The 52,474-nt window shown below is 65.9% G+C and carries 62 protein-coding genes, 1 tRNA gene and 1 riboswitch (2 of these 64 running past the window's edge); of the genes, 24 read left to right on the forward strand and 39 right to left on the reverse strand.

The genetic code is table 11. The features are described from left to right. Positions 1-1,364 carry the 5' portion of an ATP-dependent zinc metalloprotease FtsH gene (ftsH, locus tag AC06FB_RS02510; RefSeq protein WP_053519737.1) on the reverse strand. The gene continues 574 nt to the left of window position 1, outside the view, so only the first 1,364 of its 1,938 coding nucleotides appear in the window; its start codon is at positions 1,362-1,364; its stop codon lies off the left edge, out of view. Positions 1,365-1,430: 66 nt separating this feature from the next. Further along, the gene (gene rlmE / locus AC06FB_RS02515) at positions 1,431-2,063 is read right to left on the reverse strand and encodes a 23S rRNA (uridine(2552)-2'-O)-methyltransferase RlmE (protein ID WP_065181256.1); all 633 of its coding nucleotides are present in this window, start codon (positions 2,061-2,063) and stop codon (positions 1,431-1,433) included. Positions 2,064-2,128: 65 nt separating this feature from the next. Here rlmE and yhbY point away from each other — a divergent pair, with 65 nt between their 5' ends. After that, on the forward strand, positions 2,129-2,434 hold the full coding sequence (gene yhbY, locus AC06FB_RS02520) for a ribosome assembly RNA-binding protein YhbY (protein ID WP_053519735.1): 306 nt from the start codon (positions 2,129-2,131) through the stop codon (positions 2,432-2,434). A gap of 13 nt (positions 2,435-2,447) precedes the next feature. Continuing rightward, positions 2,448-2,822, forward strand: coding sequence for an Mth938-like domain-containing protein (locus tag AC06FB_RS02525; protein WP_053519734.1), 375 nt, complete (start codon positions 2,448-2,450; stop codon positions 2,820-2,822). Between the two features lie 116 nt (positions 2,823-2,938). Here AC06FB_RS02525 and AC06FB_RS02530 read toward each other — a convergent pair whose 3' ends face one another. From AC06FB_RS02530 to surE, 4 genes are read right to left on the reverse strand one after another with little or no spacing between them, the layout of a single operon-like run. Further along, positions 2,939-3,712, reverse strand: coding sequence for a peptidoglycan DD-metalloendopeptidase family protein (locus tag AC06FB_RS02530; protein WP_053519733.1), 774 nt, complete (start codon positions 3,710-3,712; stop codon positions 2,939-2,941). After that, positions 3,709-4,323: a YqaA family protein gene (locus AC06FB_RS02535; RefSeq protein WP_053519732.1), complete on the reverse strand. Its 615-nt coding sequence runs from the start codon at positions 4,321-4,323 to the stop codon at positions 3,709-3,711. The genes AC06FB_RS02530 and AC06FB_RS02535 overlap by 4 nt, the downstream gene beginning before the upstream one ends. A 19-nt stretch (positions 4,324-4,342) precedes the next feature. Continuing rightward, a complete protein-coding gene (locus AC06FB_RS02540; protein WP_053519731.1) occupies positions 4,343-5,020 on the reverse strand; it encodes a protein-L-isoaspartate(D-aspartate) O-methyltransferase in 678 nt (225 codons plus the stop codon). Next, positions 5,017-5,796, reverse strand: coding sequence for a 5'/3'-nucleotidase SurE (gene surE, locus AC06FB_RS02545; RefSeq protein ID WP_053519730.1), 780 nt, complete (start codon positions 5,794-5,796; stop codon positions 5,017-5,019). Before surE ends, AC06FB_RS02540 begins: the two co-directional genes overlap by 4 nt. A 209-nt stretch (positions 5,797-6,005) precedes the next feature. Between surE and AC06FB_RS02550 the strand changes: the two genes are divergently transcribed. Then, positions 6,006-6,545: a Smr/MutS family protein gene (locus AC06FB_RS02550; RefSeq protein WP_053519729.1), complete on the forward strand. Its 540-nt coding sequence runs from the start codon at positions 6,006-6,008 to the stop codon at positions 6,543-6,545. Between the two features lie 10 nt (positions 6,546-6,555). Here AC06FB_RS02550 and truD read toward each other — a convergent pair whose 3' ends face one another. The 9 genes from truD to AC06FB_RS02595 form a co-directional block, all read right to left on the reverse strand. Beyond that, positions 6,556-7,587: a tRNA pseudouridine(13) synthase TruD gene (gene truD / locus AC06FB_RS02555; protein WP_164152232.1), complete on the reverse strand. Its 1,032-nt coding sequence runs from the start codon at positions 7,585-7,587 to the stop codon at positions 6,556-6,558. Beyond that, on the reverse strand, positions 7,584-8,081 hold the full coding sequence (gene ispF / locus AC06FB_RS02560; protein WP_197570955.1) for a 2-C-methyl-D-erythritol 2,4-cyclodiphosphate synthase: 498 nt from the start codon (positions 8,079-8,081) through the stop codon (positions 7,584-7,586). Before ispF ends, truD begins: the two co-directional genes overlap by 4 nt. Before the next feature lie 34 nt (positions 8,082-8,115). Continuing rightward, a complete protein-coding gene (gene ispD, locus AC06FB_RS02565; RefSeq protein WP_053519726.1) occupies positions 8,116-8,814 on the reverse strand; it encodes a 2-C-methyl-D-erythritol 4-phosphate cytidylyltransferase in 699 nt (232 codons plus the stop codon). Further along, positions 8,811-9,164, reverse strand: coding sequence for a cell division protein FtsB (gene ftsB, locus AC06FB_RS02570; RefSeq protein ID WP_053519725.1), 354 nt, complete (start codon positions 9,162-9,164; stop codon positions 8,811-8,813). Before ftsB ends, ispD begins: the two co-directional genes overlap by 4 nt. Before the next feature lie 4 nt (positions 9,165-9,168). Further along, the gene (gene eno / locus AC06FB_RS02575; protein ID WP_053519724.1) at positions 9,169-10,461 is read right to left on the reverse strand and encodes a phosphopyruvate hydratase; all 1,293 of its coding nucleotides are present in this window, start codon (positions 10,459-10,461) and stop codon (positions 9,169-9,171) included. Between the two features lie 251 nt (positions 10,462-10,712). Continuing rightward, positions 10,713-11,060 (reverse strand): hypothetical protein, encoded by a 348-nt coding sequence (locus AC06FB_RS02580; RefSeq protein ID WP_053519723.1) that lies wholly within the window; start codon positions 11,058-11,060, stop codon positions 10,713-10,715. Then, on the reverse strand, positions 11,057-11,887 hold the full coding sequence (kdsA, locus tag AC06FB_RS02585; RefSeq protein ID WP_053519722.1) for a 3-deoxy-8-phosphooctulonate synthase: 831 nt from the start codon (positions 11,885-11,887) through the stop codon (positions 11,057-11,059). The genes AC06FB_RS02580 and kdsA overlap by 4 nt, the downstream gene beginning before the upstream one ends. 90 nt (positions 11,888-11,977) lie before the next feature. After that, positions 11,978-13,642: a CTP synthase gene (locus tag AC06FB_RS02590; RefSeq protein WP_065174923.1), complete on the reverse strand. Its 1,665-nt coding sequence runs from the start codon at positions 13,640-13,642 to the stop codon at positions 11,978-11,980. 413 nt (positions 13,643-14,055) lie between these two features. Next, positions 14,056-14,289: a hypothetical protein gene (locus AC06FB_RS02595; protein ID WP_053519720.1), complete on the reverse strand. Its 234-nt coding sequence runs from the start codon at positions 14,287-14,289 to the stop codon at positions 14,056-14,058. 160 nt (positions 14,290-14,449) lie between these two features. Here AC06FB_RS02595 and parE point away from each other — a divergent pair, with 160 nt between their 5' ends. The 3 genes from parE (at position 14,450) to AC06FB_RS02610 (ending at position 18,676) form a co-directional block, all read left to right on the forward strand. Then, a complete protein-coding gene (gene parE / locus AC06FB_RS02600; RefSeq protein WP_053519719.1) occupies positions 14,450-16,339 on the forward strand; it encodes a DNA topoisomerase IV subunit B in 1,890 nt (629 codons plus the stop codon). 151 nt (positions 16,340-16,490) lie between these two features. Continuing rightward, entirely contained in the window at positions 16,491-17,069 is a 579-nt protein-coding gene (locus tag AC06FB_RS02605; RefSeq protein ID WP_478053341.1) for a GNAT family N-acetyltransferase, read from the forward strand. A gap of 110 nt (positions 17,070-17,179) precedes the next feature. Continuing rightward, positions 17,180-18,676, forward strand: a complete 1,497-nt coding sequence (locus tag AC06FB_RS02610; RefSeq protein WP_478053342.1) for a S10 family peptidase — start codon at positions 17,180-17,182, stop codon at positions 18,674-18,676. A 246-nt stretch (positions 18,677-18,922) separates the two neighbouring features. Here AC06FB_RS02610 and AC06FB_RS02615 read toward each other — a convergent pair whose 3' ends face one another. Then, positions 18,923-20,044 (reverse strand): inorganic phosphate transporter, encoded by a 1,122-nt coding sequence (locus tag AC06FB_RS02615; RefSeq protein WP_053519810.1) that lies wholly within the window; start codon positions 20,042-20,044, stop codon positions 18,923-18,925. Between the two features lie 13 nt (positions 20,045-20,057). Continuing rightward, on the reverse strand, positions 20,058-20,684 hold the full coding sequence (locus tag AC06FB_RS02620) for a DUF47 domain-containing protein (protein ID WP_004152833.1): 627 nt from the start codon (positions 20,682-20,684) through the stop codon (positions 20,058-20,060). A 292-nt stretch (positions 20,685-20,976) separates the two neighbouring features. On the opposite strand from AC06FB_RS02620, the gene AC06FB_RS02625 reads away from it, so the two are divergent. Together AC06FB_RS02625 and AC06FB_RS02630 are read left to right on the forward strand one after the other, a co-directional pair. Then, positions 20,977-22,281 (forward strand): hemolysin family protein, encoded by a 1,305-nt coding sequence (locus tag AC06FB_RS02625; protein WP_065174920.1) that lies wholly within the window; start codon positions 20,977-20,979, stop codon positions 22,279-22,281. Beyond that, the gene (locus tag AC06FB_RS02630) at positions 22,265-22,918 is read left to right on the forward strand and encodes an exopolysaccharide biosynthesis protein (RefSeq protein WP_053519808.1); all 654 of its coding nucleotides are present in this window, start codon (positions 22,265-22,267) and stop codon (positions 22,916-22,918) included. The genes AC06FB_RS02625 and AC06FB_RS02630 overlap by 17 nt, the downstream gene beginning before the upstream one ends. Positions 22,919-22,928: 10 nt before the next feature. Here the strand turns inward: AC06FB_RS02630 and AC06FB_RS02635 are convergent, their stop codons facing one another. The 4 genes from AC06FB_RS02635 to AC06FB_RS02650 all read right to left on the reverse strand — a co-directional run bounded on the left by AC06FB_RS02635 (position 22,929) and on the right by AC06FB_RS02650 (position 25,840). Beyond that, complete coding sequence (locus AC06FB_RS02635; protein ID WP_053519807.1) at positions 22,929-23,426, reverse strand: pyridoxamine 5'-phosphate oxidase family protein; 498 nt, start codon at positions 23,424-23,426, stop codon at positions 22,929-22,931. A gap of 68 nt (positions 23,427-23,494) precedes the next feature. After that, positions 23,495-24,490, reverse strand: coding sequence for an LLM class flavin-dependent oxidoreductase (locus AC06FB_RS02640; protein ID WP_065181249.1), 996 nt, complete (start codon positions 24,488-24,490; stop codon positions 23,495-23,497). 148 nt (positions 24,491-24,638) lie between these two features. Beyond that, the gene (locus AC06FB_RS02645; protein WP_478053343.1) at positions 24,639-25,406 is read right to left on the reverse strand and encodes a sulfurtransferase; all 768 of its coding nucleotides are present in this window, start codon (positions 25,404-25,406) and stop codon (positions 24,639-24,641) included. Positions 25,407-25,474: 68 nt separating this feature from the next. Further along, positions 25,475-25,840 (reverse strand): DUF6164 family protein, encoded by a 366-nt coding sequence (locus tag AC06FB_RS02650; protein ID WP_053519804.1) that lies wholly within the window; start codon positions 25,838-25,840, stop codon positions 25,475-25,477. A 69-nt stretch (positions 25,841-25,909) separates the two neighbouring features. Here AC06FB_RS02650 and AC06FB_RS02655 point away from each other — a divergent pair, with 69 nt between their 5' ends. Both AC06FB_RS02655 and AC06FB_RS02660 read left to right on the forward strand, forming a co-directional pair. Beyond that, positions 25,910-26,344 (forward strand): FKBP-type peptidyl-prolyl cis-trans isomerase, encoded by a 435-nt coding sequence (locus tag AC06FB_RS02655; protein WP_053519803.1) that lies wholly within the window; start codon positions 25,910-25,912, stop codon positions 26,342-26,344. Further along, positions 26,331-27,578 (forward strand): TIGR03862 family flavoprotein, encoded by a 1,248-nt coding sequence (locus tag AC06FB_RS02660; RefSeq protein WP_461287698.1) that lies wholly within the window; start codon positions 26,331-26,333, stop codon positions 27,576-27,578. Before AC06FB_RS02655 ends, AC06FB_RS02660 begins: the two co-directional genes overlap by 14 nt. 50 nt (positions 27,579-27,628) lie before the next feature. Here AC06FB_RS02660 and AC06FB_RS02665 read toward each other — a convergent pair whose 3' ends face one another. From AC06FB_RS02665 to AC06FB_RS02680, 4 genes are all read right to left on the reverse strand, one after another. Beyond that, positions 27,629-28,090 carry a GNAT family N-acetyltransferase gene (locus AC06FB_RS02665; RefSeq protein ID WP_111186059.1) on the reverse strand — a complete coding sequence of 154 codons (462 nt, stop codon included), beginning with the start codon at positions 28,088-28,090 and terminating at the stop codon, positions 27,629-27,631. Positions 28,091-28,111: 21 nt separating this feature from the next. Further along, on the reverse strand, positions 28,112-29,734 hold the full coding sequence (locus tag AC06FB_RS02670) for an FMN-binding glutamate synthase family protein (protein ID WP_053519800.1): 1,623 nt from the start codon (positions 29,732-29,734) through the stop codon (positions 28,112-28,114). Positions 29,735-29,789: 55 nt separating this feature from the next. Then, positions 29,790-31,076, reverse strand: a complete 1,287-nt coding sequence (locus AC06FB_RS02675) for a nucleotide sugar dehydrogenase (RefSeq protein ID WP_065181245.1) — start codon at positions 31,074-31,076, stop codon at positions 29,790-29,792. A gap of 135 nt (positions 31,077-31,211) precedes the next feature. Next, complete coding sequence (locus AC06FB_RS02680; RefSeq protein WP_053519798.1) at positions 31,212-31,646, reverse strand: BLUF domain-containing protein; 435 nt, start codon at positions 31,644-31,646, stop codon at positions 31,212-31,214. A 131-nt stretch (positions 31,647-31,777) separates the two neighbouring features. Here AC06FB_RS02680 and AC06FB_RS02685 point away from each other — a divergent pair. Both AC06FB_RS02685 and AC06FB_RS02690 read left to right on the forward strand, forming a co-directional pair. Further along, a tRNA-Leu gene (locus AC06FB_RS02685) sits at positions 31,778-31,864 on the forward strand. 89 nt (positions 31,865-31,953) lie between these two features. After that, positions 31,954-32,166 carry a hypothetical protein gene (locus AC06FB_RS02690; protein WP_180876679.1) on the forward strand — a complete coding sequence of 71 codons (213 nt, stop codon included), beginning with the start codon at positions 31,954-31,956 and terminating at the stop codon, positions 32,164-32,166. Positions 32,167-32,225: 59 nt separating this feature from the next. Here the strand turns inward: AC06FB_RS02690 and AC06FB_RS02695 are convergent, their stop codons facing one another. Next, complete coding sequence (locus AC06FB_RS02695; protein ID WP_478053344.1) at positions 32,226-32,738, reverse strand: hypothetical protein; 513 nt, start codon at positions 32,736-32,738, stop codon at positions 32,226-32,228. A gap of 92 nt (positions 32,739-32,830) precedes the next feature. Then, entirely contained in the window at positions 32,831-33,496 is a 666-nt protein-coding gene (locus AC06FB_RS02700) for a hypothetical protein (protein ID WP_478053345.1), read from the reverse strand. Positions 33,497-33,629: 133 nt separating this feature from the next. Here AC06FB_RS02700 and AC06FB_RS02705 point away from each other — a divergent pair, with 133 nt between their 5' ends. Next, positions 33,630-34,295, forward strand: coding sequence for an SOS response-associated peptidase (locus tag AC06FB_RS02705; RefSeq protein WP_478053346.1), 666 nt, complete (start codon positions 33,630-33,632; stop codon positions 34,293-34,295). Positions 34,296-34,323: 28 nt separating this feature from the next. Here AC06FB_RS02705 and AC06FB_RS02710 read toward each other — a convergent pair whose 3' ends face one another. The 7 genes from AC06FB_RS02710 to AC06FB_RS02740 all read right to left on the reverse strand — a co-directional run bounded on the left by AC06FB_RS02710 (position 34,324) and on the right by AC06FB_RS02740 (position 42,172). Further along, the gene (locus AC06FB_RS02710) at positions 34,324-36,903 is read right to left on the reverse strand and encodes an SGNH/GDSL hydrolase family protein (protein WP_478053347.1); all 2,580 of its coding nucleotides are present in this window, start codon (positions 36,901-36,903) and stop codon (positions 34,324-34,326) included. Between the two features lie 4 nt (positions 36,904-36,907). Next, positions 36,908-37,606: a baseplate wedge 1 family protein gene (locus AC06FB_RS02715; RefSeq protein WP_478053348.1), complete on the reverse strand. Its 699-nt coding sequence runs from the start codon at positions 37,604-37,606 to the stop codon at positions 36,908-36,910. Further along, complete coding sequence (locus AC06FB_RS02720) at positions 37,606-38,619, reverse strand: hypothetical protein (RefSeq protein WP_478053349.1); 1,014 nt, start codon at positions 38,617-38,619, stop codon at positions 37,606-37,608. The genes AC06FB_RS02715 and AC06FB_RS02720 overlap by 1 nt, the downstream gene beginning before the upstream one ends. Then, complete coding sequence (locus AC06FB_RS02725) at positions 38,616-40,634, reverse strand: tape measure protein (protein WP_478053350.1); 2,019 nt, start codon at positions 40,632-40,634, stop codon at positions 38,616-38,618. Before AC06FB_RS02725 ends, AC06FB_RS02720 begins: the two co-directional genes overlap by 4 nt. 148 nt (positions 40,635-40,782) lie before the next feature. Continuing rightward, entirely contained in the window at positions 40,783-41,274 is a 492-nt protein-coding gene (locus tag AC06FB_RS02730; protein WP_478053351.1) for a phage tail assembly chaperone, read from the reverse strand. Further along, complete coding sequence (locus AC06FB_RS02735) at positions 41,274-41,705, reverse strand: phage structural protein (RefSeq protein ID WP_111185559.1); 432 nt, start codon at positions 41,703-41,705, stop codon at positions 41,274-41,276. Before AC06FB_RS02735 ends, AC06FB_RS02730 begins: the two co-directional genes overlap by 1 nt. An 11-nt stretch (positions 41,706-41,716) precedes the next feature. Continuing rightward, the gene (locus AC06FB_RS02740; RefSeq protein WP_478053352.1) at positions 41,717-42,172 is read right to left on the reverse strand and encodes a DUF3383 family protein; all 456 of its coding nucleotides are present in this window, start codon (positions 42,170-42,172) and stop codon (positions 41,717-41,719) included. Between AC06FB_RS02740 and AC06FB_RS02745 the strand changes: the two genes are divergently transcribed. Genes AC06FB_RS02745 through AC06FB_RS02775 form a run of 7 tightly spaced genes read left to right on the forward strand, consistent with a single transcriptional unit; the run spans position 42,127 to position 46,335 of the window. Continuing rightward, positions 42,127-42,855 carry a hypothetical protein gene (locus AC06FB_RS02745; protein ID WP_478053353.1) on the forward strand — a complete coding sequence of 243 codons (729 nt, stop codon included), beginning with the start codon at positions 42,127-42,129 and terminating at the stop codon, positions 42,853-42,855. The genes AC06FB_RS02740 and AC06FB_RS02745 overlap by 46 nt on opposite strands. Next, positions 42,852-43,952 carry a DNA-methyltransferase gene (locus AC06FB_RS02750; RefSeq protein WP_478053354.1) on the forward strand — a complete coding sequence of 367 codons (1,101 nt, stop codon included), beginning with the start codon at positions 42,852-42,854 and terminating at the stop codon, positions 43,950-43,952. Before AC06FB_RS02745 ends, AC06FB_RS02750 begins: the two co-directional genes overlap by 4 nt. Continuing rightward, complete coding sequence (locus AC06FB_RS02755) at positions 43,949-44,158, forward strand: hypothetical protein (RefSeq protein ID WP_478053355.1); 210 nt, start codon at positions 43,949-43,951, stop codon at positions 44,156-44,158. Before AC06FB_RS02750 ends, AC06FB_RS02755 begins: the two co-directional genes overlap by 4 nt. Continuing rightward, positions 44,155-44,739, forward strand: coding sequence for a hypothetical protein (locus tag AC06FB_RS02760; protein ID WP_478053356.1), 585 nt, complete (start codon positions 44,155-44,157; stop codon positions 44,737-44,739). Before AC06FB_RS02755 ends, AC06FB_RS02760 begins: the two co-directional genes overlap by 4 nt. Beyond that, positions 44,736-45,044, forward strand: coding sequence for a hypothetical protein (locus AC06FB_RS02765; protein WP_478053357.1), 309 nt, complete (start codon positions 44,736-44,738; stop codon positions 45,042-45,044). The genes AC06FB_RS02760 and AC06FB_RS02765 overlap by 4 nt, the downstream gene beginning before the upstream one ends. 11 nt (positions 45,045-45,055) lie before the next feature. Next, a complete protein-coding gene (locus AC06FB_RS02770; RefSeq protein ID WP_277381577.1) occupies positions 45,056-45,304 on the forward strand; it encodes a DUF4224 domain-containing protein in 249 nt (82 codons plus the stop codon). Positions 45,305-45,306: 2 nt separating this feature from the next. After that, positions 45,307-46,335, forward strand: coding sequence for a tyrosine-type recombinase/integrase (locus AC06FB_RS02775; RefSeq protein ID WP_277381576.1), 1,029 nt, complete (start codon positions 45,307-45,309; stop codon positions 46,333-46,335). 227 nt (positions 46,336-46,562) lie between these two features. On the opposite strand, the gene hemN is transcribed toward AC06FB_RS02775, so the two are convergent. Next, the gene (gene hemN, locus AC06FB_RS02780) at positions 46,563-47,972 is read right to left on the reverse strand and encodes an oxygen-independent coproporphyrinogen III oxidase (RefSeq protein ID WP_478053358.1); all 1,410 of its coding nucleotides are present in this window, start codon (positions 47,970-47,972) and stop codon (positions 46,563-46,565) included. A gap of 44 nt (positions 47,973-48,016) precedes the next feature. Beyond that, positions 48,017-48,457 (reverse strand): group III truncated hemoglobin, encoded by a 441-nt coding sequence (locus AC06FB_RS02785; RefSeq protein ID WP_478053359.1) that lies wholly within the window; start codon positions 48,455-48,457, stop codon positions 48,017-48,019. Positions 48,458-48,637: 180 nt separating this feature from the next. Between AC06FB_RS02785 and AC06FB_RS02790 the strand changes: the two genes are divergently transcribed. Together AC06FB_RS02790 and AC06FB_RS02795 are read left to right on the forward strand one after the other, a co-directional pair. Continuing rightward, positions 48,638-48,925 carry a hypothetical protein gene (locus tag AC06FB_RS02790; RefSeq protein ID WP_053520310.1) on the forward strand — a complete coding sequence of 96 codons (288 nt, stop codon included), beginning with the start codon at positions 48,638-48,640 and terminating at the stop codon, positions 48,923-48,925. Next, a complete protein-coding gene (locus AC06FB_RS02795; RefSeq protein ID WP_459061814.1) occupies positions 48,922-49,968 on the forward strand; it encodes a 4Fe-4S dicluster domain-containing protein in 1,047 nt (348 codons plus the stop codon). Before AC06FB_RS02790 ends, AC06FB_RS02795 begins: the two co-directional genes overlap by 4 nt. 1 nt (position 49,969) lies before the next feature. Here AC06FB_RS02795 and AC06FB_RS02800 read toward each other — a convergent pair whose 3' ends face one another. Continuing rightward, positions 49,970-50,206: a hypothetical protein gene (locus tag AC06FB_RS02800; protein ID WP_019337197.1), complete on the reverse strand. Its 237-nt coding sequence runs from the start codon at positions 50,204-50,206 to the stop codon at positions 49,970-49,972. A gap of 349 nt (positions 50,207-50,555) precedes the next feature. Continuing rightward, positions 50,556-50,765 (reverse strand): helix-turn-helix domain-containing protein, encoded by a 210-nt coding sequence (locus tag AC06FB_RS02805; RefSeq protein WP_053520301.1) that lies wholly within the window; start codon positions 50,763-50,765, stop codon positions 50,556-50,558. Between the two features lie 111 nt (positions 50,766-50,876). Between AC06FB_RS02805 and AC06FB_RS02810 the strand changes: the two genes are divergently transcribed. Further along, positions 50,877-51,278 carry a hypothetical protein gene (locus tag AC06FB_RS02810; RefSeq protein WP_053520302.1) on the forward strand — a complete coding sequence of 134 codons (402 nt, stop codon included), beginning with the start codon at positions 50,877-50,879 and terminating at the stop codon, positions 51,276-51,278. 22 nt (positions 51,279-51,300) lie between these two features. After that, positions 51,301-51,364: riboswitch (Fluoride riboswitch) on the forward strand. An 81-nt stretch (positions 51,365-51,445) separates the two neighbouring features. Next, positions 51,446-51,838, forward strand: a complete 393-nt coding sequence (crcB, locus tag AC06FB_RS02815; protein ID WP_053520303.1) for a fluoride efflux transporter CrcB — start codon at positions 51,446-51,448, stop codon at positions 51,836-51,838. Between the two features lie 4 nt (positions 51,839-51,842). Here crcB and AC06FB_RS02820 read toward each other — a convergent pair whose 3' ends face one another. Further along, positions 51,843-52,474: the 3' portion of an AraC family transcriptional regulator gene (locus tag AC06FB_RS02820; protein ID WP_065175878.1), read on the reverse strand. The gene runs 202 nt beyond the window's last position; only the last 632 of its 834 coding nucleotides appear in the window; its start codon lies beyond the right edge, outside the window; it ends in the stop codon at positions 51,843-51,845.

The following is a 52,474-nucleotide window of genomic DNA, read 5'->3' on the forward strand; positions in this document are numbered from 1 at the left end:
AGGGCGCGGCCGCGCGGAATGATCGTGACCTTGTAGACCGGGTCGTGCTCGGGCACCAGGCGGCCGACGATGGCATGGCCGGCTTCGTGGTAGGCGGTGAGCGTCTTCTCCTCCTCGCTCATGGCCATCGAACGGCGCTCGGCACCCATCAGGATCTTGTCGCGGGCACGGTCGAAGTGGTCCATGCGGACTTCCTTCTCGTTGCCACGCGCGGCAAACAGGGCTGCCTCGTTGCAGAGGTTGGCCAGGTCCGCGCCGGAGAAGCCCGGGGTACCGCGTGCGATCACCAGCGGCTCGACGTCGTCGGCCAGCGGCAGCTTGCGCATGTGCACCTTCAGGATGTGCTCGCGGCCCTTCACGTCGGGCAGACCGACCACCACCTGGCGATCGAAGCGACCCGGGCGCAGCAGTGCCGGGTCCAGCACGTCCGGGCGGTTGGTCGCGGCGATCACGATCACGCCTTCGCCACCCTCGAAGCCATCCATCTCGACCAGCAGCTGGTTCAGGGTCTGCTCGCGCTCGTCGTGACCGCCGCCCAGGCCGGCACCACGGTGACGGCCGACGGCATCGATCTCGTCGATGAAGATGATGCACGGGGCGTGCTTCTTGGCCTGCTCGAACATGTCACGCACGCGGCTGGCGCCGACGCCGACGAACATTTCCACGAAGTCCGAACCGGAGATCGAGAAGAACGGCACCTTCGCCTCACCGGCGATGGCCTTGGCCAGCAGCGTCTTGCCGGTACCCGGCGGGCCGACCATCAGCACGCCACGCGGAATCTTGCCGCCCAGCTTGGTGAACTTGGACGGGTCGCGCAGGAAGTCGACCAGTTCGCCCACTTCCTCCTTGGCCTCGTCGCAGCCGGCGACATCGGCGAAGGTGACCTTGATCTGGTCCTCGCCCTGCAGCTTGGCGCGCGATTTGCCGAAGGACATCGCGCCCTTGGCGCCGCCGCCGCCGCCCTGCATCTGGCGCATGATGAACAGCCAGAAGCCGATGATCAGGATGACCGGCAGGAAATTCATCAGGATCGCGCCCAAGGAGATGCCGCTGGAGGGCTCCTCCTGCACGATCTCGACGTTCTTGGTGCGCAGCACGTTGATCAGGTCGCGATCGAACGGCGCGGTGATGGTGGACGACTGTCCACCCCGGGTGGTGTAGGTGATCTGGCTGGTGCCGCCGCGCATGTCGCCGCCGAAGGCGACCTTCTGCACGTTGCCGCTGTCCACCTGGTCCAGGAACTGCGAATAGGACGCACCCTGCGCACCGGCCCCGGAGGACTTGGGCGAGAAGCTCTGGAAGACCACCATCAGCACGACGGCGACGACCACCCATAGCAGGAGGTTCTTGGTCAAGTCGTTCATCCTCATTGGCTCCGGTGTTCCTCTCAGTGCGGGCGTTGCGTTGGGGTTGAAACTTACGTTGCGAGCTTACTTCATGTGGGCGCGTTTGCCCTGACCCAAGGCGTACACCTCGGGAGAGCGTTTGCGCGACGCTTCCGGCTTGCGGATGGAGACCTTGTCGTAGCGACGGCGCATTTCACGCACGTAGTCGTCAAAGCCCACACCCTGGAACAGCTTGATCAGGAACGCCCCGCCGGTCTTCAGGTGGTTGTCGGCGAAGTCCAGCGCCAGCTCCGCCAGATGCATCATCCGCGGCTGGTCGACCGCGTCCATGCCACTTTTATTGGGGGCCATGTCCGACAGCACAAGGTCCACCGGCTCGTCCCCGAGCATGGCTTCAAACTGAGATAGGACGGCTTCTTCCCTGAAGTCACCGTGAAGGAACTCCACACCCGCCAGCGGCGGCATCTCCAGGATGTCCAGCGCCAGCACGCGGCCGGTGTCTCCCATCTGTCTCCGAACCTGCTGAGACCATCCGCCAGGGGCGGCACCGAGGTCCACCACGACCATGTTCCGCTTCAGCAGGCGGTCACGTTCAAGCAACTCTTCAAGCTTGTAGGCCGCCCGCGAGCGCATGCCTTCGGCCTGCGCCTTCTTCACGAAGGGGTCGGAGAAGTGTTCCTTGAGCCAGCGCTGGCTGCTTTTGCTGCGGGTTGCCATTGGAAACAGGGGCTGATGGGGCCGTCATGATACCCTGATCCCCCCATTCAACCGTCTTTTCCTGCATGTCCATCGCCCTGACCGCCTCCCAGACCCGTTTCCTGCGCGGCCAAGCCCACGACTTGAAGGCCCTGCTGCAGACCGGCGGCAAGGGAGTGACCCCGGCCTTCATCGCGGAGCTGAACGAAGTGCTGGAGCGCCACGAACTGGTCAAGGTCAAGGTCGCAGCCGAGGACCGCGAGGCCCGGGACGCGATGATCGGCGAGATCGTCGAAGCCACCGACAGTGCGCTGGTGCAGCGCATCGGTCACGTTGCCGTGCTGTATCGCCCGAGCAGGGAACAGCGCCAGATCGTGCTGCCGCGCGGCTGATCGCGCTACCGCCATGCAGCTGAACCACGAGCCGCCCGATTACGCCTACAGCCTGCGCGCTGCCGATGGCCGCTCGGCCAAGGTCAATGACACGGTGCTGGCCAGCAGCTTTCTGCTGACGCCGGACCAGCTTGTCGAACATTGGCCTGTCGCCGATGCGGCGGCGCTGACGGTGGCCGACCTGGAACCGGTGCTGGCACTGAGTCCTGCATTGATCGTCCTGGGAACCGGCGAGCGGCAGGTGTTTCCGTCGGCTGCGGTGATGGCCGCCTGCCTGTCGCGCGGGATCGGCCTGGAAGTGATGAACAACCCTGCCGCGGCGCGCACCTTCAACATCCTTGCCGGCGAAGGCCGCAAGGTGGCGGCCGCGTTCATCCTGGAAGGTTGAGGACCACCGCCGGGCATGGCCCGGCGCTACCTTGGTGCACGTACGCCGGGCATGGCCCGGCGCTACCTTGGTGCACGTACGCCGGGCATGGCCCGGCGCTACCGTACCTGCCTGCGCTAGCGCGCTGGCAGGTACTGCTGCGGATCGACCGGCTTGCCGTTGTAGCGGATTTCAAAGTGCAGCATGTCGCGATTCGCGCCGGTGCGCCCCATCTCGGCAATCTGCTCACCCGCCTTCACGCTCTGCCCCTCATTGACCAGGCGCTTGCGGTTGTGGCCGTAGGCCGACAGCCACTGGTCGCTGTGCTTGATGATGATCAGCTCGCCATAACCGACCAGTCCGGCACCCGAGTACACCACCACACCGTTGGCGGTGGCCTTGACGGCCTGCCCGCTGGTACCGGCGATGTCGACGCCCTGCTTGGTTGCGTCGCCGGCCACGTAGCGGCCCACGATCGCGCCATCGGCCGGCCAGCGCCAGGCGATGTTGCTCTTCACCGGACCGGCCGGTGCCGTGGCCGGTGCCGTGCTGCCGCCGCTGCGCGGCGCGGTGACCACGGTGGTCGGTGCGCGGCCGCTGCTGGCCCCCGGCGGATACAGGCGGATGACCTGCCCCGGATAGATCGTCGACGGGTTGTCCAGGCTGTTCCACGCGATCAGATCGGCCGGGGTGATGTCGTGGATGCGGGCCAGCGCGTAGATCGTGTCGCCCTTGCGCACGACCACGGTCTGCCCCGGCTTGGCCACCGAAGTCTTGGGCGTAGTGACCGCCGCCCCGCCACCACTGCCATTGGGCCGCACCACCGTGGCAGTGCCACAGGCAGCCAGGCCGGAAACCAGCAGCACCAGCGCGCCGACGCGCACTCCCTTGCTCAGACGATCAGCACTCATGCGAACTTCGACCTCCATACAAGCCAGGCGATCAGCACCACCACCAACGCGGTGGCGATCCAGCCCAGCGGTTCAATCCAGCGACGCAGCGCCGCTTCGGCGCGCGCTCCACCGATGCGGATCACGGCAGCGAGCACATACACGCGCTTGCCGCGTCCGATCAGCATGCTCAGCAGGTACTGCGGCATCGGTACGCCGACGATACCCGATGCCCACGTGAAGACCTTCATCGGGATCGGCATGAAGCCGCCCAGGACCAGGAACGTGAACACCGCCCACGGCGATTCGGCCATCTTCTCCTGCACGGTGGTGATGCCCTGTTCGATTGCCGGCAACATGCCCAGCACTTCGAACAACGGCTTGATCGCCTCGAATGCGAAGTGACCCAGCGCATAGCCGACCACGGCACCGACCATCGAACCGGCCAGGCTGAGGGTCGCGAACCACCAGCCGCGCCGGGGTTGAGCCACGCACATCGGCGCCAGCATCACTTCCGGCATCACCGGAAAGATGATCGCCTCGAAAAAACTCAGCACCGTCAGGTAGGTCGGCGCGCGTTCGTGCGCCGCCCACTTCATCGCCCGCTCGTACAGCGGTCCGAAAATCTTCATGCAACCCTGCTCCGTGGATTCAATCCAGCATGCCAGACAGCAGCGGCACGAAGGTGACCGGTGCCAGCACGCGCTGTTCGACGCTGCCGTCGGCCCTGCGGTCCAGCTGCACCAGCGACTGTGCACTGGCACCGCCGACCGGCGCCACCAGCCGGCCACCTTCGGCCAGCTGCTCGATCAGTGCGTCGACCAGCGCCGGGGCCGCAGCTGTGACGACGATGGCATCGAACGGGCCGTGCTCGGCCCAGCCGACACGGCCGTCATCGTGCTTGGTGCGGATGTTCATGCCGAGTGCGCGGAACCGCTTGCGGGCCTGCCGCAGCAGGTCGCCGATGCGCTCCACGGTGTAGACCTCCAGGCCCAGTGCACCAAGCACGGCGGCCTGGTAGCCGGAGCCCGTCCCCACCTCCAGCACCCGCTTGGGCGCCACCTGCACGACCGCTTCGGTCATCCGCGCCACCACCCAGGGTTGCGAGATGGTCTGGCCGTGGCCGATCGGCAGCGCGGTGTCTTCATAGGCCCGCGAGGCCAGGGCCTCGTCGATGAACAGATGGCGGGGCACCACCCGGATCGCGTTCAGCGTGGATTCGTCGACGATGCCGGCTTCGCGCAGGCGATCGACGAGACGATCGCGGACGCGCTGTGACGTCATGCCGATGCCGACGGCTTCCGGTTGCAGGCGCAGGCGTGGGCTCATGCCGGCTGGTCCAGCGCGGCGCTGAGACCGCCGACCCAGCTGGCCACTTTCTCAAGCGCCTGATAGCGGGTCAGGTCCACCTGGATCGGGGTGATCGAGATATGCCCGGTACGCACCGCGTGGAAGTCGGTGCCGGGGCCGGAGTCCTGCTCGCGGCCTGCCGGACCGATCCAGTACACCTCGTTGCCGCGTGGATCCTTCTGCGGGATGCAGCCTTCGGCGCGATGGCGGTTGCCCAGCCGGGTGACTTCGAAACCCTTGACCTCGGTCCACGGCAGGTCGGGCACGTTGACGTTGAGGATGGTGTCCGCCGGCAGCGGGTCGGCCTTGAGGCGGGCGACGATTTCCACGGCGGCACGCGCCGCGGTCTCGAAGTGACGGGGATCGTGATTGCGGGTCACCAGGGACACCGCCACCGCGGGCAGGCCGAGGAAGCGCCCCTCCATCGCCGCCGAGACGGTTCCGGAATAGATCACGTCGTCACCCAGGTTGGCGGCGTTGTTGATGCCCGACACGACAATGTCGGGTTCGAACTCCAGCAGGCCGGTCAGCGCCAGATGCACGCAGTCGGTGGGCGTGCCGGCCACCGACACGGTGTAGTGATCGATGCGCTTGAGCCGGATGGGCAGGTCCAGGGTCAGTGAATTGCTGGCGCCTGAGCGATCGCGGTCGGGTGCGACCACCGTCACTTCGTGGCCGGCGTCACGCAGTACCGAGGCAAGCATCCGGATACCTGCGGCGTCGACGCCATCGTCGTTACTGACCAGAATTCGCATCTTCGATTTAACCGCTTGATTTTCCAAGAATTCGATTCCGTCACCGTGCGGTGTTGGCGGGACCGTCGTGCTTCCCTGCGGAAGCCGACGACCCTGCAGGGGCATCGTCTATTGTGCCGCATGCGAGCCGCAGGTCCTACCCTGCCGGCGGTCACGACTGGCCTCGCATTGCGATAGGCAGGCCCGCGTCACCGGTTTACCCTGTGCGCATGTCGCATCCAGAAGACGAAGACCCTGCCGCGCTCTTCCGCGCGGCCATCGGCGAAGTGACGCCGCTGCGCAAAGAGGCCGAACCCGCGCCGGCCGCTGCCCGGCCGAAGCCGCGCGCGCGCATGGCCGAACGCGACGAGGCCGAGGCCGCCGGCGAGTTCGCCCGGCTGTTGCGCGACAGCGCACCGCTGGAAGCCGGGGATGTGGCCAGCTACCGGCGCGACGCCCTTCCGCCGCGGCTGTTCCAGCGTCTCAAGCGCGGCCAGTACTCGGTGCAGGACGAGCTGGATCTGCATGGCGCGACCGCAGCGCAGGCCGAGGCCATGCTGCGCCAGTTCCTGCTGGAGGCGCACGCACATGAGTATGGCTGCGTGCGCATCATCCACGGCAAGGGACTGCAGTCCGACGGTGGTGCGCCGGTCCTGAAGAATCTGGTCGACCGGCTGCTGCGCCTGCGCAACGATGTGCTTGCCTTCCATTCGGCGCCGGCCAGCCAGGGCGGAACCGGTGCCGTACTGGTGCTGCTGTCCCGGCGCTGATGCAATCCGCTCAGGACTGCGCGGCGTCCTCGACCGGTCCGAGCTCGTGCAGGACCGCGGTGGCGTAGCAGCCCGGCGGCAGCGCGAACGACAGCTCAAGCACATCTTCCGCCAGCCACTGGTGCTGCAGCAGCGCAGGACGCAGGCGCAACGCGCGGCGCTCCTGCTTCAGCCGTGCCTCTTCCAGTCCGGCACGCAGCGCCTTCGATTCCTCGTCGTCGAGCGCGCGCAGTTCGAGCTCGCGGGCGGCGCCGGTACTGCGCAGCTCGCCCTCTCCCCACAACGGCGCGCTGGGATGGATATCGAACCCGGCCAGCCGCGCTGCCAGTGCATCGGTGTAAGGCTCCGGACCAAACACGCTGCGGCTGCCATCCAGCATCCACACCTCACCGTCCAGCGGCTGGTCCCAGACACCCTGCTCCACGCGTGCGGCAAGCACGCGATTGAACAGTGCTGAACGCGCAGCCGACAGCAGCAGCGAGCGCTGGTCCTTGCGCATGCGGCGGCCACCGAACATCGCCAGCGCTGCCGGAACGTTGCCGCCATCGCGGCCGAAACGCTGCTCGCCGAACCAGTTCGGCAAACCACGATCGGCAATCTGCTGCAGGCGTTCGCTGATTGCGACCGCATCGCCGCGTACCTGGCGCAGCACCAGCCTGAAACGATTGCCGGCCAGCGCGCCACGCTGCAGCTTGCGGTTGTGCCAGGTTGCATCGAGCACTTCGATATCATCGCTGGCCAGCAGCGCCAGATCCGGCGCGACGCGCTTGGGCAGATGCACACTGAAGCGCTGGGTGGTGACCGCGTGGCGATCCTTCATCCCGGCATAGCTGACCGCCATCTCCGGCAAGCCAGCCCACTTGGCCAGCACCTTGGCCACATGCACGGTGTTGGCACCGCGCTTGCGGACATGCAGCAGCAGATGCTCGCCCTCGCCCGTGGCCTCAAAGGCCGGCAGCTCGTCGACCTGGAAATCCTCCGGGGTGGTGCGGATGCGCGCCTGCAGCAGCGGCGCACCGAACGCGAGCGGCAGCGGAATCATGCCGCCACCAGCAGGACCACAGCCTGTGCCGCGATGCCTTCACCGCGACCGGTGAAGCCAAGCTTCTCCGACGTGGTGGCCTTTACGCTGACCGCATCCAGTGGCAGCTGCAACAGTGCCGCGATGCATTCACGCATTGCCAGCGCATGCGGCCCGACCTTCGGTCGTTCACAGATCACGGTGACATCAGAGTTGCCGACGCACCAGCCACGCTCACGCAGGAGAGCGTCGCAGTGGCGGACGAAGTCGCTGCTGTCGGCTCCCTTCCAGCGATCATCGCTGGGCGGAAAGTGCTGGCCGATGTCGCCCAGCGCCAGCGCGCCGAGCATGGCGTCACACAGCGCGTGCAGGATCACGTCGCCATCGCTGTGCGCGAGCACACCGTGGCTGTGCGGCACGCGCACGCCTCCCAGCATGATGTGGTCACCCTCACCAAAGGCGTGGACGTCGTAGCCCTGGCCGATGCGGACGGGCGGGAACGGAGCAGTGCTCATGGATGCAACCCTTGCAGCAGGGCCGCGCGGGCGTTCAGCCGGCGCGGCGGGAAAGTACGAATTCGAAGCGGTCCAGGTCGGCGGGCGTGGTGACCTTGAAGTTGTCCTCGCTGCCTTCAACCAGCAGCGGGCGCTGGCCCTGGCGTTCCATGGCCATGGCTTCGTCGGTGACGTCCACGCCGGACGCAGCGGCGTCGGTCAGCGCACGGATCAACTGATGGCGGCGGAACAGCTGCGGGGTCAGCGCGCGCCACAGGCGCTCGCGGGGCTCGGTGCCGTCGATGCCACCATCGTCACCGGCCCGCTTCAGGGTGTCGCGTACCGGCGCGGCAAGAATGGCCCCGACCGGATCGGTACGGCCAACCTCCAGCAGGCGACCCAGGTCGGCCAGCGACAGATTGGGCCGCGCGGCATCGTGCACCAGCACGAACTCATCGGCGCGGACGCTCTCCGGCAGCGCAAGCAGGCCGGCCAGCACGGAGGCGGCGCGGGTCGCCCCCCCCGTGCAGGTCAGCACCGGCTTGCCGGCCCATTCGCTCCAGCCCGGCCAATCCGCGTCATCCTCGCCGATCACCACCATCGCGCCGGCAACGGCCGGGTGGGCCAGCAGTGCCTGCAGGGTGTGGGCCAGCAGCATCTGCCCGCCCGCCTGCAGATACTGCTTGGGCAGTGGCGCACCGAAGCGGGCGCCACGACCGGCAGCGGGAACGACCACCCAGATCGCCGCGCTCATGGCACGTCCGCCGGGTGGTCGCCCGCCTGTTCGGGCATCGGCACCGGCGGCTGCGCCGGACGAACCGGCGCGTCGTCGACCACCCGGTAGAACTTCTCGCCGGGCTTGATCATGCCCAGCTCACTGCGTGCGCGCTCTTCGATGGCGGACTGGCCTTCCTTGAGGTCCTTCACTTCCGCAGCCAGCGCATCATTACGCTGCTGCAGACCTTCGTTGTCCCGTTCCTGGCCGGCAACCTGGGCTTCGAGCATCATCACTTCCCCCGAATTGCCCGGGCCGAACCAGAAACGGTACTGCAGCCATGCCAGCAGCAGGGCCAGCACCAGCAGCAGCCAGCGCCAATCGCGCATGGCCTCAGCGCTTCAGCGAAACGAACGCGTCACGACCGGCGTAACGCGCGCCGGCACCGAGGGCTTCCTCGATGCGCAGCAGCTGGTTGTACTTGGCCACGCGATCGCTGCGGCACAGCGAGCCGGTCTTGATCTGGGTGGCAGTGGTCGCCACGGCGATGTCGGCGATGGTGGTGTCTTCGGTTTCACCCGAACGGTGCGACACGACAGCGGCGTAACCTGCGCGGTCAGCCATCGCAATCGCTTCCAGGGTTTCACTCAGGGTGCCGATCTGGTTGACCTTGATCAGGATGGCATTGGCAGTACCGGAGTCGATGCCCTCCTGGAAGATCTTCGGATTGGTCACGAACAGGTCATCGCCCACCAGCTGCACCTTCTTGCCGATGCGATCGGTCAGCAGCTTCCAGCCCGCCCAGTCGTTCTCGGCCAGGCCGTCTTCGATGGTGATGATCGGGTACTGCGCGGCCCAGTCGGCAAGGAAGTCGACGAACTGCTCGGAGGTCAGGCGCTTGTTCTCGCCGACCAGGTTGTACTTGCCGTTCTCGAAGAACTCGCTGGAGGCCACGTCCAGACCCAGCAGCACGTCCTCGCCCGCGGTGTAGCCGGCCTTGCCGATCGCTTCGAGAATGGTGTCCAGCGCCTCGACGTTGCTGCGGAAGTCAGGTGCGAAGCCGCCTTCGTCACCGACCGCGGTGCTCAGGCCATGCCCCTTCAGCACCGACTTCAGCGAGTGGAAGATCTCGGTGCCGGCGCGCAGCGCTTCGGAGAACGAGGTGAAGCCGACCGGCAGCACCATGAACTCCTGGAAATCGACGTTGTTGTCGGCATGCGCGCCGCCGTTGATGATGTTCATCATCGGCACCGGCAGCGACGGGGTCACGCCGGTCCTGCCGGCCAGGTACTGCCACAGCGCCTGCTTACTGGATGCTGCGGCGGCGTGCGCGGCCGCCATTGAGACACCGAGCAGCGCGTTGGCGCCCAGACGGCCCTTGTTCTCGGTGCCATCAAGGTCGATCAGGCGGCGGTCCAGGCCTGACTGGTCGGTGGCCTCGAAGCCCTTCAGCGCGGCAGCGATGGTCGTGTTGACGTTGTCGACGGCCTTGCGCACGCCCTTGCCCAGGTAGCGGGTCTTGTCGCCGTCACGCAGCTCGACCGCTTCCTTGGTGCCTGTCGAGGCGCCGGAGGGAACCGCGGCACGACCGAACGAACCGTCCTCCAGGGTGACTTCGGCTTCCAGCGTGGGGTTGCCACGGCTGTCGAGGATTTCACGGGCGTGGATGCTGCGGATCGTACTCATGGTCGGGCCGGTTACCTGTATGGAGAGGGGGCGACAAAACGAATGCCGCGTGATTATCCCCGGCTGCCCGCCCGTTGCCAAATGGCGTGAACGGCGTCAGCCCCGGCTGGCCCCCGCCCCGGCAGCAGCAGCGATACCAGGAGCACCCGCAAAGCAGCGGCCATGGCCGGACAGACGGCGCCATGCCTGCGCCGCCAGCCTGAGCGCGATCAGGCCCCAGGGCCAATCGCGTGCAGACGTGCTCACATTCATCAGAGCACCCCGTAGGACAGCGCACCGAGCCACAGCGAAAGCAGGACAACCGCCAGCCCGGCGGCCACCCTGCCGCGATTCAGGCGCCAAGCCAGCACGGCGGCAGCGATGCAGCCGCCGGCAGTCAACAGCTCGCCGGCCAGCAGCGCCATGAAGTACGCCCGCAGATTGAGCACGCTGCTGCCATCACCCGGTGACCGCACGGACGCTGCGCCGATCAGCACCAGACCGAACACGCCCACCGTGAACAACCCCGCCAGGCCCAGTGCGATCAGGCCCCACGGCCACTGTTTCCAGTGCCGGCGGCGACGCTGGGTTTCCAGCGCCGTCCATGGGTCAGACTTCACGCGAAGCGTGAGAAACCGTGCTTCTTGGTCACCGCATCGAGCTCCATCAGCGTTTCGAGCAGTGCTTCCATCTGGTCCAGCGGCCATGCGTTGGGACCGTCGGAGAGGGCCTTGGACGGGTCAGGATGGGTCTCGGCGAACAGACCGGAGATACCCACCGCCACCGCGGCCCGGGCCAACACCGGCACATGTTCGCGCTGGCCGCCGGAGCTGGTGCCCTGCCCACCCGGCAGCTGCACCGAATGGGTGGCGTCGAACACCACCGGGCACCCGGTCTCGCGCATCACCGCCAGCGAACGCATGTCGCTCACCAGATTGTTGTAGCCGAAGCTGGCACCGCGTTCGCAGACCATGATCTGATCGTTACCGGTCGCCTTGGCCTTCTCCACGACCGGCTTCATGTCCCAGGGCGCCAGGAACTGGCCCTTCTTGATGTTGACCGGCTTCCCGGCCGAGCACACCTTGCGGATGAAGTCGGTCTGGCGAACAAGGAATGCCGGGGTCTGCAGCACATCCACGACCGAAGCCACTTCGTCCATCGGGGTGTACTCATGGACGTCGGTCAGCACCGGCACGCCGATCTGCTTCTTGACCTCGGCCAGGACTTTCAGCCCCTCCTCCATGCCCGGGCCGCGGAAAGCGGTACCAGACGTGCGGTTGGCCTTGTCGAAGCTGGACTTGAAGATGAAGTTCACACCGAGCTTGCCGGTGATCTCCTTCAGCTTGCCGGCGGTATCGAGCTGCAACTGCATCGACTCGATCACGCAGGGGCCGGCGATCAGGAACAGGGGCTGGTCCAGCCCCACTTCGAATCCACACAGTTTCATGGCGTTTCCTTAGAGTTGTCCGCTACATCGAACGGGCCGATGCACTTGGTTCAAGCGAGCAAGATGGGGCCTGGCGGGCCCCATCGCAAGTCAGGCGCGCGCTTCCTGCAACAACTGGCCACCGGCCTTGCGCTCGCGTGCCGCGCGGATGAAGCCGATGAACAGCGGGTGGCCGTCACGCGGCGTGGACAGGAACTCCGGATGCGCCTGGCAGGCCAGGAACCAGGGATGCGCATCGCGCGGCAGCTCGACCACTTCCACCAGGGTGTCGTCCATCGACTTGCCGGCGATCACCAGGCCGGCGTCTTCCAGCTGGGTGCGGTAACGGTTGTTGAACTCATACCGGTGGCGGTGGCGCTCGGCCACCACGTCCTTGCCGTACAGCTCACGCGCCAGCGTGCCCGGCTTCAGGCGCTGCTCCTGCAGGCCCAGACGCATGGTGCCGCCCAGGTCGCTCTTGTCGTCGCGCTTCTCGACGTCACCGGCAGCGGTGCGCCACTCGGTGATCAGGCCGATCACCGGATTTGGCGACTGGCGATCATTCTCGGTGCTGTTGGCACCTTCGAGGCCGACCACGTTGCGCGCGTAATCGACCACGGCCGCCTGCATGCCGTAGCAGATGCCGAAGTACGGCACCTGGTTCTCGCGGGCGAACTTCGAGGTCAGCACCTTGCCTTCGAAACCACGGTCGCCGAATCCGCCCGGCACCAGGATGCCATCGACATCGGCCAGCGCAGCCATGTCTGTGCCTTCCAGGTCCTGCGCTTCCAGCCACTTCAGATTGACCCGGGTGCGCTGGCGCAGGCCACCATGCTTGAGTGCTTCGCCGACCGACTTGTATGCATCCTGGTGGTCGACGTACTTGCCGACCACGGCGATGGTCACCTCGTCGAGCGGATGCAGCGTGGCGTCGACCGCGTCCTCCCACACCGACAGATCGACAGGACCGGCCTTGTCAGCGAGCTTCAGCTGGTTGACGACAATCTCATCCAGGCCCTGCGCATGCAGTCCCGAAGGGATGCGATACAGCACATCCACGTCCGGCACGCTGATCACGGCGCGTTCGGAAACGTTGGTGAACTGGGCGATCTTGCGACGCTCCGAATCGGGCACGGCCTGCTCCGAACGGCACAACAGCACATCCGGCTGGATGCCGATCGAACGCAGCTCCTTCACCGAGTGCTGGGTCGGCTTGGTCTTCAGTTCGCCGGCCGCGCCGATGTACGGCACCAGGGTGAGGTGCATGAACAGCGCCTTCTCCGGACCACGCTCGGTACGCACCTGGCGGATCGCCTCCAGGAACGGCAGCGATTCGATGTCGCCGACGGTGCCGCCGATCTCGACCAGGGCGACGTCATAGCCTTCGGTGGCTTCGTCGATGCAACGACGGATCTCGTCGGTAATGTGCGGAATGACCTGCACGGTCGCGCCAAGGTAATCGCCGCGACGCTCCTTGCGGATCACGTTCTCGTAGATGCGACCGGTGGTGACCGAATTCTTGCGGCTCAGGCGCGTCCGCACGAACCGCTCGTAGTGGCCCAGATCGAGATCGGTCTCGGCACCGTCGTCGGTGACATAGACCTCGCCGTGCTGGAACGGGCTCATGGTGCCCGGATCAACGTTGATGTAGGGGTCGAGCTTCATCATCGTGACCTTCAGGCCACGGGCTTCGAGAATGGCGGCCAGCGACGCAGCGGCAATGCCTTTGCCGAGCGAGGACACCACGCCGCCGGTTACGAAAATCAAGGGAGTCATGGCTGCAAGCATCCTGTCTGGAAATGGAAAACGACAGCGCCACGCACGCCCTGGGGGCGGACATGGCGCTTGAAGGGGGTTTTCCGGTTCGCTGGGGCAGCGAGGGAGGTGCCGATCCGTGCGGCGGCAGGCGCCAGACGGTAACCATCGCGCGAGGTCGGGGCAACCGCGCCGGTCACATCGACCGTCACCTGCGACCCGCATTGCTGGAGGCCACGCATGGCCGTGCCAGCCCATTCGCAAATGGTGGACACGCACTACTCCCGGAAAGCCATAGTTTACAGATAGATGGCCGCCAACCCAAGAGGCTTGTGCAGGCCGACCGAACGAAAAACGCCCCCTTGCGGGGGCGTGGCGTCGCCAGAAGCCCCCTTCTACAGGGCTTCCGTGGGAAAGGGAGGGTGCGCGTGCGCTCAGCGCTTCTTGCGCGCCTCTTCCTCTTCTTCCTGCTGCGGAACCGGCTGGCCCTTGGCCTTCAGCTCCGCATTGGCCTGCGCGCGGCGCTTGGCCTTGGCGTCGGCTTCGGCCTGTGCCTTGTCGGCCTGGTCACCCTGCTGCGGGGCCGGCTGGCCGGCGTTCTGCGCCATCACCAGCGGCACCGCAACGGCGGCAGCGGCCAGGATCGCAATGGTCAGCAACTTCTTCATGGAGTCCTCCTCGCGGTATGGCTGGGACATGGGGACGCTGGCGTCCGGATTCCAGCGGCTGCCATTTTACCCCCTCCCCGGTGGCGAGGCTGAACCGCAGGCGTGCAAATTCGCCGCCCAGACCGCACACTTGCGCGTCGCTCCGCGCTTTAGAACATAGATGAACGCCCGCTATAACGCCGCCGATATTGAAGTCCTGTCCGGCCTTGACCCGGTCAAGCGCCGTCCCGGCATGTATACCGACACCGCGCGCCCCAACCACCTGGCGCAGGAAGTGATCGACAACTCGGTGGACGAGGCCCTCGCCGGCCACGCCCGCTCGATCGAGATCACCCTGTACAAGGACGGCAGCGTGGAGGTCAGCGATGACGGCCGTGGCATGCCGGTGGACATCCATCCGGAAGAGAAGATCCCGGGTGTCGAGCTGATCCTGACCCGCCTGCACGCGGGCGGCAAGTTCAGCAACAACAACTACACCTTCTCCGGCGGCCTGCACGGCGTCGGCGTCAGCGTGGTCAACGCGCTGTCGACCCTGGTGGAGGTGCACATCAAGCGTGAAGGTGCCGAACACCGCATCACCTTCCGTAACGGTGACCGCGCCACGCCGCTGGAAGTGGTGGGCACGGTCGGCAAGAAGAACACGGGCACCCGCGTGCGCTTCTGGCCCGACCCGAAGTACTTCGATACGCCGAAGTTCGCGGTGCGCGCGCTCAAGCATCTGCTGCGCGCCAAGGCGGTGTTGTGTCCGGGCCTGACCGTGAAGCTGACCGACGAAGCCACCGGCGAAGTCGACACCTGGTACTACGAGGACGGCCTGCGCGACTACCTGAAGCTGGAGCTGGGCGAGCGCGAAATGCTGCCGGCCGACCTGTTCGTCGGCAACCTGAAGAAGGACACCGAAGTGGTGGACTGGGCCGTGGCCTGGCTGCCGGAAGGCGAGCTGGTCCAGGAAAGCTACGTCAACCTGATCCCGACTGCCCAGCACGGTACCCACGTCAACGGCCTGCGCACCGGCTTGACCGAGGCGCTCCGCGAGTTCTGCGACTTCCGCAACCTGCTGCCGCGTGGCGTGAAGCTGGCGCCGGAAGACGTGTGGGACCGCGTGTCGTTCGTGCTGTCGCTGAAAATGACCGATCCGCAGTTCAGCGGGCAGACCAAGGAACGCCTGTCCTCGCGGCAGGCCGCCGGTTTCGTGGAAGGTGCCGCGCACGATGCATTCAGCCTGCTGCTGAACCAGAACGTGGAACTGGGCGAGAAGATCGCGCAGATCGCCATCGAGCGCGCCAGCGCACGCCTGAAGACCGAAAAGCTGGTGGTCCGCAAGAAGGTCACCCAGGGCCCTGCCCTGCCGGGCAAGCTGGCCGACTGCATCAGCCAGGACCTGTCGCGTACCGAACTGTTCCTGGTGGAAGGTGATTCGGCAGGCGGCAGCGCCAAGCAGGCACGCGACAAGGATTTCCAGGCGATCATGCCGCTGCGCGGCAAGATCCTGAACACCTGGGAAGTCTCCTCCAACAGCGTGCTGGCCTCGGAAGAAGTGCACAACCTGGCCATCGCCATCGGCTGCGATCCGGGCAAGGATGACATCAGCGGCCTGCGCTACGGCAAGGTGGTGATCCTGGCCGACGCCGACTCGGACGGCCTGCACATCGCCACCCTGTTGACGGCGCTGTTCCTGAAGCACTTCCCGGCGCTGGTCGACGCCGGCCACGTGTTCGTGGCAATGCCGCCGCTGTTCCGCATCGACGTGGGCAAGCAGGTCTTCTACGCGCTGGACGAGGAAGAAAAGCGCTCCATGCTGGACAAGATCGAGCGCGAGAAGATCAAGGGCGCGGTCAATGTGACCCGGTTCAAGGGCCTGGGCGAGATGAACCCGTCGCAGCTGCGTGAGTCCACCATCCACCCGGACACCCGTCGCCTGGTGCAGCTGACCGTGGACGATCGCGAGCAGACCCGTTCGCTGATGGACATGCTGCTGGCCAAGAAGCGGGCGTCTGACCGCAAGGGCTGGCTGGAGACCAAGGGCGATCTGGCGTCGCTGGAAGTCTGACCCCAGCGCGGGCCGGGGCCGTTTCCTGTCGGGAAACGGCTCTGGCTGCATGGCCTGGCAGTACCGCTTCAGGCCGCCCACCGGGGCATTACACCCCCATCGGCAAACCCTGCGGGTCCATAATGCGCGCTCATCCGCGTGGACCACCGCATTGCCCAGCCACTCGCTGCTGTTCCCCGGCCTGCCCCTGCACAGCACGCGGCTGGTCCTGAGCCCGATCCGTCGTGATGACGCTGCTGCGTTGTTCACGCTGCAATCCAACCCGGCGGTCATGCGCTGGTGGAACCATCCTGCCTGGACACGGCCGGGCGAAGCCCGCGAACAGATCGACGACGACCTCGCCGCACACGCCATCGGCACCCAGCTCAAGCTGGCCGTGCGCGAATCGCTGGAAGGGCCGTTGCTGGGCATCTGCGTGGTGTTTGCCGTCGATCGCGATGCTGCGCGTGCCGAGATCGGCTATCTGCTGGCACCTGAGGTCCAGGGCCGGGGCTACATGCATGAGGCGTTGCAGCAGGTGCTGGCCTACCTGTTCCGGACGCTGCGCCTGCATCGCGTCGAAGCCGAGATCGATCCGCGCAATGCGGCCTCCGCGCACGTGCTTGAACGCCTCGGCTTCCATCGTGAGGGCCTCCTGCGCCAGCGCTGGCGCATCCAGGGCGAGTTGGCCGACTCGGCTGTGTACGGGCTGCTGGCCGACGACGCAGCCGCGACCGCCCTGCCCACTTGACCCAATCTGGCCGCAACCGACGACAACGCCCGGCCATGGCTTTGGACACATACGGCGCGGCACCCTGGAGGCCTAGCATCGGACCCCCCTTCCGCTGCCGATCCGGTGCCATGAAGTTCCTGCTGCACACTGCCGCGCTCTGCGTCGGCCTGCTCATTGCTCCTGCCAGCGTGCTGGCCGCGCCCGCCGCCGAGTCCAAGCCCGACGCCAGGGACGACAAGACCGAAGCACCTGCGCTGCCGGCCGACGCCTCCACCCGCCAGAGCATCCGCCTGGCGGGCCGCACGCTCGACTACACCGCCACCGTGGGGACCCTGCCGGTACGTGACGAGAAGGGCAAGGTGATCGCCGACGTGGTGTTCACCGCCTACACGATGCCCGGCAAGGACCGGCCGGTGACCTTCGCGCTCAACGGCGGGCCCGGCGCGTCGTCGGTGTATCTCAATCTGGGCGCCATCGGCCCGAAGGTCGTGACTTTCGGCTCGGAGGGCGACAGCGCGTCGGCGCCGGCCACGCTGCATGACAATCCGGGAACGTGGCTGGACTTCACCGACCTGGTCTTCATCGACCCGGTCGGCACCGGCTTCAGCCGTGCCCGCATCGGCAATGACGAAGCCAAGAAGGCACTGTACAACCCCAGTGCCGACATCGAGTACCTGTCGCGATCGATCTACGACTGGTTGCTGCGCAACCAGCGCATGGCGTCGCGCAAGTATCTCACCGGTGAGAGCTACGGTGGCTACCGCGGCCCACGCATCACCCATTACCTGCAGACGCGGCTGGGCGTTGCGATGAACGGCCTGGTGCTGGTCTCGCCGTACCTGAGCCCGACCCTGGAAGACAACGCCGACGTCTCGCCGATGGCGTGGATGCAGACGCTGCCGTCGATCGCAGCGGCGCACCTGGAGCGCCAGGGCCGCCTGACCGACGCGGCGATGCGTGAGGTGGTCGAGTACACCCGCGGCGATTACGCCACCGCCCTGATGAAGGGCCGCAGCGATCCGCAGGCCACCGAGGCGATGCTGCGCCGGGTCACCGAGCTGACCGGGCTGGACCCGCAGTTCGTGCGTCGTGCCGGCGGCCGCCTGGAAACCCAGGCCTACCTGCGCGAAGTGTTCCGCGACAAGGGCACGCTGGGCAGCCGCTACGACTCGAACGTGACGGCGTTTGACCCGTTCCCGAACGATCCGGAACAGCGCGCCAACGATCCCCTGCTCGACAGCATCATCGCGCCGACCACCACCGCGATGGTCGACTTCGTCACCCGCGTGGTGGGCTGGAAGGTCGATGCGCGCTACCAGGCATTGAACTACGAGGTGAACCGGCTGTGGGACCGCAACGGCGACCTGCGCCAGGGTGCGGTGACCCAGCTGCGCCAGGCGGTGGCGATCGATCCGAATCTGCAGGTGCTGATCGCGCACGGCTGGAATGACCTGTCATGCCCGTTCATGGGCTCGATCCTGACCGTGGACCAGATGCCGGCGATGGGCAGCAACCCGGACCGCGTGCAGGTGCGCAGCTACCCGGGCGGGCACATGTTCTACAGCCGTGCCGACAGCCAGGCGGCATTCCGCAAGGATGTGCAGGCACTGTTCCAGCGCAACTGAGGGGTTCGGCCGCGCCTGCGGCCCGGCGCCCGCTGACGGCAACGGCAACGGCAACGACAAAAGCCGGGTTTCCGTGGGCTGGCGAGGTTCCTGCTGCTGTTGGTGGGTGTCGACCTTGGTCGACACGCTGGATACGGAAAAACGATCTGCCCATGAAAAAGCCCGCCGGAATCCGGCGGGCTTTTTCATTTCCGGGGTCAGATCCCTATCTGCAGGGAAAGGGCTCTGACCCCAGGGTTGCTGGCATCAGGTCCAGCCGAACAGCTCGAACAGCTTCAGGATCAGGTACGCACAGCCGCCTGCCGCCGGGATGGTCAGGATCCAAGCCCAGACGATGCGCTCGATCACGCCGAACTTCAGCGAACGCGGATTCTTGGCAAAGCCCACGCCCATGATCGCGGTGGAGATGCTGTGCGTGGTCGAGACCGGCATGCCGAAATGGGCGGCCAGGGTCAGGATGGTGGCCGAGCTGGTCTCCGCCGCGAAGCCGTGGATCGGATGCAGCTTGACCATCTTGTGGCCCAGCGTCTTGATGATCTTCCAGCCACCCGAAGCCGTACCGGCGGCCATCACCACCGCACAGGTCAGCACGATCCACATCGCGATGCCGTCACCGGCCTGCGCATCCGGGTGCATGAAGGCCAGCCAGGACGGCAGGTTGTCCAGTGCACCGGTGGCTTCGGCACCGATCAGGGTCATGGCGATGATGCCCATGGTCTTCTGTGCGTCGTTGTGCCCGTGTGCGAAGCCCATGTAGGCGGCCGAGACGATCTGCGCCTTGCCGAAGAAGGCATTGACCCAGCGCGGACGGGCCAGGCGGCCAATCGCACCACCGATCCTGGCCAGACCGGCAATCAGGCCCCACAGCAGCACCATCACCACGATGCCCAGCAGGAAGCCGGCAATCGGCGAGGTGATCATCGGCACGAACACCTTCCACAGCAGGCCCTTGTTCTGCGCCCAGCTGCCGAGCCGTTCGGACCAGATCAGCGCATCCCAGTTGTTGTGCGCGGCCGCCAGCCCGGCGCCGCACAGGCCACCGATCAGGGCGTGCGAGGACGAGGACGGCAGCCCCTTCCACCAGGTGATCAGGTTCCAGATGATGCCGCCCAGCAGGGCGCACAGGATCACCTGCGGGGTGACATCGACCACGTTGGTGTTGAGCAGGCCCGACGCGATGGTCAGCGCCACCGCCGTACCGGTCAGGGCACCGATCAGGTTCATGAAGGCGGCGAGCATCACCGCCCAGCCGGGCGAGAGCACCTTGGTCGCCACCACGGTGGCGATGGAGTTGGCGGTGTCGTGGAAGCCGTTGATGAACTCGAAGACGAGCGCAGCCAGGATCACCACCAGGACGAGGGTCAACATGCGGCGGCGTCCGTCAGCTGTTCTTCAGCACGATCTGGTATGCCACCACGCCGGCCTCGCGGCAGCGGTCGATGGCTTTTTCCAGGATCTCGAAGAATTCCTTGAGCAGGAACATCTGCAGGTTGTCCAGGCGCCCGGAATAGATGTCACGGTACAGCTCCAGCATCAGCCGGTCGGCCTCGTTCTCCAGCGAGCGCAGCTTCTCGTTGAGCGCGGTCATCCGGTCCAGGTTCATGTGGCGCAGGTCGGCCACCATCTCCACCACCACGCCGGCGGCCTGCTCCAGCATCGCCGCGCGCGGCGCGAAGTCGATGTGCTCCAGGTGGGTCGTGGCCAGCGAATAGCGATCGGCGAACTTCTCGATCTGCTTGGGGATCTTGTACAGCGCCGACCCCAGCGCTTCGATGTCTTCACGCTCGATCGGCGTCATGAAGCTGTCCACCAGCGCCTGGCTGATCTTGTCCGACGCCGCACGCTCGCGCAGGCGGGCCAGCTTGAAGGCGTCCAGCGCGGGCTGGCGGTCGGCCTCGCGCAGCATGGAATGCAGCGCCTTGGCGGCGTCGGAGGCCGCGACGGCAGCCTCATCGAGCAGGGTGTAGAACTGTTTGCCGGAACCGAAAATGGTCTGCAGAGAGAACATTGAGAAACCTGTCAGCCGTCGCGGGAAGGACGGCACCGGACGGAATTATGACGGCTAGATGACCATCTCGGGTATCCCCGCCCCCTTTCCGGGGGTGGAACCCGCCAACCTGAACAGGCAGTTGCCACCTTGCCACGGCCCTTTGCTAAGATGCCAGCGCGCCCTCGGGCGCACCTTATGGACGACGACCCTTATCCCCCAGCGCCGCGCCGGACTCTGCTCCTGAGCGCCTGCCGCCATCGCAAGCACCCGCCCTCCCTGCCACCAACCGGGGACGACGCCCGTGTTTGAAATGATCCTGATTGTCTTCGCGCTGGTTCTGTTGAACGGCTTCTTCGCCATGTCCGAGATGTCGGTCATGACCTCGCGCAAGAGCCGTCTCAAGCAGATGGCCGGCAGCTCCAAGCGCGCCGCCAAGGCCCTGGAGCTGTCCGAAAAGCCCGAGAGCTTCCTGTCCACGGTCCAGATCGGCATCACCGTCATCGGCGTGCTGACCGGCTACCTGGGCGGCGACGCCATCGGCGACGCCATTGCCGGCTGGCTGCAGGGCCTGATGCCCGGCTTCACCTACGCCTCCCAGGTCGGCACCACGCTGGCCGTGACCCTCATCACCTTCGTGACCCTGATCTTTGGTGAGCTGGTGCCCAAGCGGCTGGCCCTGACCCGCTCCGAGGCCATTGCCAGCCTGGTGGCCATGCCGATGAGCTGGCTGGCCAAACTGGCCTTGCCCTTCGTCTGGCTGCTGTCCAGGACGACCCAGCTGGTGCTGAAGGCACTTGGCCTGGGCAAGGACGAAGCCGCCTCGGTGACCGAAGAGGAGATCCGCATGCTGGTGGCCGAAAGCCACGAGGCAGGTGTGATCGACACCCATGAGCGCGACATGATGAACCGCGTGATGCGGCTGGGCGATCGCACCGCCGACAGCCTGATGACGCCGCGCAACCGGATCGCCTGGCTGGACACGCAGGCCGGCCTGGACCGCAACCTGGAAATCATGGCCGAGCATGAGTTCTCGCGCTATCCGGTCTATCGCGACAACGACATGGATGTGGTTGGTGTGCTTGAACTGAAATCGCTGGCGACCCGCATGGCACGCGGCGACAACGCGCTGTTCCAGACCCTGCGCGAGCCGTTGTACGTTTCCGAGTCCACCCATGCGATGAAGCTGCTGGAGATCTTCCGGGAAGAACAGCAGTCGATGGCGCTGGTCGTCGACGAATACGGCGAGATCCAGGGACTGGTCACCATCAGCGACCTGATGGGCGCAGTGGTCGGCCGCCTGCAGGCGGTGGAGAATGCCGACGAGGACGCACTGGTGGTGACCCGTGAGGACGGCTCGCTGCTGGTGGACGGCTCGCTGCCGGTGGACGACCTCCGCGAGCTGATCGGCAGCAACGAGCTTCCCGACGCCGAAGAGGGCGACTACTACACCCTGGCCGGCATGTGCATCCACTACTTCGGCCGCATCCCGCACGCGGGCGAGTACTTCGACTGGGCCGGCTGGCGCTTCGAGATCGTCGACCTGGACGGTGCACGTGTGGACAAGCTGCTGCTGCGCACGCTGTCGGACGAGCAGGCCGATGAGCTCACCGCCTGAGTCCGGCCCGCGCGACGCAGCACCTGCCTATCGCAACGAAGGCATCCGCACGCTGCTGGAAATGTTCGCCTGGGGTGATCCGGCCCAGCACATGAAGCTGGGCCAGATCCTGCAGGATCTGCAGCAGAGCGCCTTCGGCGTTTTCCTGTTCGTGGCGATCCTGCCATCGTTCATCCCGATTCCGGGGCTGGGCGGTGCGGTCAGTGGCCCCCTGGTGATCCTGATCGGCCTGCAGATGCTGTGCTGCATGCGGCGCCCCTGGCTGCCGGGCTTCATTGCCCGCCGCGGGCCGAAGCGCGGCACCATGCACCGGTTCCTGGACCGCATCGACCGCCCGCTGCGGCGCTTGGACCGCATGCTCAAGCCACGCCTGCCGCAGCTGCTCAAGCCGCTGCCGGCTCACGCGTTCACCGGCGCACTGCTGGTCCTGCTGGGCATCCTGCTGTCGCTGCCGATCCCGTTCACCAACTATCTGTTCGGCTTCCAGCTGCTGCTGTTCTCGCTGGCCCTGCTCGAGCGCGACGGCGCGCTGATGCTGGTCAACTGGATCGGAGCATTGGCGGCAATCGCGTTCTTTGGTTTCAGTTCCGGCCAACTGGTGAGCTACACCGTCGAACTGTTCCAGCGCTGGTTCTGAACCGGGCCCATCAACGCAGGTCGACGAAACCGTTGTCGGCAAGCTGGCCTGGCTCATCCTGTACCGCAGACAGCACGAACGTCAGCGCCCTGCCCAGCAGCGTGCCCGGCCCATCCCAGTACTCGGCCGATTCGGCCTGCACGTGGATGAGCCGAAGGTTCGGATCGTCCTTGCCGCCGGGGAAGAACAGCTTCATCGCTGGCGACCACAGCGCTTCCACCTTGGCCCGATCGTCGACGATGCGCGCATTGCCCGCCACGGACACATAGGTGTTCTTCGACGTCGAAGCGTAGGCCACGTTGACCCGCGGATTGAGCGCGATTTCCGCCACTTTCGGGCTGTCGGCTGCAGTAGCGAACCAGAGGTCACCATCGAAGGCGACCTGCTGGGTGCCGAGCGGACGGCTGTACAGGCGACCATCGACACCGACCGTGGTGAACATCGCCACCTCCACGTCCTTGATCAGTTCGGCCAGCTGGGCGATGTGTTCTGCGCGGGAATCCGACATGGGGAGCTCCAGGGGTAGGGAGCCCCCATCAGACGCGGAAGGTCTGCAATGCGCCGTGATGCAATCGTTCAGCCCGCGTGGCGATCGTGCCACGCCCGCATGGTCAGCTCGAACGAGCGCAGCCTCGCGCGATGGTCATACAGATTGGCGGTGAGCATCAGTTCGTCAGGTCGATGGCGTTGGACGAACGCGGCGATACCCTCGGCCACCTGCTGCGGATCACCCAGCACCGTGCACGCCAATGCCCGCTCGACACCCAGTTTCTCGTGCGGCTCCCAGAACGATTCGATGTCGTCGATCGGTGCCGGGATCTTGCCGGGACGCCCCCGGCGCAGATTGACGAAGCTCTGCTGCTGGCTGGTGAACAGGCGGCGCGATTCGGCTTCGCTGTCGCTGGCCACCACGTTCAATGCCAGCATCGCGTGCGGTTGCTTCAACGTGGCCGAAGGACGGAATTCGCGGCGGTAGACTGCCAGCGCCTCATCCATCGCGTCCGGGGCGAAGTGCGAGGCGAAGGCGTACGGCAGCCCCATCGATGCCGCCATGCGCGCACCGAACAGGCTGGAACCCAGGATCCACGTCGGCACCCGCAGGCCGCCGCCAGGCACGGCCTGCACCGCCTGACCGGGCTGGACCGGCTCGAAGTAATGCAGCAGCTCACGCACATCCTGCGGGAACTGGTCAGCGCTGTCGAAATAGCGCCGCAGCGCGCGGGCGGTCGGCTGGTCGGTGCCGGGCGCCCGCCCCAGCCCCAGATCGATGCGGTCCGGATAGAGCGAGGCCAGCGTGCCGAACTGCTCGGCCACCTGCAGCGGCGCATGGTTGGGCAGCATGATGCCGCCTGCACCGACACGGATGCGCTGCGTGCCACCGGCAACGTGCCCGATCAGCACGGCGGTGGCCGCGCTGGCGATACCGGGCATGTTGTGGTGTTCGGCCAGCCAGTAGCGGCGGTAGCCCAGCGCATCGGCATGCTGGGCCAGTTCCAGCATGTTGGAGAAGGCGGCGGTGGTATCGCTGCCCTCGCAGACCGGGGCCAGGTCGAGGATCGACAACGGGATCATCAGGCGGTTTCCGTCAAAAGATCCCCTCTGCATGGGGTCGGCCCGGCACGGCGGCCAGTGCCGGTGGCGGGACGCTGATTCCTGCCGGGCGGGTCAGCTCCCCAGGTGGACCGGACAGCCGTGCACGACCGGCGCCCGGGACAGCCGCTCAGAAGGCGCTGGGGCGTGGTTCCGGCAGCGGCTCATCCACCAGCGGCCTGAGCTCCGCATCCAGCGCCACCCGTTCGTCGAACACGAAACAGCGCCCGTCGTAGCCCTCGCCGCCCACCTCCTCGAAGTAGCCAAGAATGCCGCCATCGAGCTGCAGCACGTTGTCCATGCCGTCATTGAGCATCCACAGTGCGGCCTTCTCGCAGCGGATGCCACCCGTGCAGAAGCTGACCACGGTGCTGTCCTTCAATGCGTCGCGGTGCGGCGCCAGGGCCTCCGGCAGATCGGTGAACTTGTGGATCGGCAGCACCAGCGCGTCCTTGAACGTGCCGTACTCCACCTCCTGCAGATTGCGGGTATCGAGCATCACCACCGGCTTTCCCGCATCGTCGTGGCCCTGCCGCAGCCAACGTTGCACGGTGGCCGGATCGACCGCCGGCGCGCGTGGATAGGCCAGCGGCTGGCCGTCATCGCGGCGGAAACTGATGATCTCCGGCTTCACTCTGGCCTTGAGCCGCGCGAAGGGCTGATGCTCGCTGAAGCTGGTCTTGACCCGTATTCCGGCCAGACGCGGATCCTCACGCAGTGCCGCGTAGAAGCCCTCGATGGCGGCCGGGGCGCCCGCCAGGAACAGATTCAGGCCCTCGCCCGCCACCAGGATCGTGCCGCGCAGCCCAGCCGCTTCGGCACGCGCCAGCAGCTGGTCGCACAGAGCCTCGGGGGCGTCGATGGCGGTGAAATGATAGGCGGCGGTATTGGCGATCATCCGCGCATTTTAGCGCCTGGCCGCCACCGGGTCAGGACCCGGCGTCGATGATCGGCGGCTGGAGCGCCCTACCCCCGCAGCAGCATGAACGGCAGCAGCACCAGGGCAGCAGCGCCCAGCATCGCCAGCAGTACCAGCACGACATACAGCGGCCGGCGCCGCAGCAGGCTGCCGAAGGTCTCGGCCGTGCCATCGCGCAGGGCCTGCTCACGCTCGGCCCGGATGCGTGGCGCGCGCTCGGCCTGGTACTCGGCCATCAATGCCTTGGCGCGCGCATGATCGCCGTCCTCGCGGAGCCACAGCCCGCCATTGGAAATGCCCCAGGGACTGGGCTCGGTGCGGTACCAGGCGATGCCGTGGCGATCCAGGAGCGTGCAGACGTCGGCGTATTCGTCATCGCCGACATTGCGCAGATTGAGCAGGAGTTTGGCCATGGCGCCATGATACCCGGCGCCGATGCGCTACCCTTGCCGCCCTCGCCCTGCGCCCGACGGAGATGCCCGATGCGCCGACTGCTGCTTCCCCTGTTGCTGTCCCTTGCTGCTGCCGGCTGCTCGATGGAGCCGTCCGGCCCACCACCGGGAGGCACGCTGACCACCTTCGAGCGCATCGACACCCAGCCCGGTACCGGGGCCGAAGCGGTGGCGGGCCGGAAGGTCACCGTGCACTACACCGGCTGGATCTACGACAACCGCACCGAGAGCAAGCATGGCAAGACATTCGACAGCTCGGTCGGACGCGGCCAGCCGTTCACCTTCGTGCTCGGTGCCGGCCAGGTCATCCGCGGCTGGGATGAAGGCGTGGCCGGCATGAAGGTCGGCGGCAAGCGCACCCTGATGATCCCCCCGGACCTGGGCTACGGCAGCCGTCGCGCCGGCCCGATCCCGCCGGGCTCCTCGCTGGTGTTCGATGTCGAGCTGCTCGATGTCCAACCCTGATCGACATGCGCCGCGCCGCGTGGCTGTCGTCGGTGGCGGCCCGGCAGGGCTGTTCGCTGCCGAGCGCCTGCGCGCCGCCGGCCTGGAGGTGGACCTCTATGAAGCCAAGGGTTCCCCCGGTCGCAAGTTCCTGATCGCCGGCAAGGGCGGGCTCAACCTGACCCACTCCGATGCGCGCCCGCTGTTCGACAGCCGCTACCGCGAGCAGGCCGGTGAAGTCGGCCGCTGGCTGGACGGGTTCGACGCGCAGGCACTGCGCGACTGGGCCGCCGATCTTGGCGTGGAGACCTATGTCGGCAGTTCCGGCCGCGTGTTCCCGGTCGATCGCAAGGCTGCGCCCCTGCTGCGCGGCTGGGTGCGCCGCTTGAAGGAGCAGGGCGTACGCCTGCACGTGAATCACCGCTGGTGCGGATGGGCCAGCGACGGCGCGCTGCGCTTCAACACCGAAGACGGCCACCTCGACGTGCACGCTGATGCCACCGTGCTGGCGCTGGGCGGCGGCAGTTGGCCGCACCTCGGCAGCGACGGTGCCTGGGTGGCACCGCTGCAGGCACGCGGCGTGGACATCGCACCGTTGCAGGCCGCCAACTGCGGATTCGACGTTGACTGGACGCCCCTGTTCGCCCAGCGCAATGCCGGTGCCCCCTTGAAGCCAGTGGTGGCGCACTGGATCGACCTGACAGGCCAACCACGGTCACTGCAGGGCGAATGCGTCGCCAGCGACTATGGCATCGAAGGCAGCCTGATCTACGCGCTGGCGGCCGACCTGCGCGAAACCATCAACCGCAAGGGTTGTGCGCCATTGTGGCTGGACCTGGCGCCGGGTCGCGATGAAGCACGCCTGCTGGCCGATCTGTCGCGTCCACGCAAGGGCCGCAGCTTCGGTGAACACCTGCGCCGCCAGGCCGGGGTGGACGCAGTGAAAGCGGCACTTGTGTTCGAGCACCTCGGCAAGGATGCGGGCCAAGATCTTGCAGCGGTCGCAGCGACGCTCAAGCGCCTGCCGCTGAAACTGCTGCGCCCGCGGCCGATGGCCGAGGTGATCAGCACGGCCGGAGGGGTAAGGCTGGACGCGCTCGACGCAGGGCTGATGCTGCGTGCCCTGCCCGGCGTGTTCTGCGCTGGCGAAATGCTGGACTGGGAGGCGCCGACCGGCGGCTACCTGCTGACGGCCTGCTATGCCAGTGGCCTGCGCGCCGCCGAAGGCGTGATCCAGTGGTTGGCCACACGCTGAATCGCCTGTGGTAGCAGCGGGCGGGGCTCGGCGCTACCGGAAGCAGCGCCTCACCACGGCCTTCGCATGCGTACAGAGGCGAGTGGTACCCCGCTGGGATGGGGATAGATTTCCTCGCGTTCGCGGATGAAACCCTGCCGCTGATAGAAGGACACGGCATTGAGCGAGGCCGACAGCACCACCTCGCGCCCCGGATCGGCCAGCGCCAGCAGACGCTGCATCAGCGCCTGGCCGATACCCTGTCCGCCACGATCCGGATCGACGAACAGCGCATCCACCTCATTGCCATCGATATCGAGCACGCCAAAACCGAGCAGCTCGCCCTGCCCGCCTTCGGCCACCACGCATCCGCCCTGCGACAACAGCCGCGGATACTGCGCCGGCGGCGGCGACGCCGCCCAGGGTGCGATCACCTCCGGCGGATAGTGACTGCTGCAGGTCTCGCGCACGCACCGCGTGCGCAGGGCCCACAGCGGCGAGACATCGTCAATCGTACCGGTCCTGAACTGCATGCAACCTCCGTGTGGAACCCATCACCGCGACTTGCTGGCTCTCAGCGCCTGGATCCGGGCCGGCGGCTGGAATGAATCACTGCGCGCGTCTGCCCAGAACGCATGGAATACCGCGTGATCCGGCACCCGCCGCAGCAGTTCTCCCGGCTCCAGATAGCGATACAGCGTCGCCAGCGAGCGGATCTCCACCGGCGACACGCGGCGCAGGATGTGCTCCGGCCCCAGTTCGGCCGGATCATTCAGGCCGGCCGCGCACAACAGCTCCTTCAGGGCATGCAGCGTGTGCTCGTGGTAGCTGTGCACGCGCGTGGCCTTGTCAGGCGCGTCGAGGTGCTTCCAGCGCGCCGGGTCCTGCGTGGCGATGCCGGTCGGGCACTTGTCGGTGTGGCAGCTCAACGACTGGATGCACCCCAGTGCGAACATGAAGCCACGACCGGCATTGCACCAGTCCGCGCCGAGCGCGATGGTCCGGGCAATGTCGAATGCGCTGGTGATCTTGCCGGCCGCACCGATGCGGATGCGCTCGCGCAGGTCCAGCCCGACCAGGGTGTTGTGGACCAGCAGCAGCGCCTCGTGCATCGGCACGCCCACATGATCGACGAACTCGGCCGGTGCCGCGCCCGTGCCGCCCTCGGCGCCATCGACAACGATGAAGTCCGGCAACAGGCCGGTCTCCTGCATCGCCTTGGCGATGCCGAACCACTCCCAGGGATGGCCGATGGCCAGCTTGAAGCCGACCGGTTTGCCACCGGACAGTTCACGCAGGCGGGCGACGAACTGCAGCAATTCGACCGGCGTGGAAAACGCCGAGTGCCGCGACGGAGATACACAGTCCACCCCCATCGGCACGCCACGGGTCACGGAGATCTCGGCCGTCACCTTCGGCGCGGGCAATACGCCGCCATGACCAGGCTTGGCCCCCTGGGACAGCTTGATCTCGATCATCTTCACCTGGTCATGGGTGGCGTTGGCGACGAACCGCTCTTCGCTGAAACCGCCCTTCTCGTCGCGGCAACCGAAGTAGCCCGAGCCGATCTCCCAGACCAGATCGCCGCCCATCTCACGGTGGTACGGCGAGATCGAGCCTTCGCCCGTATCGTGATAGAAGCCGCCACGGCGTGCGCCTTCGTTGAGCGCGCGGATCGCGTTGGCCGACAGCGAGCCGAAGCTCATCGCCGAGATGTTGAACACACTGGCCGAATAGGGCTTGGCGCAGCCTGCGCCGATCAGCACACGGAAATCGTGCCGGGCGATGGTGGTCGGTGCCAACGAATGGTTGATCCATTCGTAGTCCACCGCATATGCACTACGCAGCGTGCCGAACGGCACCGTATCCATCTCGTTCTTGGCACGCTGGTAGATCAGTGCACGCTGCTGGCGCGAGAAGGGCACGTCTTCCAGATCACTCTGCACGAAATACTGGCGGATCTCCGGGCCGATCGATTCCAGCCCGTATCTGAAGTGCGCCATGACCGGATAGTTGCGGCGCAGGGTGCTGCGCTTCTGCAGCAGATCCCAGGTCCCCAGCGCCACCATCGCGGCGGTCAGACCGACGCCCCAGTACCAGGCAGGCCATATCGTGGCCAGCCACAGGCAGACGGGGAACATCAGGATGGCGAGCAGGTAGACGATATACCGGTGCATGGCGTTCCTTGGTTGCAACTGCAGCCGAGTCTACCGCGCCCGCCATCATCAACGCCTACAGGCGATCGTCGACCACGCTGCGCGGCCAGGCCGATTTCACGTCATACACCAGGCCGCCGGGCGCCAGCAGGCCGCGGATGCGGGCTTCATCCATCGCCTTGAAACTGGCATGCGCCACTGCCAATACGACCGCGTCGTAACAGCCGGCCTTCGGCTCGGCCAGCCACCGCACACCGGCATCGGCCAAGGCCGCCGGGCCCACCCATGGATCGCTGACATCGACCTGGGCGCCTGCGTCTGCCAGGCGCTGCGCCAGCTCCAGCGCACGACTGTTGCGCAGATCGGGGCAGTCTTCCTTGAAGGTGACGCCCAGCACCAGCACGCGCGCCTGGGCCGCGGTCCGCCCGCGCTCGGCCAACATGGCCAGGACGCGCATGGCCACGTGCTCGCCGACACGGTTGTTGACCTGCCGCGCGGTGTGGATGAGGTCCGGGTGGTAACCCACACTTTCCGACTTGTGCAGCAGGTAGTAGGGATCCACGCCGATGCAGTGGCCACCGACCAGACCGGGACGGAACGGCAGGAAATTCCACTTGCTGCCCGCGGCGTCCAGCACGTCCTGGGTATCGATGCCGAGACGGTCGAAAATCAGCGCCAGCTCGTTGACCAGGGCGATGTTGACGTCGCGCTGGATGTTCTCGACCACCTTGGCCGCTTCGGCCACGCGCATCGATGGCGCCGGGAAGGTGCCTGCGTCGATGATGCGGCGGTACAGCCCATCGACCACCGACGCCACCTCCGGTGTCGAACCCGAGGTGATCTTGCGGATGTCGGCCAGACGGCGCTGGCGGTCCCCCGGGCTGACCCGCTCCGGACTGTAGCCGCAGTAGAAATCTTCGTTGAATCGCAGGCCCGAACCCTGCTCCAGCAAGGGCACGCAGACTTCCTCGGTCGTGCCGGGATAGACCGTGGACTCGTAGATCACCAGATCGCCGGCGCGCAGATGGCTGGCGATCAACCGCGTCGCCGAGCGCAGGGGTTCCAGATCAGGCTGCTCGTAGGCATCGATGGGCGTCGGCACGGTGACGATGTACACGTTGCACTCGTCCAGCCGCGCAGGGTCGCTGCTGTACTCCAGCTGGCGTGCAGCGGCGAGTTCCCCGGCCTCCACCTCCAGCGTGTGGTCCTGGCCCGCGCGCAGCTCGGCGATGCGTTCGGGGTCGATGTCGAAGCCGAGCGTCCGCTGTTCCCGGCCGAAGGCCACGGCCAGTGGCAGGCCCACGTAACCCAGACCGATCACCGCGAACCGGGGCGCTTCCGCCGCCGACACCGGCACGCTCATCAATGTACCCGCCATGCCGGCAGCGACGGATCGCCCACTGCCGCCGCTTCGGCCATCACGCTCATTCGCTGCCCACTCCGGGAAGTCTTCGCAAGAGGGCTACAGCGTAACGGTGTCAGGACCTTGTCGCCAAGGTCAGGAGCCCAGTGCGACCGCGGCAGGCTCCAGCTCGCCATCGGCCCCGGTCCAGGCCTGCAGCAGGTGCTCGAACCCCACGCTGCCCAGCGTCAACCCCGGCCACGCCTCACCGACGATCTGTGCCAGCAGCTCCGCCTCGATGCGTCGCGTCCCCATGTTCCAGCGGGGGAACGCCCGCTGCGGCACGGGCGCCCGGCACAGCACCTTCAACTGGGTATGGCTGCGGGCATTGAGGATGCGCGGGAACACCGAATCGATACCATCCTGCGGACCTTCGAGATACTGCAGGAAGCGCGCACCGTCGAACATCAGCACCCCGGTGACGCCAGCCACGCGATTGAACGCCGTGGCATCGGCCAGCAGGCGGTCAAGATCGGATGTCCGCAGATCGGCGCGGGCATCGCTGACGTAGGCGATCGCGTAGAGCGACATCAGGTGGCTCCCCCCCTGGGAACGATGGTCGGGACTATGGCATGAATGGGCGCTACAGTTAAGCGCGCCGTGCGATGCCCGGCCGCCGGTGCTGGAGCCCCCGCTGGGCTACAATCGGCGCCGCACTGCAGGCCCGGATGGCGAAACTGGTAGACGCATCGGACTTAAAATCCGCCGACCGCAAGGTCATGCCGGTTCGATTCCGGCTCCGGGCACCAAGGCTTTTGCGACATTTCAGCGATAAGCCTTTGCTCCGCAATTTCAAGCTCGCTCCGCAAATGGACATTGGATAGACACAGGGACGACCATGAGCAACACGTTCAAAACCACGACCGGCGCCGACAAGACTTGCGCCAGTTGCGGCTCCATCTACAGCACCAAGATCTTCACCGCGCCCTTCAAGGACAATGATGCGGTCAACTGCAGCGTGTGCGGGAATGTGCTGGATAGTTGGCGGTCGACATCGATCCCCACCTACACGCTGAGACAGCGCGGCCCTGGCGCACCGCCAGAGGAATAATGCCGTAGCGCGAAGACAGCGCCACTGCGACCATGCGTCGCAGCGCATTTTTCAGAACGCTAAACGCCCCGCCGCAGCTGCTGCAGCCCTGCCCTCACCCACGCCTTGGTGCGGACGTCTCTCGCGCGGGGTTTCGTCTCTGCCGGCGGCTTGCGCGACTCCAGAGCTTCCTTGATCCGTGTCAGATCCACCGCGCCAGACTCAGCCAGTCGGCGCGCCTGTTGCTGCTGCTCGCGCGTAGGCGGCGGGCCGGGCAGTGGCGGCGGCAGTTGGAACCGCGTGCTGTCCGTCAATCGGGCGACGGCCTCGCGCAGGGGAAGGTCGGGATAGAGCCTGGCCGCGCACCAGCGCTCGGCGTACCGCTTCGCCTGCCGGATGCTCGCCGCGCGCACTTCCTTCACTTCCCAGAACTTCTGCCCTTCCATCCACAGGCGCACCCCGGGACCACCATCGGGGGCAACGCCGGCTGTCTCCCGGCCGTTGTACCAGAGCGCCCATCGCTCACCGCTCTGGACCCAGCCAGAGGGGATCGGGGTGGTGCGGAAACCGTGGTGGCCGTGCGAAGGAAGCATGGCCGGAAGGATACGACCGGTGGTCGCAGATCCTGCGAACACAACCGATATCTGCCTGAACCGTTCTAGTTTCCCGCGTACGCGACCTTCAATCAGACCTTGATGGGGCCAAACATGCCGGTGTAGATCAAGGCATTCCATACCTTCTTGAGGTTCTGGCCGGTGTCCTGGTTCACGAACAGCGACGATCTACTGCCGTATGGGCTGCCCAGAAAATAGGGACGCATGGTCTCCCACGTCTCAGCCACTTCCGATTGAGTCCAACAGGGCAGTTCCTTCTCCAGCAGGAGCGGTAGAGCAATCGAAAGTGGAATCAAGCCGTCTGCGCCCAACAGCTTCTTCCACGCACAACGCACGACCACAGGCTTTGCATTAACGCTGTAGAAGTTCAGGTCTAGACGCTCCGCCGTGATCTCTGCCGCTGCGTGCGGTGGCAACTCTTGGACAGACTCAATCACGTCCTCCGGATGATGGTAGGGACAAGTGATGAACCCGTTTGCGAAGCACACTGTGTGATCTAGGCCGCGATACCCGCACCGCTCGCTGGGCGTGGTCGTAGGAAAGCGGTCGTCTTTATAGTTCCGCACCAGCGGGTGCCAGCTGGGGTAAGCCTGCACTACGGGCCCCAACTCCTCACAAAGTTCTACAAGCCTCTCCTTCAACTGCGCGCGCTCCTCCCTGCTCACCTCGCGCGGGATCAAGTACCTCAACGCATCTTCGAAACCCACCCTCGCCGCTTCATCTGCTCTGAAAGCCATTGCAAAACCTGCACAATCGACCGTTGATGCGCACAACTTACTCGCCTCATGCGCAATACGCAACAAATATGCGCAGTATGGCCAATTTAGGAAATCTCCCCTCCTTCACAGGCCGCTCGCTATGACTTGACGCATGTGCGGTCGATTCGTCCAGCTCCCTGTCGTCAACTTCGGCCAGGCCGAGCTGGCTGACCTTGCCCCGGGCCTGGCCGAGATCCAGCCCAGCTACAACCTCGCCCCGACACAGCGGGCGTCGGTGATCCTGGACCGCGGCGAAGGCCGCCAGGTCACCCGGCTGGCGTGGGGCCTGCTTCCGTTCTGGGCCAAGGCCAAGGGCCTGCAGGGCTCAACCATCAACGCCCGCATCGAGACGGTGGCCACCAAGCCTGCCTTCCGGACGGCGTTCAAGAAGCGCCGCTGCGTCATTCCCATGGCCGGGTACTACGAGTGGTCGGTCAGCCCGATCGACGGGAAGAAGGATCCATGGTTCATCCACGCGGCCGAGCCGCTGCTGGCTGCCGGGCTGTGGGAGGACAGCAGCCCGCTGCTGCCAGACGGCAACCTGGGAACCTTCACCGTCATCACCGGGGACAGCAGCGGCGTGTCGGCCGACATCCACGACCGTATGCCGGTCTGGCTGCTGGCCAGCCAGATCGATGAGTGGATGGCAGCCAGCCCCGACGATGCGATGGCGATGCTGTTGGCCAGCGAGCCCCCATCCATGGAGGCCTACCGGGTCAGCCGGGCGGTCAACACGCCCAGGAACAACCGCGAGGACCTGCTGCAGCCGGTCGAATGAGGCACGTCCGCCCGGCCCCTGCCCTCGCCTACTCGAACGCCTCGGGCAGATCGAGCCGCAACCTTGCCAGCATCGCCTCGTTGCCGGCCACACCCGGGTGCACGTTGTCCCCCGAGTTCATCACCGGATCCCAGGTGGCCCCGTCGTTGTTGGCTGACAAGGCCAGGTCGAAGCGAACGGGAGGCAGCAGATCCGCGCCGAAGTAACCCCCGATGATGTCGGCGTTCATCTGCGCGCGCAGGCCGGACGGCGTGCCGTTCAGGGGCGGCAAGCAACCGATGGCGATTCGGCTCGTCCTTTTCCGCAGCGCGTTGAGGATCGCTGTCATGTTGCTGCGCCATGCCGCCTGTGTTCCGGCAGTCAGGGCATCGTTGGTGCCCAGCGTCACGACCACCACCGTATCCCTGCCGCACAGCGACACAGCCTCTCCCATTGCGCTCACGGCGTGACTGGACAGCTGGCCGCCCCGGGCCATGACCACCGTGTCCAGCGATCCCTTCCCCGCTCGCTCGGACTCGACCATGCGCGACCAGGTCTTGTCGTACTCCGGGTAGGGCAGCCCACCGATCTGCGAGCCTTCGGTGATGCTGTCGCCGAGTAGGAGGACGGCAGCCGGCCGCGCCGCAGGGAACGGATAGTCCGCGACCATGCGGAACCTGTCGACGGCTACGCCGCCGGCAGTGGTCGACGGGAACACCAGGCAGGGAGCACCCCAGGCCCGCCCGCTATCGGCTCCCGTGCCCGCGCCATAGTCCAGCACCAGCTCGACCTTCTCGCCGCTCTTCCTGTTGGTGAGGGTGAACTTCGCGGAGAACCAGCTGCGCTGCATGTCCAGCCGGACCTGCGAACCGGCCAGGGTCCAGGGCACTGCAATCTCAGCGGCAGCGGCCCCCGGCGCGGTGGTTCCATTCCACCTGTAGACCCGCAGCTGTCCGGTAGCTCCATCCACGATCACAACAGGGCTGTCCAGTACCGTCCCGCCGCTGTCACGGACAAAACCGATGCCCCACACCTGCGCCGCTGCCGAGATATCGGCATAGGCGGTGAGAGTACGGCGCATCAGCAGCGACTTCCCGTAGTAGGTCGGGATGCACCGGTTGCCCCAAGAGGCGGAATCCGCGCTGACGAGGTTGCCGCCAGAGACCGCTGCGCCGGCGAACGACCATCCCACGGGAGGCGCGGCGAAACTCTCGTCAATCAGCGCCGGGCTGAACTCCGGCCCGATCAGGTCCAGCAGCGTCCGCTCCAGCGTTCGGTATTCGACAAGAACAGCGACGCGAACGGCCGAAGTCCCCCAGTCCTGAACCTGCCCCACCTCCGTCGCCTGCGGGAATCCGGAAGTCGAAAGCGAAGGTCCGCCGCCACTCAAGAACCTGACATGGTTGCCGCTGCCCGAGCGCAGGTAGACGTGGCCACCGGCCGGAACATCCACCTCGGGAAAGTCCTGGCCAGCGACCCAGGTATTGAGGCCGTCCACGAACGGGATCGCATGACGGAAGGTCACGACTCGGCTTGCATCCTGTGCCTCGATGATAGCCACGCCCGCACCGGAGTAGATGGCCTGGATCCTCTCGATGCTTCCGCCGGGTGACGCATCGGCAGGGCCGTAGCCATACGCCGCCGACGCATTACCCGTGTAAGCCTCCGAAACGGACCCAACCGACACCAGCTTCGTGCCTACGGCAGGAAGATCTAGGAACTCGGACGCCTTCCGGGAACCTGCCTCAGCAGCGCTCGCTTGAACCTCCACAGACGCCACGCGGGTGTCGAGAGGCTGTCCGTCGATCGACTGGAGATCGACCTGCAGAGCAAGCCTGCCGGTGTAGCTCAACACCGGCGGGGATTGAACATCCCCCACCGCGGTCGAAGCCTCGGGGTTCCATCGTGCGGTTCCGATCTGGGTGCCGCCGGGGGTATCGAATGCCAGGTTCACACCGGTCAGCGCCTTGTAAGCGATGAAGGACCCCTCCTCCGCGACCAGGTCAATGCCGATCGATGCCACACCTGCAGCAGGGATCGACATCGGGTAGATGGCCACCGTCCTGGTGCGGATCCCGTCACCCACTGGCGAAAGCACGTGCACCTCGCCAGATGCGGCCGCTCGGAACCGTGCCGACACGCGACGCAGAAGCGCGCGGGAGGGCAACGGAACCGCATTGGCCAGCACGAGGTTGTTTGACGCGGACGTGGTGGTGGAGGTGACCGAGCCGATGGAGGAGCTCTCGACCTGCAGGGAAGCACCCGTTACAAGGCGAACCGGCGTCTGATCGGCCTTGTCGACCAGGATGTCGTCTGCGATCTTGACCCAATGCGTGCCATCCCAGCTGTACTGGCCGCTGAGCGGAACGAATCCACCCTGACCAACGTAGCTGCCCGGAGTCGCTTCCAGCTCGGCGAGCGTGGCCTTGTAGATCGAGCTGGTTGACTGTCCGACCTTCAGCGCCTCCACATCGGCTGGCAGGCCAGACGCGTCGATCTGGCCTGCCACGAAGCCACCCAGCACAGCGGCCGACGCCTGAGCATTCATCCCTTCCTCAAGGACAGCCAGCTTCGTTCCTGCACCGATCACCTCGATTTCCTGGTACTGGCTGAGTTCTTTCTCTGCCACGGTTTTACCCCTTTCCGATGAGTTGATAGCCGTCGCGCCCCAGCAAAGGCGCGCCGTCGCTGCCGATCAGCAGCTGCAGGTTGTTGCCGGGCTCGAACTCGAAGGGTTCGTCCGGTTCATAGGTCCGAAACTCCAGGGCGACGCCCGCGGCAGATGGCACCCATTGCCCAACGTTGCCGAGGAAGAAGTCGTCCTCAGTAGGCTTACGACCGATGTGGATGCGGATACGCGCGGTCCCGATGTCTTCCACTGCGATCCGCGTCACGTCGAACAAGACCCTCAGTGCAGCTTCGATCTGCGGCGCAGTACCGAAACCGCTGTCTACCAGCACCTTCCAGCGCAGCAAACGCCTGTAGTTGTCGTCATCCAGCGTCGAACCACCGGTGTAAAGTCCCGAGCCGCTCCGGTACATCGGAAACTCGCCGAAGCCACCAATGTTCGGCTGTCCCTGGAAGCCGAAGTGCCAGATGGCTCGCGTGTTGCTGATCTGCCTTGGCCGGTCCAACAACTCGCCCAGGCCATCCAACTGCCGACCCACGGCCGTATCCAGCCACCGGTCGTCCCGCAGCTGCCTGAGCGCCCCTTGCAGCGTTGTCATCGGCTGGACCAGGGCCAGCACCAGCGAGCGCAGCCGCTGTGACTGTTGGAACTGTGCCGTCCAGTTCGACCACGCAATGGAACCATGGTCCTGCTGAAGGTCCATCAGGTCACCTCAATACGCGAGGGGTCAAACATCGCCCGCTGCTGCGGCTGAATCGTGATGTTCTCGGCCTTATATGCGCCGGGCGCCGGCTGAACTGCCGGACTGGACGACGTGGCAAACAGCAACGTCGCGTAGGCCACTCCAGGTACGCCGTAGACGGGACGATAGAACGACTGCCACACCACGTCGTCTCCGATGCTCAGCTGCCCGCCAAAGGCGGCCAGGCCAGCGGCGATGTCGTTCAGGCCCGCGTCCGGGAACGCTTGTTCCTGCGGGTCAAGCAGGGTGATAGATGCCTTGATCCATACGTAGACCGGCACAGGTCGGTCGAACCGAATGACGGCTTGCAGTCCGGAAGCGGTCTCCACCGGAACGGCGAACGCGCCATGTGTAGCGATTCCGGCCGCCTTGGAATCTCGGATCGCCTCAGCAATCTCAAGGTCCAGTCCACCCTCCACGATGACGTGCACCGAGTGCGGCGGCCTGCCTGCCATATCCGCGTAGTCGCTGGTGTTCTCATACGCGACGACATTGGTAACGCCGGCGGCGTCTGCGCGCACTCGTGCAGCGATTGCCGGGAGGGTGGCCCCTCCCATCCGGTACAAGCCTTTCCCATACCGATTGCGCAGAGAGGAATCGCTTTCCGCTGGAGCCCCTGCTGTAGCCGGCGACGGGTTGTTTACCGACGCCCATCCGGCTACCGCTGTTTCGATCACAGTCAGCGTTCCCGGATCAGCTCCCAACGTCGATGGCTGAACCGTCTCAGCCAAGGCAGGACTGCCCAGGATGCCCACTCTCAGGTTCGGCGTGAAGCCGAGAGGGAACCCTGTTCCATCAGCGGCCATCAGCCGCAGCTGTGTTCCATCCACCGACGTCGCAACGGTGGAATCGGTGATGGCCATGGCCAGTCCGTTGAGGATCTGTGCCTCGGTGGCCCCGGCCGCCGCGTTGTAGGTGTATCCGACGCCGTCGATGTAGACCGTGTAGGCCTGCGCAACAGGCGGGCCGTTCAAGCTGACCGTAGCGTCGGCGGTGTTGGACCTGGTGATCCTACCCTCCTGCGCCAGACCCCACTGCTCGCCGCTGGCCGCACTCCGGATACGACTGCCGGCCGGAACCACAGTGGGGCAGTGACGTTGACCGTAGCGTTGTTGGTGTTCGAGACGTTCTGGGCGCTTCGACCAGCGTTCACTACAGAGCCTGGCGATATCGCGCCGAACATGCCGACCGTGCTTGCTGCCATGTTCAGGCCCGTCTTTGCCCAGCTGGGGATCGCTCCGGTAAGAGCGGCCCAGCCGCGCTGGAAGGTTCCGACAATGGCATTCCAGGCCTGAGCGACCATCGTTCGCACCGAGAGCGCCGCCTGGCTCACGGCGGCGAACGCGCGTACCAGCATGGTTACTAGGCCGATCACGAGCCTGAGGTTCAATGCCAGCACCTGGCCGAACACCCTTCCGTTCGCTGTCGCGTTGTCTAGCTCCTGCTGCGTGGCGATCACCGGAGCAAGCAGTTCCATGAACCACCGCCAGACCCGGCCGAGCAGCACCGCCAGCTCCGCAAACACAGGCGCGAGAGGCTGGAAAGCTGCGACGAGCTCCTGTATCGCGGGACCAATGACCGAAGCGAACCCCTCCCACACACCGATCAAGAACGCGCTGATGGGTTGCCAGTACTTGTAGATGGCCGCGGCTGCGGCTGCGATGGCCGCGACCACAATGAGAACCGGGCCGGCACCGATCGATCCGATCGCCGCCATCGCAGTGCTGATCGACCGAATGACCCGCAGGAAGCGCAGGCCCACAGTTCCCAGCTTCGCGAAGGCCTGTGCCGTTCGCCCGCTAGCCAACCGCGAGAAGAACAGGATTGCGACCCTGCCCGTCCGCTGCAGGAAACCGAGCACGGTTCCAAGCGCCCGGAACACCTTCACCGCAGCGTAGCTTCCGGCTATCGCTGCCAGAGCGGCACCAATCTTGCCCATATTCTCGATAACCGCCTGGGCGATGACATTGAACCGGTCAGCCAGTCGGTACTGCTGGTTCATCTCTCCCGCACGCCGCATGAAGCTGTTGCGAATCTGCGTCATGGACCTGGAGAAGGTCATGGGCAGACGCTCGAACTCGCTGTCGATCTGCTGAGTCTGGCGCAAAAGGCCGTCTGCGATGGCCTTGGACGTGATCTTTCCGTCCTGACCGAGCTGTCGAAGATTTCCGACACTGGTGCCGAGAGCATCCGCAATCGCCTTGGCCAGACGCGGCGCCTGCTCGAGGATGGAATTCAACTCCTCACCGCGCAGAACTCCGGTGTTCATCGCCTGTCCGAACTGCACCAGCGCAGCGTCCTGCGACGCTGCCGACCCGCCACCGATGGTCATCAGCTTGCTGACGTTGCTCGATAGCAGTAGCGTCTGATCATTGCTCAAACCGAGGGATTCGCGTCCTCTGGCCATCGAGACGAATGTATCCGACAGGGAGGGGAACATCTGCCCCGTCCTCTGCGCGGTCCGAAACAGAAAGTCACGAGAGCGGTTGCGCGTGTAGTCGTCAGGCGTTTGCAGGCCAATCCTTGCGTTCGCGCCGGCCCATTCGTCCGATGCGTCGGCGAATGCCTTGCCGGTGGCCAAGCCGATCAGTCCCTGGATCATGCCACCGACGCTTCCGAATTCGGCGCCCACTGAGCGGCTGCGCGAAGACCTTGACTCGCGATTCAGACGCCGCTGCTTTGCCTCCACCCGATCCATCTGCCGCAAGACCTCGCCGTATCCCTGACGGGCCCCCTGCCGCAAACCAATCCCGAACTCCCGGGCTTCACGTGTCAGCCGGCCCATAGTGCGGGTCAGCTGGTTGCCAGTGCGGTTCATGCTGGCCAGCTCGCGATTGGCGACCTGTACGCCGCGCTTCAGCTGGTCGTTGGCGGCCTTGGCGGCCGTGTTAACCGCCTTCTCCGCCCGCCGGTAGCCGTCGACATACTTCTTGAGGTTGCCCTCCCGCAGCTCATAGCGCAGGACGGTGACCAGTTCGCGCAAGGCCATGGTTACTTCCCTTTCGGCTTCTTGCCCGACGCCTCAGACGCCTCGCGGGCGTCCAGCAAGGCGTTGAGCTTGATCAGGTCCATGAGATCAACCGTTCCCTGGTTGATCTCGGTCATGGAGACGATGCCGGCCATCACCGGCCGGAAGATCAGGAACTCCCGTTCGAGCTCGGGTTCGAACCGTCCAGCAACCCGCCCAGCTTCTCCCCGAGGCCCGACCCAAAGAGGCCGAGCCATCGCCCCAAAGGGCCGGCGAAGTTCAGCTTGATGATCTCGAAGAGCAGTTCCAGGATCTCCCCGAAGTCAGCGAACGCGTCGTCCATCTGGCTCTGGGTCAGCTTTCGTGCGTCGCGCCCGGCCTTCTCATAGGCGACCCGCTCGGCATCGATGAGTCGGCTGCACCACGTGTCGAGGCCCTTGCCGTCCAGCGATCCAGAGAACGACCGGATTGCTCCGAGCAGCACCGCTTCATCGAGTTCGCCGTCGTCCTCGTCGGTCCTGCCGGCTGCAGCCGTGAGCAGGGCTCCCACCGCGGGCAGCAGCTCCTTCTGCAGGTCCCCGAAGATCCGCAGCTGGTCGCGCGGTGCGAATGTCGTCAGGTAGAACGTCGTCTGCCCGATCTTCACTTCCTTCTTGGCCATCAGCGTGCGCCTCCGACGTGGTAGGTCGCCTCGTTGGACGTTTCGATGGTCCACTCGCGATTGCCGATGGTCGCGCCGAACTCGGTGTTCGGCTTCTTCACGATCCACGCTCCGGGGTCGGCGATCAGGGTCCGACCGGTGAGGTCGGTGATGGCCAGCGGGAGCGCGCCTTGCCCGTGCGAAGCCCGGTCGAAGTCGGCTGCGGCAGACAGCGCATCGTTGCTCTTGCTGGTCTGCAGCAGGGTCAGCGTGATCTGCAGGGACCGGTTCTGCGACATCGAACGGCCTTTCTCGCCGTTGGCACCCACCACCGAGGTGATGCCATCCCCCATCTCTTCCACCGAGATGAAGGTGTCCTCGGCGTAGCCGGTGATGATGTGTGGCCCGAAGGTGATGATCACCTGCGAGGAATCGTAGGTCTTGGAGCCCATGTTCGAGGTCCTTAGATGCTGTAGGAGAGGGTGCCGGTGATCTCGGTCGTGTGGATCGCGCCGGCCAGACGCGCGGAGAACTTGATGCCCTCCAGCAGCCGCTGCGACTTCACACTGTCGGCAATCTCGGCCAGGCCGGGATAGGTAATCCGGTACGACTCAAGCACGTTGTCGTTGGCGTCGGTTTCGCGCGGTGCGATGCCGCCGGCGGTGACACCGGCGTCCAGTGCAGCGCGCAGCGCGGTCACGATCACCTGGATACCCGCGCTCGTGTAGGGAATCTTTCCGTCGGCCTTCGCCAGCACGTCCACGATGCCGGTCTGCACGCGGTCCTTGAGCCAGTCGCGGAAGCGGATGATGTCGATCCACTCGCCGCTGGCGACGGTCCCGTATGGGCCATCACATTCAAGAGGATCGAAGCATGAACACCACGATGGCAGACGGCGCAGCCCAGCGCCTGGTCGCACAGATCGCAGCTGACCTGTTCGGCCAGCCGGGCATGACCCTGATGGAGCTGGCGGAGAAGGTGAAGGAAGCTCGGAACAACGATGTCCCGCTCGGCTATGTCCGCGTCGAGGCGATCAAGGCCCTGCGCGAGGAAGACGAAGTGACCGGCGTAATGGTCCACATTGAGGAAAGGGCCGACAGCGTGCCGGTCTACCTCGCCGCCCGCCAGCCGTTGGCGGAGCCGGTGGCGTGGTTTGTCCATTGGTCGGATATGCCGCTGGAATCGACAGAGGTAACAAGAAGCGCATCTCGCATCTCGGAGGTGAGTGCGTTGACCAGCCCTCCGCGCATCGTGCCGCTCTACGCCGCCCCTCCCATGCAGGCCGATCAGGAATATCTGGAGAGCTTGGATCGCGCCCTGGAAGGTGTCATCGACCAGCGCGACCGATACCACGAAACGGCCGACGACCTGGCCGGCCACATCGCATCCATCACCGGTGTGGATATCGGCGAACACAGCAGCGCCAACTGCCCTTGGCAGAACGCCATCGAGGCGGCGGAGGAGTACCGGCCCGCGCAGGCCGTGGACCTGGGCGCGGTGTGTCAACTGGCGGAGAAGTGGATGCGGATCGGTGGCGAAGACGCACGATTCTGTGCGGGCGAACTGCTGACCCTGATCGACGGCAAGGCGGTGGACAAATGATCCACGTCGGAGACTGCCTTGAAGTGATGCGCGGCATGGCCGACAACTCGGTCGACGCCGTCGTGACCGATCCGCCCTACGGCCTGTCATTCATGGGCAAGCGCTGGGACTACGACGTGCCCAGCACCTCGGTGTGGGCCGAGTGCCTGCGCGTGTTGAAGCCGGGCGGGCAGCTGCTGGCCTTCGCCGGCACCCGCACGCAGCACCGCATGGCCGTGCGCATCGAGGATGCAGGCTTCGAGATTCGCGACATGATCGCATGGGTCTACGGCAGCGGCTTCCCGAAGTCGCACAACGGGCCCTGGGGCGGCACCGCGCTCAAGCCCGCGCTCGAGCCGATCACGGTTGCCCGGAAACCGCTGGCCGGCACTGTAGCGACCAACTGGCAGCAGCACGGCACCGGCGGCCTGAACATCGACGGCTGCCGAATTGCTGCCTCTGAGACCACCATCCGCGCCCGCACCGACAACGACTTGGGACGCATGAATGACGATGGATGGCGGCCAACGCCAGGGGTAAACGGCTCAGAGAATGGACGCTGGCCGGCCAACCTGATCCATGACGGTAGCGAAGAAGTGGTCGCTGCGTTTCCGCAGGCCAATGGTGCCGTCGCAGCGGTTCGCGGAACGGAGCCGAGCGCCAAGACAGTCAGCACTTACGGGGCGTTTTCTGGCCGCTCACCCAGCGACCAGCGCGACGGTGGCGGCAGCGCGGCCCGGTTCTTCTACTGCGCCAAGGCCAGCAGGGAAGACCGCGATGCTGGCTTGGAGGGATTCCAGAAGTCTGCCGCCGGCATGGTATCCAACACCAGCGGGCAGCACATGACCCGACGCGATGAGGGTTACCAAGTCGCCCCGCGGGCGAACAACCACCCTACCGTCAAGCCAACCGACCTCATGCGCTACCTGTGCCGTCTTGTCACCCCAGCTGGCGGCCTGGTGCTGGACCCGTTCATGGGAAGCGGTAGCACCGGCAAGGCTGCCGTGCTCGAGGGCTTCCAGTTCATCGGCATCGAGCTGGACCCGGCCTATGCCGCTATCGCTGAGGCCCGTATCCGCGTCGTACAGCCGGGTTTCTCCTTTGGAGACGTCGCATGACCGCGCCCATGGCTGACCAGCTGCTCACCGCTGCACAGGCCAAGCACACCGCGCGGGTGTTCATCACCGAATGCCGTGCCCGCCGGAACGCCCACGGGTGGTGGTTCGCCTTCAACGCTGCACAGCGTGCCCGGCGCCGCGCCGAATCATTCGCTCCGCCGCCGGCCGCGCCAGCATCGCCGGCACAACTGGATCTGTTCGTATGACCGCACCCCTGCCCGTCTCGCCGGCCTCCGCTGTCGAAGCCACCAAGGCGTCGTCACCCGTCGCCGCGGTCATCGCCGCGATGCGCCGCATCGATCCGGCCGGCGGCCCCGTGGCCGCTGACCTGGTGCACGCATGGGCCGAGACCCTACTGGCCGAGCTGTACTCCGCCACCCCGGTGCGCTGGGAGTACCGCCACAAGACTGACCACGCCCCGGGCTGCTGGATGCAGGCCGACGCTGGCCATGTCTACGGCGGGCACCAGCGCGGCCTCGTGGTGCGCGCTCTGTTCGAGACACCACGCGTAATCCAGCCCGAGAAGATCCACCACTTCGAGCGGCGTGTATGCGTCCGCTGCGGCGAGAGTGAGGACTGGGCTGGCCCGGACTGTTACCCGTCCGACAAGCCGGTTGACCCGCGCACCCTGCTCCCGTTCGATCCGCGATGGCTGGTCGAGCCGCTGGAATGGCTCAGGCATGACCGCTCGACACTCAACCAGTACGAACGCCGCAGGCGCGCCGATCAAGCCGCGTTCCTGCTGGAGAAGCTCGTCGCCCACATCGAGGAGTGCAAAAAGCCATGACTCAGGAACATATCAGCCACCCGGAAGGGTTGCCGAACTGCGCCGCCGGCCATCGCGCGCGCCACATCCACGACAAGCGCTGCGCGACCGCGGGCGGTGGTCACCTGATCGAGTGCGCCTGCAGGTCGACCAGCAAGCATGCCGATCCCGACAACGCCATCGCAGCGTGGCGACGGCTCAACCGGCCGGCACGCAGCGCGCGGCCGGCTGCAGTGGCTGCTGGAGCCGACAACGTCCTGCAGTTCCAGCTCGGCCTGGACGATCGCAAACCCAAGAACCAGCGCGCGGCTCTGGCTGCAAACTGAAGGAGAAAGCTATGGCCAAGAAGAACAAGGCCGCCCCGGGCGCGGGGGCGCTGTGCCTGTCCCGGGAAACGATGCGGGAACTGTGCGACACCCCATACAAGGATCGTCAGCTTGCGTTCCTGGTGCTGAACGGGATCCCGCACTACAAGGGCTTGGACGGGTGGCCGCGCGTGCTGTGGGCCGCGCTCGAAGGGGGCGACGACGTGGAGACCGAGAAGGTCACGCCCGTCGCTGGCTGGCAATCGAACAAGGTGGCATGACGATGGGGCGCAAGCCGAACAAACCGGGCGCGATTCCGCGATTCCGGCCGCGCAAGCAGAAGTCGGGCGTGGTGCACTACTACTACGACCTGGGCGGGAAGCCGCGCAAGGAGCTGCCGCTGGGCAGCAACTACGCGCTGGCAATCAAGAAGTGGGCCGAGCTGGAGGGCACCCGCGAGGCCCAGGCCGTGGCGGTCATTACCTTCCGCCACGTGAGCGATGCGTACCGAAAGGAGGTCATCATCCGCAAGGCTCCCCGGACCCAGATCGACAACGGCCATGAGCTGGCCAAGCTGCTGGAATACTTCGACGACCCGCCGGCGCCGCTGGATGCCATCCAGCCTGTGACGGTTCGGCAGTATCTCACCTGGCGCACGAAGGGCGGCAAGGGCATGGTGCGCGCCAACCGCGAGAAGGCGCTGCTCTCGCACATCTGGAACTTCGCCCGCGACAAGGGCTACACCTCCCTGCCCAACCCCTGCGCCGGCATCAAGGGCTTCAAGGAAACCGGGCGTGACGTCTACATCGAGGACGACCAGTACCAGGCGATCCGTGCGGCCGCCGACGTGGTCGTGCAGGACGCAATGGATCTTGCCTACCTGATCGGCCAGCGACCGGCCGACGTGCTGTCGCTGACCGAGATGGATGTGCGAGATGGGGTCATCAACATCCGACAGGGGAAGACAAAGGCAAAGCTGCGCATCGCAGTCGAGGGCGAGCTGGCGGTGCTGCTGGAGCGGCTGCGCGCACGCAAGGCTGGCCACGCCGTGCGCAACACCCTGCTCATCGTCAGCGAGCGCGGCGAAGCGGTCAGCGTGACCAGCATGTCCAGGCGCTGGGCGAAGGCCTGCGAGATTGCCGGGATTGAGGGCGTCCAGTTCCGCGACCTGCGCGCGAAGGCGGCGACCGACAAGGCCGAGTCGTCAGGCGATATCCGCAAGGCACAGCAGCAGCTGGGCCACACCACGGTGTCGATGACCGAGCACTACACGCGTAAACGCCGCGGTCACAAGTCCACGCCGACGCGCTGAAATTCCGCTCCGCAACTGAATAGAGACGCTTGTGCGCCAAGGCTTTCAAGCCGACTGGATTACACGCATTGCGGAGCGGAAATCACCCCAAAACCCTTGCAGCACAATGAATTCTGTGCGGACTTAAAATCCGCCGACCGCAAGGTCATGCCGGTTCGATTCCGGCTCCGGGCACCAGGGCTTTCGGGCTGTTTGCGACACGCAGTGGCGTGAACCTCCCAACCACTTCAGATCGCGCGCGAATAGCGCGGCTGCTCGTGCTCTGCACGCAGATGGGGATCGAAGCACATCGCCAGCAGGCGCAGAAGCGGCCGGCCGCGTTCGCTGGCACGGACCACGCCATCGCGATACTCGACCAGGCCATCGTCCTGAAGCCGTTGCACGGCGCACAGGTCCTCGGCGAAGTAGTCGTCGAACACGATGCCGTGGCGATCGCCGAGCGCGCGTCCGTCGACCTCTCCCTGGCACATCAGCTGCTGGATCAGGTCTGCGCGCAGCTGATCGTCGGCGCTGAGCGCCACGCCACGCCAGACCGGCAGCTGGCCCTGATCGACCGCACTCTCCCAGGACGGCAGGTCGCGTGGGTTCTGGCTGTAGGTCGCACCGATATGACTGATCGCGCTGACGCCGAGGCCCAGCAGGTCGGTATCGGCATGGGTGGTGTAGCCCATGAAGTTGCGATGCAGCTGGCCAGCGCGCTGGGCGCGCGAAAGATCCTCTTCCGGCAGCGCGAAATGATCCATGCCGATGTACTGGTAGCCCGCTGCGGACAGCTGCTGCACGGCAAGTCCCAGCAGCGCAAGCTTGTCCTCCGGCGAGGGCAGCGCGCGCTCGTCTATCTGCCGCTGCGCGCGGAACAGATGCGGAAGGTGCGCGTAGCCATACACCGCCAGCCGGTCCGGTCGCAGTGCAAGCACCTGCTCGAGAGTGCGGCCGAATCCTTCCTGGCTTTGTCCCGGCAGCCCGTAGATGAGATCCACGTTGACCGATCGCATGCCGCTGTCACGACAGGCACGCAGGATGTCCAGGGTCTGCTGTACACCCTGCACACGGTTGATCGACGCCTGGACCGAGGGATCGAAGTCCTGCACGCCCAGGCTGGCGCGATTGAAGCCCAGCCGTGCCAGCATCGCCACGTCACGCGTTTCGATGAAGCGTGGATCAAGCTCGATCGAGAAATCGCGCTCGGCCGAGCAGCTGAAGTCGAAACGCCGGCGAAGGCCGTCGATCAGCGTGGTCATTGCCTCGGCGTCCAGGAAATTCGGCGTTCCGCCCCCCAGGTGCAGCTGGATCACCTCACGGCCTTTCTGGAACTGCGGCGCCAGCAGATCGGCCTCGGCCAGGACCCGTGAGACGTAGCTGTGGCCACGGCTTCGATCACGGGTGATCACCCGGTTGCAGCCGCAGTAGAAGCACGGGCTGGAGCAGAACGGGACATGCACGTACAGCGACAGCGCGCGCGCCAGCAGGTCGCTGTCCGCGATCGCCTGGCGCAGTGCGGGCGCGCCGAAACCATCGTGGAAGTGCGGAGCGGTCGGATACGAGGTGTAGCGCGGTCCGGGCCGGTCATGCCGGCGCAGCAGATCGGGGTCGAAGGTCCAGGCCAGGCCGCCGGCAGCGGGAGAGAACGTGTCCATGCCGCCAGCATCGCGCCGGACAGTCAGTGCCGCCTTGACCCAGATCAATCCCGCGCAGGAACGCCCAGCACCGGCAGCGCCACCTGCGGCCAGCGCAGCATCTGGTACCGGCGCCAGAACGTTTCCGCAATGCGCGCGGCCACATCATCGACCAACGCCTGCATCGGTGGATTGCCGCATTCGGCGGTGGTGCGCCGGAACAGCGCGAGCCAGCGGTCGAACAGGTCCTTGTCCAGGGCGATGGCCATGTGCTTGGACATGGGCGATCCCTTGAAGCGACGCGTTCCCCTGAGCATTGCGGACCAGAAATCCACCAGTTGCGCCAGATGCCCGGGCCAATCGTGCACATGCGCGTCGAACACGGGGCCCAGACGCTCCTCCTCACGCACGCGTGCATAGAAGTCGTGGACCAGACGGGTCACGTCCTCTTCGGTACACAGCGCGGGCGAGGCGACAGGAGGGACGAGTGATGGCGTAGCGTTCATCAGAGGCACCAGGCGATTGCCGGCAGGGTGCGCCAACCGGCCGGCACCGCCGTTGATCCAGATCAATGTCGGCGCGCGTGGGCGCGCCTAGGCTGACATGCCTGCAGGAAACATGCCCTGCGGATGCTGCGCCAGCCATGGCGGAGTATACGCGCCGCCCCCTTCCCGACCCGCGACCGCATGAATACACCCACTTCGTCCCCGCGTCAGCGCCTGATCCAGCATTGGGGCGCCATCCTCTGGCCCAGTTTCATCGCCGCCGGGCTGGCCAGCGTGGTGTTCTTCGCTTTCGTCGACCCGTTGCGCCTTCAGGCCATCAGTTTTCCGGGCACGGCGATCAGTCGCGAACTCGGCTACACGGTCGGCTTCTTCATGTTCTGGGCGGTGACGGCGCTGTCCAGCGCGATCACCGGATATCTGCTGCGGCCGATGCCGGCAGACGCAGATGATGAGCTGCCTCTGGGATGAACGCACTAAGGCCCCCTTCCCCACCGTGGCGATGGCGTGGCGCACTGCGGCTCGGTGTGCTGGTTGGCTTCCTTGGGCTGCCCTGGTTGCGCTGGGACGGCCGCCAGGCGCTGCTGCTGGACCTGGACGCACGTCGCTTCGACCTGTTCGGCTGGACCCTGTGGCCCGACGACGTTGGCCTGCTGCTGGGCCTGCTGCTGGCGCTGGCGATGGCACTGGCGCTGTTGACCCACCTCGCCGGCCGCATCTGGTGTGGCCATGCCTGCCCGCAGACGGTGTGGAGCTACGCCTTCAGCCTGATCGACAGCTTTCTTGCCCAACGCCTGCCACGCGCCCTGGCGCGTCCTGCCACGCAGGCCGCATGGTTACTGCTGTCGCTATGGACCGGCATCACCTTCGTGGGATTGTTCAGCCCGATCACCGGCCTCGTCACCGCCAGTGTCCAGGGCGGCTGGAGTGGCTGGGAAACCTTCTGGGTGCTGTTCTACACGGCAGCCACATGGGGCAACGCCGGCTTCCTGCGGGAGCAGGTCTGCCGTTCGCTGTGCCCCTTCGCGCGCGCACAGCCGTTGCTGGTCGACCCGCAGACCCCCCGGATGCTGTATGACGCGCGCCGCGGCGAACCCCGCGGGCCCCGGCCCGCTGGCCTTGGCGGCGTGATCGGCCGCGGTCGCGGGCTGCTCGATCCGACCTCCGCGCAGGACTACGTGTTCCGCGCCGCGCACCCATGGCTGGCCGGCCCCATGCCCACCTTCAGCGCCGACCGCCTCGGCGACTGCACCGATTGCGCGGCCTGTCTCCACGCCTGCCCGATGCAGCTCGACATCCGCCAGGGCCCGCAGGCCGACTGCCTGGCCTGCGGCGCCTGCCTGGATGCCTGCGAGCAGCAACAGTCCCGGGCCGGTTTCGGTCCGGGACTGATCCGCTACTGCAGCCCGCAGACGATGGCAGGGCAGCCGCGGCGCGGGTGGCGACCGCGGACCGTGGTCCTGGCATCGTTGCTGCTGGTGCTGCTGAGCGCTGGCGCCTGGCACCTGCTCTGAATCAGCGCGACCCGTTGGCGTGCGGAGGCACCAGCTGGGCACGCCGTACGATTCCGAGCTGCTCGATGATCAGCGCCATTTCATTGGTCACTTCCGTGCGCTCGGTCCCCTGCGGGACAAGCCGGTCCAGCACCTGCTGGTACGTGTCCCAGAAGGCAGGGCCGCATCCGTGTTTGTGATAGCTGGCTTCCAGTTCGCGGCGTACCCGTTCAGCCAAGCCATGCATGCCGTATTCCATACGACCTCCGTTGGACTTGTCCTGCATCGTTGACGGTCTACCGACTCACTTGCGTGCTGAAAGACTCCCGGGCTTCACGACCGGTTGACCTCAATTAGTCACAGATTTCACGACAGGTCAATTACATGCGGCGACTTTTTCGATTGAAATTATTAATCGTTCACATAACGGTCTGTGATCGGCACAGGCAAAAGAAGGGGCCGATCCCGACGCCGTGGTGCCTCCGTCGCCAAGGCAGCTTCGTGGCGCGATCAATCGCAACGCGGGTTTCGATCAATTTTCCCTATACTGATAAGCATGCTTAACACATACCGCAAAGCGTGCTAAATACGACATTTGCAGACGCAACCTAGCTTGATTCGTCTTCAGAGGCCTCAGCCCAAGGGAACAGGTCGGGATGGCGCTGGTGGAGGATGAACTGTCGCAATGGAGGAATGGGCGCTTCCTGGGGCCATTGCGACACAGCGGATCGCGTTATGCCAAAGAACTGCGCCAGCTCGGCGTCGGTCTGGAATCCCAGGCGCGTGCGCACCTGCCGTTTGCTCCAGAAATCGGTCATGGTCGGTCCTGTCGTTAACCAGACTTATTCTTGCGGCAAGGATTCTTTCGCTTCCACGCGTTAAGCTGGCTTGCATAGATGAATACTCTCGGCCAACGACTCGCCATTGCCATGAAGAAAGCCGGGCACCCACGCCCGGCCGATCTGGCCCGCGCCGCCGCTTCAACGACGGCGACCATCAGCAACTGGCTCAACGACCACGTCAGCCCCTCACATGTGAAGGCCGAACAGCTGTTCCGGATCGCCGACGCAGCCAAGCTGGATGCACGCGAACTGCTGTACGGCATCCATGGGCGGGGCGTCGGCGAACGCACCAGCTATTACATGCCCAGCGAAGCGCACCTGGATGTCTGGCAGGATGCCTATGAACTGGTGAGCGTGCTGGTCGCCGAGAAGGGCCTGGAGATCGACCACCGGCGCCACGCGGCACTGGATCTGCTGGCATTCGAACTGTTGATGGATGGCGTCAGCCGCAGCAGGGTGGCCCGCGTGGTGATGACCTCCCTGCCCTGACCGGGTCGGCGCTGGTAGCATGGGGACCGATGGGGATGGGGCTCCCCCGATAACCGCCAGGCATGGCTGATGGCTCCTGCTGTGACGAACCTGGCGTTCGTCGATGGCAGGCCGTGCCCGCCATCGCGTTCGCCTCCGCATCTGCGAACACGTACTCGAGGCCCGCAATGCAAGCACTGAACAATTACGTCCTGGTCTTCCTGGGAGGCGGCGCCGGCGCCTGCCTGCGCCATGCCTGCAACCTGATCGGCACGCGGTTCGCCGTCGGCAGTCCATGGCCCTGGTCCACCTTCCTGGTCAACATCAGCGGCGCCCTGCTGATGGGGGCGGTCGTCGAGGCCTTCGCCCTGCGCAACGGCGCATCGCCGCAGCTGCGGCTGCTGCTGACCACGGGCATCCTGGGCGGCTACACCACCTTCTCCACCTATTCGCTGGAGATCGGCCTGCTGCTGCAACGGGGGCAGCACGGACTGGCCGCGCTGTATGCAGGGGGATCGATCGCACTGGGACTGGCCGGCCTGTTCGTGGGCATGAAGCTGGCCCGCCTCGCACTGGGCTGAACGCTCAGGCCGCGGAGGTCCGCACCTGCCCCCGCCACTGCCGGGGCGATTGCCCGGTGTGCGCCTTGAACGCACGCGAAAGCGCCGCTTCACTGCCGTAGCCCACCTCGTCGGCAATCCGCTTCAGCGGTCGGCCCTGGCGCAGGGCCTGCTGCGCCAGGCCTACGCGCCAGCCCTGCAGGTACTGGCCGGGGGTGGTGCCCATCGCCTCACGGAAGCTCGCCGCGAATACGCTGCGCGACATTCCTGCGACGTCGGCAAGGTCTTCCAGCGTCCATGCCTGCGACGGCGCCTCGTGCATCGCGACCAATGCCAGACGCAGGCGCGGATGACCGAGGCCAGCAAACAGACCGCCGCGCATCTCACCGCCTTCCATCAGCTGCCGCAGCACCTGGATCATCACCACCTCGAACAGACGATTGACCATTGCCGCACGGCCACAACGCTGCTCGAACGCCTCCTCGAACAGCATTTCCAGCACCGCATCGCTGCCGTGCAGGTCCGCCAGTGGCAGGCAGATGAAATCAGGCAATGCGGCACTGATCGGATTGAGCCGGCCGCCTTCGAAATGCAGGTTGGCGCAGGCCATGTCGGCGCCGAGGTGCGGGTCGGTCTGGAAACGGTGGGGCATCGGCC

It is taken from the genome of Stenotrophomonas sp. Steno-C15 (assembly GCF_056393265.1).

Excerpts from the sequence above, each read along its gene's own strand:
- AC06FB_RS02690 (WP_180876679.1), top strand. The coding sequence starts at position 31,954 with ATGAGCAACACGTTCAAAACCACGACCGGCGCCGACAAGACTTGCGCC.
- kdsA (WP_053519722.1), bottom strand. The coding sequence starts at position 11,887 with ATGAAACTGTGTGGATTCGAAGTGGGGCTGGACCAGCCCCTGTTCCTG.
- AC06FB_RS02785 (WP_478053359.1), bottom strand. The coding sequence starts at position 48,457 with ATGAACGCTACGCCATCACTCGTCCCTCCTGTCGCCTCGCCCGCGCTG.
- parE (WP_053519719.1), top strand. The coding sequence starts at position 14,450 with ATGAACGCCCGCTATAACGCCGCCGATATTGAAGTCCTGTCCGGCCTT.
- AC06FB_RS02775 (WP_277381576.1), top strand. The coding sequence starts at position 45,307 with ATGGGGCGCAAGCCGAACAAACCGGGCGCGATTCCGCGATTCCGGCCG.
- surE (WP_053519730.1), bottom strand. The coding sequence starts at position 5,796 with ATGCGAATTCTGGTCAGTAACGACGATGGCGTCGACGCCGCAGGTATC.
- AC06FB_RS02800 (WP_019337197.1), bottom strand. The coding sequence starts at position 50,206 with ATGGAATACGGCATGCATGGCTTGGCTGAACGGGTACGCCGCGAACTG.
- ispF (WP_197570955.1), bottom strand. The coding sequence starts at position 8,081 with ATGAGCACTGCTCCGTTCCCGCCCGTCCGCATCGGCCAGGGCTACGAC.
- crcB (WP_053520303.1), top strand. The coding sequence starts at position 51,446 with ATGCAAGCACTGAACAATTACGTCCTGGTCTTCCTGGGAGGCGGCGCC.
- ftsB (WP_053519725.1), bottom strand. The coding sequence starts at position 9,164 with ATGCGCGATTGGCGCTGGCTGCTGCTGGTGCTGGCCCTGCTGCTGGCA.
- AC06FB_RS02625 (WP_065174920.1), top strand. The coding sequence starts at position 20,977 with ATGATCCTGATTGTCTTCGCGCTGGTTCTGTTGAACGGCTTCTTCGCC.
- AC06FB_RS02620 (WP_004152833.1), bottom strand. The coding sequence starts at position 20,684 with ATGTTCTCTCTGCAGACCATTTTCGGTTCCGGCAAACAGTTCTACACC.
- AC06FB_RS02790 (WP_053520310.1), top strand. The coding sequence starts at position 48,638 with ATGAATACACCCACTTCGTCCCCGCGTCAGCGCCTGATCCAGCATTGG.
- AC06FB_RS02635 (WP_053519807.1), bottom strand. The coding sequence starts at position 23,426 with ATGTCGGATTCCCGCGCAGAACACATCGCCCAGCTGGCCGAACTGATC.
- AC06FB_RS02615 (WP_053519810.1), bottom strand. The coding sequence starts at position 20,044 with ATGTTGACCCTCGTCCTGGTGGTGATCCTGGCTGCGCTCGTCTTCGAG.
- hemN (WP_478053358.1), bottom strand. The coding sequence starts at position 47,972 with ATGGACACGTTCTCTCCCGCTGCCGGCGGCCTGGCCTGGACCTTCGAC.
- AC06FB_RS02680 (WP_053519798.1), bottom strand. The coding sequence starts at position 31,646 with ATGTCGCTCTACGCGATCGCCTACGTCAGCGATGCCCGCGCCGATCTG.
- AC06FB_RS02550 (WP_053519729.1), top strand. The coding sequence starts at position 6,006 with ATGTCGCATCCAGAAGACGAAGACCCTGCCGCGCTCTTCCGCGCGGCC.
- AC06FB_RS02660 (WP_461287698.1), top strand. The coding sequence starts at position 26,331 with ATGTCCAACCCTGATCGACATGCGCCGCGCCGCGTGGCTGTCGTCGGT.
- AC06FB_RS02795 (WP_459061814.1), top strand. The coding sequence starts at position 48,922 with ATGAACGCACTAAGGCCCCCTTCCCCACCGTGGCGATGGCGTGGCGCA.
- AC06FB_RS02700 (WP_478053345.1), bottom strand. The coding sequence starts at position 33,496 with ATGGCTTTCAGAGCAGATGAAGCGGCGAGGGTGGGTTTCGAAGATGCG.
- AC06FB_RS02705 (WP_478053346.1), top strand. The coding sequence starts at position 33,630 with ATGTGCGGTCGATTCGTCCAGCTCCCTGTCGTCAACTTCGGCCAGGCC.
- AC06FB_RS02590 (WP_065174923.1), bottom strand. The coding sequence starts at position 13,642 with ATGACTCCCTTGATTTTCGTAACCGGCGGCGTGGTGTCCTCGCTCGGC.
- AC06FB_RS02805 (WP_053520301.1), bottom strand. The coding sequence starts at position 50,765 with ATGACCGATTTCTGGAGCAAACGGCAGGTGCGCACGCGCCTGGGATTC.
- AC06FB_RS02735 (WP_111185559.1), bottom strand. The coding sequence starts at position 41,705 with ATGGGCTCCAAGACCTACGATTCCTCGCAGGTGATCATCACCTTCGGG.
- AC06FB_RS02675 (WP_065181245.1), bottom strand. The coding sequence starts at position 31,076 with ATGAGCGTGCCGGTGTCGGCGGCGGAAGCGCCCCGGTTCGCGGTGATC.
- AC06FB_RS02595 (WP_053519720.1), bottom strand. The coding sequence starts at position 14,289 with ATGAAGAAGTTGCTGACCATTGCGATCCTGGCCGCTGCCGCCGTTGCG.
- AC06FB_RS02750 (WP_478053354.1), top strand. The coding sequence starts at position 42,852 with ATGATCCACGTCGGAGACTGCCTTGAAGTGATGCGCGGCATGGCCGAC.
- AC06FB_RS02645 (WP_478053343.1), bottom strand. The coding sequence starts at position 25,406 with ATGATCGCCAATACCGCCGCCTATCATTTCACCGCCATCGACGCCCCC.
- AC06FB_RS02530 (WP_053519733.1), bottom strand. The coding sequence starts at position 3,712 with ATGAGTGCTGATCGTCTGAGCAAGGGAGTGCGCGTCGGCGCGCTGGTG.
- AC06FB_RS02665 (WP_111186059.1), bottom strand. The coding sequence starts at position 28,090 with ATGCAGTTCAGGACCGGTACGATTGACGATGTCTCGCCGCTGTGGGCC.
- AC06FB_RS02610 (WP_478053342.1), top strand. The coding sequence starts at position 17,180 with ATGAAGTTCCTGCTGCACACTGCCGCGCTCTGCGTCGGCCTGCTCATT.
- AC06FB_RS02760 (WP_478053356.1), top strand. The coding sequence starts at position 44,155 with ATGACCGCACCCCTGCCCGTCTCGCCGGCCTCCGCTGTCGAAGCCACC.
- AC06FB_RS02540 (WP_053519731.1), bottom strand. The coding sequence starts at position 5,020 with ATGAGCCCACGCCTGCGCCTGCAACCGGAAGCCGTCGGCATCGGCATG.
- AC06FB_RS02755 (WP_478053355.1), top strand. The coding sequence starts at position 43,949 with ATGACCGCGCCCATGGCTGACCAGCTGCTCACCGCTGCACAGGCCAAG.
- ispD (WP_053519726.1), bottom strand. The coding sequence starts at position 8,814 with ATGAGCGCGGCGATCTGGGTGGTCGTTCCCGCTGCCGGTCGTGGCGCC.
- AC06FB_RS02650 (WP_053519804.1), bottom strand. The coding sequence starts at position 25,840 with ATGGCCAAACTCCTGCTCAATCTGCGCAATGTCGGCGATGACGAATAC.
- yhbY (WP_053519735.1), top strand. The coding sequence starts at position 2,129 with ATGTCCATCGCCCTGACCGCCTCCCAGACCCGTTTCCTGCGCGGCCAA.
- AC06FB_RS02640 (WP_065181249.1), bottom strand. The coding sequence starts at position 24,490 with ATGATCCCGTTGTCGATCCTCGACCTGGCCCCGGTCTGCGAGGGCAGC.
- truD (WP_164152232.1), bottom strand. The coding sequence starts at position 7,587 with ATGATTCCGCTGCCGCTCGCGTTCGGTGCGCCGCTGCTGCAGGCGCGC.
- rlmE (WP_065181256.1), bottom strand. The coding sequence starts at position 2,063 with ATGGCAACCCGCAGCAAAAGCAGCCAGCGCTGGCTCAAGGAACACTTC.
- AC06FB_RS02655 (WP_053519803.1), top strand. The coding sequence starts at position 25,910 with ATGCGCCGACTGCTGCTTCCCCTGTTGCTGTCCCTTGCTGCTGCCGGC.
- eno (WP_053519724.1), bottom strand. The coding sequence starts at position 10,461 with ATGAGTACGATCCGCAGCATCCACGCCCGTGAAATCCTCGACAGCCGT.
- AC06FB_RS02725 (WP_478053350.1), bottom strand. The coding sequence starts at position 40,634 with ATGGCCTTGCGCGAACTGGTCACCGTCCTGCGCTATGAGCTGCGGGAG.
- AC06FB_RS02715 (WP_478053348.1), bottom strand. The coding sequence starts at position 37,606 with ATGGACCTTCAGCAGGACCATGGTTCCATTGCGTGGTCGAACTGGACG.
- AC06FB_RS02525 (WP_053519734.1), top strand. The coding sequence starts at position 2,448 with ATGCAGCTGAACCACGAGCCGCCCGATTACGCCTACAGCCTGCGCGCT.
- AC06FB_RS02770 (WP_277381577.1), top strand. The coding sequence starts at position 45,056 with ATGGCCAAGAAGAACAAGGCCGCCCCGGGCGCGGGGGCGCTGTGCCTG.
- AC06FB_RS02745 (WP_478053353.1), top strand. The coding sequence starts at position 42,127 with ATGAACACCACGATGGCAGACGGCGCAGCCCAGCGCCTGGTCGCACAG.
- AC06FB_RS02810 (WP_053520302.1), top strand. The coding sequence starts at position 50,877 with ATGAAGAAAGCCGGGCACCCACGCCCGGCCGATCTGGCCCGCGCCGCC.
- AC06FB_RS02730 (WP_478053351.1), bottom strand. The coding sequence starts at position 41,274 with ATGGCCAAGAAGGAAGTGAAGATCGGGCAGACGACGTTCTACCTGACG.
- AC06FB_RS02670 (WP_053519800.1), bottom strand. The coding sequence starts at position 29,734 with ATGCACCGGTATATCGTCTACCTGCTCGCCATCCTGATGTTCCCCGTC.
- AC06FB_RS02765 (WP_478053357.1), top strand. The coding sequence starts at position 44,736 with ATGACTCAGGAACATATCAGCCACCCGGAAGGGTTGCCGAACTGCGCC.
- AC06FB_RS02630 (WP_053519808.1), top strand. The coding sequence starts at position 22,265 with ATGAGCTCACCGCCTGAGTCCGGCCCGCGCGACGCAGCACCTGCCTAT.
- AC06FB_RS02695 (WP_478053344.1), bottom strand. The coding sequence starts at position 32,738 with ATGCTTCCTTCGCACGGCCACCACGGTTTCCGCACCACCCCGATCCCC.
- AC06FB_RS02535 (WP_053519732.1), bottom strand. The coding sequence starts at position 4,323 with ATGAAGATTTTCGGACCGCTGTACGAGCGGGCGATGAAGTGGGCGGCG.